A 57,671-nucleotide genomic window follows, 5' to 3' on the forward strand; every position below is an offset into this window, starting at 1 on the left:
GAAGTGCCGTTATATTTGTAAAGCATACTAATCCAAAGCTTTAGGTTTTGTATTTCAGATTTCATCTGCTCACAAAGGAGAGTTCCTTCCCCTTCAGGGCTGACATTTTCACAGAACTTCTGCTGTATTTCTTCCAGCCGCCCAATCGATTTTTTTATTTCGTCAGTTTTTCTAGACATCTGGCCCTCCCAGTCTATTATTTTACTTCCCGGCTCTTATGGCAGGCAAAATACAAAATCTGCTTTTCCTTTGCCATCTGCTTTAATAAAGCCAGCGCGTGATTAATTTTTTCATCATCAAGATTTACAAAAGGATCATCAAGAATTACAGGAGGCTTTTCGTCCTTAAAAAGCGCATCAACAAGAGCCATTCGGGAACAGAAATTAACCAAATCCTTATAGCCGTCGCTAAGATACTGGCTTTCGCGGAGTTTTCCGTTTTCATCAAGGCAAACCTTAAGATCAGTATCAATCACAAGTTTTTTTGAAAGAGAGCCAGCCTTTTCTTCAGCGTCAATCATCGCAAGATATTTTGCAAAGCCTTCCTTCATAGGATCGCTGTAATTTGCATCAAGTTCTTCTTTTGCACGCTTTAAAAAGTCCATTGTCTGTAAAAGAATCTGATGCTGACCTGTTTTTTCCTGCTTTTCTACAGCAAGTCGTTCAATTTCGTTTTCAATATCATCTTTCTTTTCTATGAGTGAATTATTATCATTCATTTTTTTCTGATATTCAGCTCGAAGGGCAATTCTTTCATTTACATGATGATTTATTGAATCCAGTTCAGCCTTAAGCTGCTCGTTCAATTTTTCAGGCTTTTTAAGCGAAGCTAAGGATTTTACGTCATTCTGAGGGTTAGCCTCAAAATCACGGACTTTTGCCTCTGCCTGTCTGATATAAGCATCTGCATTTTTCAAATCATTAATTCTGTCATGAAGTTCCCGTACCTGAGCCGTATAATCCAGAGTTTTTTCCGTTTTATACTGACTCAGAATCTGCAGAAGCTTTTCTTTTATCTCCGTCTGAAGCTGAATATTCTGACTGCTGCTATTTATACGTTTTTCAAGTTCAGAAAACTTATTCATTTTTTCATTGAGGATTTGAATTTCTGTAGGAATAGAAGAAATGTCATCTGTTTTGCAGAAGCGTTTTACAAAAGCACGAAGTTCTGTTTCATATTCCGATGCCATTTTTGGTTGAGCCTGCAGCCAGTCAAAATGCTCTTTTGATTTCTGCTGGAGTTTGGAATAGCGGTCAAACTCAACTTCCCGCTGAATAAGCGCCGCAAGCTCTTCAGGACTTGTTTTTGCTGCCCGTCCGCTGACAAATCCAAGAAGGAAAAATATCACGGCAAGGCCAAAGGCAAGAGCACCCACCAACAAAGGTAAGCCCTGCATAAAACAAAGAGAGGCAGCAAGAAGGCTTACAAAACCAAGTCCCATAAATATTGCAGGAAGAAGGCTTTTCCCCTTTTCTGACTTTTCCTTTGAAGATCTTCCTGCTGCGGCAGAAGATTTGTTATCCTTATCAGAGAATTTCTGTTTTAGTTCCTTATAATCAGCCTCTTCTGCAGGCGTAAGTTTTTTTTCACTTTCCTGCTGCTTAAAAAGTCTGAATTGGCCGTCAGTTTTAAGGCAGGAATCGATCTGCTCTTTTGAAGGAATATCGCCTGCAAAATAATTTTTCAGACTTTCATACTGATCTTTTTCACTCTGAGTCATCTGACCGCTTTTAAGATTTGCCGCAAGGGTCGTGTAGGAAGCTGAGATTTCATCAATTTCTTTTAAGACCTCCGGCTCCGGCACCTTTCCGTTAAAGAAGGCTTCCAGTGCCGCCTTCCCTTTTTTCGCCTCTTCCAGATCTTTTTTGAGTCCTTCGTAGCGTAATTTTCCTTCGAACTTTGCAAGTTCAGTAAGTTCTCGGGTCAAAGCCTGCTGCTGCATTTTATATTTTTCTATTTCAGAGTCCAGTGCAGCAGTCTTTTTTTCATACTCTTCGTTCTGTATTTCCTTTGCTTTTATTTCCTCAAGACTTTCGCGGTCACAGTCAATCTGAGTCTGAATTTCAAAAAGCTGACCGATTTTTCCTTTTTTTGCCTTAAGGGCAGTTGCCTTTTTATCCAGGGCAAGCATAGCCTTATCAAAAGAAGCAACATCTCCGGCTTCTACAAGATTATTGAGACGGGCAGAAATATCAGTTGAACCCGCAGGAGATTCGCTTAGCACAAGGTGAACACTGCGTCCGTAAGTTTCGCGGTTAATTCCAAAAAGTTCGCTACCCAAATCTGAAGTAAAATCTGAACTGGGACGGTTAGTTTTCAAATCCCGAAGCTCAAAAGTATCATCATTTTTTTTAGGTCCGAAGCTTCTTGTAACAAGATAAATTTTTCCCTTATAAGAAAACTCAAGGCTTCCGCCGTATTGGCCGCCCTGCCAGGGTGCGTATTTCAGTTTTTCATTTTTTTCCAGATCTTTAGAAGTTGTGTACTCCATTCCATAGAACATGGCCTTTATAAAAACCGAAAGGGTTGTTTTTCCCCAGCCATTTTCGTGAATAAAGGTGTTGAGCCCGCTTTTAAAATCCACCTCATAATTGCTAAGCTTTCCAAAATTTGTGATATGAGCCTTAATCAGTTCCATCAGTTCATTCTCCCCGCAAGAGCCCGGATTCCCGTAATTATGATTTTTGATTTTTCTTCTTCGCTCAGCTCTTTCTGCGCCTTTACCAGACGGATAAACTCGCCTTTTAAGGAAACATCCTTTTCGTATTTTTCGTAATCAATCTTTGCTTCTGTCTGATTTTTAAATCTGATAAAATAAAAATTAGAAGCCAGAGCCACTTCATAAGAATCTGTTTCAATTTCCGTATCTTCAGAAATCTCGCCCTTTAAATCAATCTGAACAATATCTTTTGGAGAAATTGCTGCCGTACGCTGGGCACAGGCCTTAAGGATTTCGTTATAAGTCATTGTCCCGCTAAGGGGCACTTCAATCTCGTGAATTATACGCTGAGAATTCTTTATAAACTGTGTTTCAACCTTGCCGTCTTCAATATTCAAAAGTACAAAGCCCTTTTCTCCACATTCATCAAAACCCCGCCCTTCCAGGCAGCCCGGATAACACCAGACTCCACGACTGTCCAGTTTTTCAAGTCTGAAATTATGAATGTGCCCAAGAGCCAGATAATCAATATTCTGATTAATAAGTTTTGGAAGGGAAATTACAGGAGCATCTTCTTTTGGCGCGTAGTCCGCGAGCTGTCCGTGGAGCATAACAATATTAGTTTTTCCCGCATCAAGCTTAAGCTGACTATAGGCGCTGGCTGGAATGGAAGCCCCAAACTCCCGGCCAGAAATTTCAACCTGCCCATAGGAATAAGAAGTCCACCCCTCTTTAGAAAAAAGTTTAAGGTTAGGATAAGTTTCTTCTATATTAAATGCTTCATCATGATTTCCGCGAAGATATAAAAAATCAATCTGGGGATGATTTGAAATGATATAAAAAAGTCTGTTTTTAAGAGTTTTGTGCTGATTTTTCCCTGTATCAAAGAGGTCGCCCGAAATAATTATGACAGAAACCCCGTTTTCCTGGGCAAAATCTACCATGCGCCCAAAGGCATCTACAATTTCTTCCCTGCGCTGAGAGGCCAGCTTAGAAAAATGACCTTTCATCGCAGAATCCGCATGAATATCTGCACAATGAATAATTTTCATATTATTATTTTAACCGATTTAAATATGAAATAACAATAAAATTTTGCCACATGACTATTCATGGTGTAAAATATTCAATGGATTTAATAAATGCTTTTTTATTACTATACGCTGCTTTTTATAAGCTCTATCTTATTAACAACATTTTTCTTTGCGAAATGGGGCCGCAACGTTTCCATTTATCTTTCTTTGATTTTTCTTTTAATCCCTCTTATCAATCTCTGTTATTTTAAATTTGCCCTTTCTACCTCAACTTCCGAGGCACTTTTACTAAACGGTCTTTTGTATTTTTTAAACTTCGGACTTCAATTCTTCAGTTTTCTCTACGTTTTTACCTTCTGTAAAATAAAGCTGAACCGTTACATTACCTCTTTCTGTTTTCTCCTCCTTTCCACAGGAATTGTTCTTATGGCCTTAAGCCCATGGACTATAGGAATTCTTTACAAGCAGGTATTTCTCAGAAACACAAACGGCATTGCCTATCTTAGAAAACAGTACACTTCTGTTCATACAATCTACTACTGCATTCTTGTTTTCTTTATCATAGTTGACTTTTTGATTATGCTGCTCAGTTTAAGAAAGAAACAGATTTCCCGCCGAAATGCTGCAGTAATGCTTCTTTCTTACAGTGTGATTTCCATTGCCTTTATTATTGGCCGTGCAATTGCTCCCGAATTAGACGTAATGCCTTGTTCCTACACAATTTTACAGATTATGCTGCTGGTTATGATTCGTCGTATCGCTCTTTACGATATTGACCTGATGACAAGTATTGCAATTCAGCAGAGTGAAACTATAGGCATTGCTTCTTTTGATAATGAACACCGCTATCTTGGCTGTAATTCACTTGCAGAACAATTTTTTCCCGAATTCAAGAATCTTTATGTTGATTCCAGACTGGACTCTTCAACTGAATTCTTTTCGACCCTGAACCAACTGATGGACGCTGCTGACAGCCACAAGGGAATTGCAGAAACAACTCTGAATTTACAAAAGAAAAGTTTTAAAATTTCTGTTTCGAACCTTTATGTTTCCAGATTTTTTTCAAAAAAGCATAAACCGGCCGGACATCAGATTAAAATTGAAGACAATACACGCGAACAGCTTAATATTCGTCTTTTGAATAATTACAACGAAACCCTTACAAAAGAAGTAACAGAAAAGACCGAAAAGCTCGAAAATCTGATGGAACAGTTTGTCCTTGGAATGGCAGAAATGGTTCAAAACCGGGATAACAACACAGGAAAGCACATCCGCCGTACCCGTCAGATTGTAAAAATATTGACTGATGATATGAGGATAGAAAACCGTCTGGGACGCTCAAATAATTTTTATGAAAGCCTTGTAAAGGCCGCTCCTATGCATGATTTAGGAAAGATTGCCGTTGATGACCAGATTTTACGTAAGCCTGGCCGCTTTTCCCCGGAAGAATTTGAAATTATGAAAACCCACGCTCAAAAAGGAGCAGAAATTGTAAGAAATATTTTTGAAGATTATGATGACAAGGAATTTGTTCAAGTCTGCGAAAATATTGCTCACTACCACCACGAGCGTTTTGACGGATCCGGATACCCTGAAGGATTAAAGGGAACTAAAATTCCTCTGGAAGCCCGCATAATGGCAATTGCCGATGTTTATGATGCTCTGGTAAGTGAACGCTGCTATAAAAAAGCAATTCCACCGGAGGAAGCCTTTAAGATAATCCAGGATGGAATGGGCATTCATTTTGACCCTATGCTGAATTATTACTTCCTCCGCTGCCGGGAAAAGATTGAAGAATATTATAAATCCTAACAGTTAAGTATCTTATACAAAAGCTTGTAAAGAGTTTCAGCTTCTTCCTGATTAAGATTAACACAGCCGCCAATCTGTTGTGGAACAGTACAGGCTTTTTCGCGAAGAGCCTGACCTTCCTCTGTAATTGCAACCATTACAATGCGCTCGTCGCTCTTACTGCGGGTACGACGCAAAAGGTTCTTTTTTTCCATTGATTTTAAAAGCGGAGAAAGAGTACCTGTATCCAGAAAAAGACGGCTGCCAAGTTCGGTTACCTTAAGTTCTTTTTCTTCCCACAAAACCATCATTACGATGTACTGGGTGTAAGTTAAATCCAGTTCTTTTAGAAGCGGCGTATATTTGCGAAGGATTTCTCGGGATGCCGCATATAATGGAAAGCAAAGCTGATTTTTTAATAAAAGGCAGTCATATTTAGAATACTGGTTTTCTATGTCGCTCATTTTTTAAGACCTCTAACATATTCTACCGCACTTAAGCCTGCTACGCCACCTTCATATACAGCTTTACATACCTGTAAAAGTCCGCCGTTTACGTTACCGCAGGAATATACGCCTGGAGCATTTGTTGCCATTTTTTCATCAGTTGCAATGCTGTCGCCGTTGAGGGTAAGACCGAGTTTTTTAGCGAAGTCTGCACCGCCTGCAGAGCCAAGGGCAACAAAGAAGCCATCTGTGGCAAGTTCGCTGCCATCTTCAAATACGATGCTTTCTACCTTGCCTTCGCCTTTGATTTCAGAAAGCTTCTGCTTATTAAGCTGGATTTTTTCTGCTGCCCCACCCTTTGCTTTTTCTTCTTCCAAAAGAGAAGTAATCTCAGAATCGTCCATGCCGTTTGTCAGGATGGTAACCGACTCCGCCATATTTGCAAGATGCATGGCTTCTTCCAGAGCATAAAGTTTGTTTCCAAGTACGCAAACCTTCTTTTTTCTATAGAAGAAACCGTCACAAACAGCACAGTAGCTTACGCCCTTTCCTTCGTGTTCTAAAAGACCTTTAAGGTTTGGACGGAGCTTTTTATTTCCGGTTGCAAGAATAACTGCATTACCTTCGTAATCCCCGCCAGTTGAAGATACCATGTACGAATTCTGACTTGCCATCTGAATGTTTGTTACTTCTGAATCAAGAACTTCTATACCAAGATTTTTTGCCTGCTTAATTCCCGCAGCATACAAATCAGGGCCAGAAATTCCATTTTCAAAACCGTAGTAATTATCAATTTTATGAGCTTTATCCAGCTGACTTTCGCCATGGTAAAGCACTACAACATTCAGATTTGCACGTTTAGCGTAAAGAGCCGCAGAAATACCTGCCGGTCCCGCTCCAATTACAATTACATCGTACATGGTTTCCTCCTTGTCTAAGGCGGCCGGTCAGAGCCGCCGGTGTTCTATTACAAAAGGCCTGCTACCTTATCATCAATCTTCTTTGGTTCAACAGTAGACTCAAAGCGTTCAATAACATTACCTTCGCGGTCAACAAGGAACTTTGTAAAATTCCATTTGATGTTAGGATTGTTCTCATAATCAGGGTCTATTTTTGAAACCACTGCCTTCATGATAGCGCCTTTTACTCCTGTAAAACCTGTAAAGCCTTTCTGTGCTTTAAGATAATTATACAGCGGAATTGCGTTTTCGCCATTCACTTCGATTTTCTTAAACTGATCAAAAGTTGTGTGATACTTCATCGTACAGAACTCGTGGATTTCATCATCATCACCAGGAGCCTGATGTCCAAACTGGTCACAAGGGAAGTCTAAAATCTCAAGTCCCTTATCGTGATACTTCTGATAGAGTTCTTCCAAACCCTTATACTGAGGCGTAAAACCACAGCCTGTGGCAGTATTTACAATCAAAAGAACCTTTCCTTTGAATTCCGATAAAGAAACTTCGTTTCCTTTTCTGTCCATTACCTTAAAATCATAAATTCCCATATTTCACCTCACTTTACAGCAGAATTCCGCTATGTTTTTCTTGCCTTATTTATATTGTATACAATATAGTTTGTCAACATATTTTAGCAAATTTTTAGTAAAAATTAAATTTTGTTATTTAACTTTCTATGTTACTATTTAAGGGATGAAGACGACAGTCAGATTTATAACATATAGTTTTCTCGTTATAGCAGCATTTTTAGCCATCTCCTGCGAAATGGGCCTTGCCCTTAACTCTTCTTCTGACAGCATATATTCGCAAAGCGAAATCATTGATTCAGCAGATTTTGTAGAAGAAACTGAAGTCCTTTTTATGATGTATCTGGACGGAGATAACAACCTGAACAATGTAGCCTGGTATAATGTTGCCTACGCACAATTCGGACTGACTTCTGCTGATACCAGCAAAATCAGTGTTGTAGTACTGATTGACGGAAACACAGAAAAATGCACAAATCCGGTTGGCGATGGAAAATCCTACCTTTTGAAACTTGGAGCTTACAGCCGGAATGAATATGTATACAGAGGAAATAATCTGGCTCTTTCTACTTATGTGTCAGCAAACACCGTGGATTACTCTGACACGGTAAACTGGATTTATAACAATAATCATGAAGTAGATATGTCCAGCGGAGAAACTCTCTACAATTTCCTATATTGGTCAAAAAATCATTTCCAGGCAGAAAAGACAATTCTGGTCCTTCAGAATCACGGCGGCGGCCCTTACAATGAATTAACATCTTCTATTTCCAGCTCTGCCAGAAGCCTATGCTGGGACGAAACCACAGATGATGATAAATATCTATCTACAACAGATGTTGCGACAGCCATAAATCAAACCTTCGGTAAAATCGATATGCTTGTAGAGGATGTCTGCCTGCAGTGTTCAATTGAAGAGGTTTATGGTCTTCGAAATTCAGTTAACTATCTTGTTGCTTCTCCAAATACGACCTACGGTCCGACCTATAACTACGATCAGGTAATTCCTTTTGCCAGCACAAACAGCCCGAGCGTCGTCGAAATTGGTAAAAAATTTATTGATTACAACTACGAAAAATGTAAAGACCTAACCCTTCGTCAGTCCAATACAAAATTAAATGACCCGTCCTGCATGGAACTTTCATTAACTCTGGTAGACTGTTCAAAAACTGATATTATTGAAGATATAAAAAAACAGACCAGCCAGCTTGCCGATGCAATTATGGAATCGGGAGACCGTACAAGCCTGCTGGGACATATTGGAAAACTGAAAAGAAACAACAGCGGTTACTTTTACGGCTTCCTCTTTTCTGCTAGCTTTGTCTACACTAATGATCTGGGCGCCCTTTCCTATATGCTGATAAATGAAAACGACTCTGCTGTATCAGCAATTGCAGAAAACCTGCTTTCAGACCTTAGCAGCATAATTGTTTACGCATGGTCTGGCGGTAAAGAACATAACTGGTACTACAGCGGAGACAGCACCTACGGAGATCTGAACTCTTTTATAAATTCCGACGGAAGCTGCCCATTTGGTATTTCAATTACAGCAGCCCGCCTGACAGGAAAAGTAAGCAGCGGCAGAACAGGCTACGGTCCAAGCCTTGCAAACTACTCTTCCTGGTCAGAATTCGCACAAAACAACAGTTGGGCAGATTTATTAGCAAATTACAAAAATAACTAATAAATGGCCCACCCCCTTAAGCATTGAATAACTCTTTTTTCAGCACTGCAATCAAATTGTCCATATTGATTGGCTTAGCAACGTGACCATTCATGCCCGCTTCAAGCGCTTTTTTTACATCTTCGCTAAAGGCATTTGCAGTCATGGCTATTACAGGAAGCTGAGCCTTCTTTTCATCAGTAAAAGCCCGGATTTTTGCAGTAGCCTGATAACCATCCATAACAGGCATCTGAATATCCATAAGAACCGCATCAAAATATCCAGCTTCGGCTGCCTCAAGTTTTTCTACAGCATCTTGTCCGTTTATGGCAGTTTCAACCATAAAACCAAGCTCTGTCAAAAGCATTACGGCAATTTCGCGGTTTACGTCCACATCATCTACAAGAAGGAGGCGGCACTTAGAAAAATCAAAGTTTTCTGCCTGAACCCCGCTTTCTCCCTGGGAATTAGCAGTAAGTTCTTCTCCACTCTCTGACTCTTCAGCCTCCTGAATGCGGAAAGGAAATTTAATTATGAACTCAGTTCCCTCACCTTTTTTAGTATTTAAATCAATTACACCGCCCATCATGTCGACAATACTTTTTGTAATTGTCATGCCAAGTCCGGTTCCCTGAATTCCGCTTACCGTTGAATTATGTTCACGCTCAAAGGCTTCAAAAATCTTTTTTGCAAATTCAGGCGACATTCCGATTCCGTTATCCTTCACCCGGACTTCGTACTGAACAACCCCTTCTTTGGGCTGGGTTACCTGAGAAATCACAAAACTGACCCTTCCGCCGTCATTAGTAAACTTGTAAGAATTACTCAAAAGATTCAGAATTACACGGTTCAGACGGTTTCTGTCACAATAAACAAGAGGATTTGTAAGATTCTTTCCTTCAACCTGGAAATCAATATTCTTAAGCGTCATCTGGGTTGCAAACATATCGCGGATTTCATCAAGGACAGAATTCAAATCACAAGGAATTTCTTCAATTTCCATTTTTCCGCTTTCAATGCGGCTCATTTCAAGGACATCATTAATTAAAGAAAGCAGGTGTTTGCTGGAAGCGTCAATTTTTTGCAGATATTCCTGCACCTCATCTTTAGAAAGATTTGGCCTTCTGGCAATATTCGTATATCCGATAATTGCATTCATAGGCGTTCGGATATCGTGGCTCATATTTGAAAGGAAAACCGTTTTTGCCTTATTAGATTCTTCCGCCTTAAGTTTTTCCTCTTCAATCTTATATTCACGTTTTTTCTGAGTGTTGAAAATATTGAACATAATCAGAAGCATCAACATTACAATCATGAACTGCATAAGACTTGTCATCAGCTGAGAATTACGCAGCGCCTGCATTTCTTCTTCCATAAAATTACGCTCCCTGGCAAGCTGAGTCTTAGTCATAGGGATTTCCTGCTTGCTGTGCTCTGCATAATGGAAAGTAGAAATATTATCGATAGCCTTTTCGCTCTGGATGTAAGTTTTCTTTCTCATCCACATCGAAGAAGAAAACAATACTATAAAGAACATGGTAAGCCACATAACGGTAGATTTACCGAAACGGTTACGCTTATCATTCTTGAACAAAAATCTGAAAATCACAAAGCCCAGAATACTCCAGATTCCCAGGATGACGTAAGATTCTGTAGAAAACTCATTCATACTCCAGAAATTCGGGATTAGAGGGAACATAAATAAGAAGAGAGAAAGGACAACGCCGGCAATGCCCAGAACAAGCACATAAGTTGATTTGTAGCGGTGCTGGTGTTGAATTGATTCAGACATTCTGATTTCTTTTGAAACTATGATGCAGCTGGCAGAAATATAAATATAGGAAATGCAGGCCCCCATTGTTGTAACGTCTACAATCCAGCCGATTGCCTGACGACCGAAAAATGGAATTATCAGTGAAACAAGTCCGACAAAAATGATTGCATTCTGAGGAACGTGTCTGGAATTGCGTTTTGCAAACCAGTGAGGGATAATTTCATCCTTTCCAAGTGAAGCCAGAAGACGGGCAAGAGAGCGGTACATACAAAGAACTCCAGTTGAAGAACCTGCAAAAAAACAGGTAAAGAGGATGATTGTACCGGGCTTTCCTAAGATTGTATAAACTGCCCTGAAGGTTGGCATGGAATCTACTCCGCTTAAAAGCGGAAGCATGGCGATATATTCCTGCCAGTTGAAAAAAATTGAAGGCCGGGTTACGACTGCAGCACAGGCAAGAAGGATATAACACAGAGCGCCACAGAAGACAGAAACTGCCATTATTAAAAAGGACTGTTTTTCATAAAAATGCTCTTTATCAGTACAGAAGGAAGCGGCTTCAAAACCTACAAAAGCCCAGGGAGCCATTACAAGCACTTCCAGAACCTGAACAAAAGGGATTGTAGCCTTTCTGGAGGAAACAGCTCCATTCTGGAATACATGAGTTAAAAAGACCGGCTGAAAATCTCTTGAAGTAGCACCGCTTTTTACAAGAAGACAGATTACACCGCCGACAATTCCGCAGAATAGAATCACAGCAAGAATTGTGTTTAAAAGTCGTGAATATTTTTCTGAAAGACAGATTAAAACTGCAAAGAATACAAGAACGCTGATTGTAGTAAGAACTTCCAGCAGATAAATCTGATAGCCGCCAATGGTATAAGAAAAGCCCTGGCGAAGAACATCACCAAAAATTACGCGGATAATCAGGGCAAAGGCCGATGCGTTAGCCCATAAAATTGAAATATAGGCCAGAGCAAGCGCCCACATGCACAAGAATGAATGGTCATAGCCGAAAACTTCCTTTGTACAGGTAAAAATTCCGCTCGCCTCGTTGCCGGTTGATTTACGGCTGATTACATTATGAAGATTTGCCGCAATTATCATCATAAAAAGAGCGCCGAGCACAAGACCAATCAGAGTTCCTAAAGGGCCTGCACTTGGAAGGAAGGTAGTTCCGGGCATAACAAAGGCGCCCCATCCCAGAAGACTTCCGAATGAAAGCGCCCAAACAGAAAGAGAATAAAATTTGCCGCCAAAAAAGGCTGTTCTGCTTTTTCTTGTATTATCCATACAAAAAATTATAGCAGAGAGTGTTTTTTTTTAAAGAAAATTTACTTTTTCAAAACCTTGTTAGACTTAATGGCAAGCTTTGTTCCTATACTCTGTAAAATCTGAACAAGTACAACAAGAAGAATTACAGCAAGAATCATTACTAAGGTCTTATAGCGGTAATAACCGTAGTTGATTGCAATTTTTCCAAGTCCACCGCCACCGATGATACCGCTCATTGCGGTATATCCCAATACGGTCGTAATGGCGATTGTCATGTTGGAAAGAAGAGACGGAACGCTTTCCGGAATCAAAACTTTAACTACAATCTGTAAAGGAGAAGCGCCAAGGCTCTGTGCCATTTCAATTGTGTTAGGGTTTACTTCGCGCAGGCTTGATTCAACAAGGCGGGCAATAAAAGGAAAAGCCGCAATTACCAGAGGCGGAATTGTAGCAATAGTTCCAACAACAGTTCCCACAATCAGACGGGTGAGAGGGAAAACAAGAATCATCAGAATAAGGAAAGGAACTGAGCGCAGAATATTGATGATTACGTTGAGGGCGTGCATAAATCCCTTTGGAAGAGGTTTAATGCCTTTTTCTTCACCGGTTACAAGCAGAACTCCCAGAGGAAGTCCGATTACAAAGGCGAAAAATGTACTTAAAATTGTAACGTAAACAGTCTGCCAGGTAGAAAGCAAAAACTGCGACTGAATGATATTCCAAGCGTCTTCAAGCGCTTCTGCTGAAAATATTTCACTAAACATCTTTAACCTCTCTTACAACTCGTTTACAACAACATCATTTGTTGCGGCCAGATAATCAATAGCAGTTCTCATCTCATCTTTTGAAGCAAAACCCAGAATCATAGAACCGTAAGCCTTATCACCGATACTCTTTGTCGAAGCCCAGCAGATGTTAGCCTTAATGCCTTTTTCAATTGCCAGCTGAGCAACCATAGGAAGGTTTGCCGCAACAGCTCCGTTGAAAACCACGCGGATAATATTTTCCTGCTTGTCAGAAATACCTTTGATGTCATCCTCGCCCTCAGGGAAAACAAGATTTTTAGCTGCCTGAGATTTTGGCTGACTGAAGATTTCTTCTACATCGCCCTGTTCGACAACAACGCCATTTTCCAGAATTGCAACGCGGTTGCAGACACTTTCTACTACACTCATCTGATGAGTGATGATGATAACTGTAATTCCAAGACGTTTATTGATGTCGCGGATAAGTTCAAGAATTGAGTTTGTAGTATTTGGGTCAAGGGCACTGGTTGCCTCATCACAAAGCAAAACCTTTGGGTTTGTTGCAAGGGCCCGGGCAATAGCCACACGCTGCTGCTGACCGCCCGAAAGCTGAGCCGGGTAAACCTTTGCCTTATCTTTTAAGCCAACAAGATCAAGGAGCTCAAGGGCGCGCTTTCTGGCTTCAACTTTAGGAGTTCCAGCAAGTTCAAGTGGGAAACAAACGTTTTTAAGACAGTTGCGCTGCATAAGAAGGTTAAAGCCCTGAAAAATCATAGTTGTTGTGCGGCGGATTTTTCGCAGTTCCTTATCAGAAAGACTACCAATATCCACTCCGTCAATCACAACCTTACCGTCGGTAGGGCGTTCCAGCATATTGATTGTACGAACAAGGGTACTTTTACCGGCACCACTCATTCCGATAATTCCAAAAATATCACCGTTATTAATTGTAATTGAAACATTCTTAAGGGCGTCCACCGACCCGCTGGAAGTTTCAAAAGTTTTAGAAAGGTTTTGAATTTCTATCATATAAGTAATTATAGCGAAAAATTACATGACCTTCCACACAGAAAATATAACCCTAAATTATTTGACGCTTTCCTTTCCGTATAGTTATTATTACAACATACTAATTTGATAGGAGAATACAAATGAACGAAACCTTAAAAGTACTGGAAAGCCGCAGAAGCTGCCGTAAGTTTAAGTCTGAAATGCTGAAAGAAGAAGATTTGAATGCAATTATCCGGGCGGGAACTTTTGCCCCAAGCGGAATGAACAAGCAGCCTTCAATTATTATTGCCGTTACTAATAAAGAGCTCCGCGATAAAATCAGCGAGGAAAACCGTAAAATCGGCGGCTGGAACGAAGGCTTTGATCCTTTTTATGGTGCGCCGGTAATTCTTATTGTGCTGGCTGATAAAGGCGCTACTCCTAACTACCTTTACGACGGTTCTCTTGTTATGGGAAACTTAATGAATGCCGCTGAAGCACTTGGAATCGGTTCAATCTGGATTCACCGGGCAAAGCAGGAATTTGAAAGTGATTTTGGAAAGAAGCTGCTGGATGATCTTGGAATTAAAGGTGATTTTGAAGGAATCGGCCACGTGGCTTTGGGATACATCGAAGAAGGCGGAGTAAAGGCTGCCGCTCCTCGTAAAGAAAATTATGTTTATTGGGTAAAATAAGCAGGCGTTGCGGGCGGCGATTGAGCCCGCAGAAGGGGTAGCGCGCAACGAAGTGCGCGTGTAGGGGAAGGCTTTCCCCTCCCCTAGATTTCGCTATTTCTTAATAGCGTCCAAAGACTTCTGTTTTCCTGGATAAAGTCCGAATGGTTCTACGTGGATTCCTGCAACTGAAACAAGGTGTGTTTTGTTTTCTTTGTTGAAGTCTTCGAGGTATGGAACGTGCTGGAAGAAGTTTGCGTCAACCTCGCCGCTTTCTACTACGTTGTTTGGCTGAACGTAATCTGTGAATTCCAAAACCTTAAGGTTTACGCCTTTTGCAGCAAGAGTCTTCTTTGCAATTTCAAGGATTTCGCAGTGAGGTGTTGGTGTAGCAGCGATTGAAATTGTCTTTCCTTTAAGAGCTGCGTAGTCAACTGTAGAATCGTAGCCGTCTGTAGGATTATCAACAACTGAAATTACAGCGCCGTCGTAAGTTTTTGTGATGAAGTCTTTAACTTCTTTGCTCTGAACTGCAGCAATCAATGCCTTGATTTCTGGTTTGTTTTCGTTTCCTGCACGAACAGTAATGATGTTTACGTAAGCTGAAGAAGAACCTTCTACAAGGAGAGCGTCCTTAGAAGGATTGAGTTTTGCGCCCAAAGCGTAGTTTGCATTGATGATTGCGAAGTCAACATCGCGGCGAACTGAAGGAACCTGAGCAGCCTCAACTTCCTGGAATTTGATATTGTAAGGATTGTCTTTGATATCAAGTGGAGTTGCTGTGATTCCAGCTCCATCTTTCAAAGTGATGTAGCCCTTGTCCTGAAGAAGGAGCAGAGCGCGTGCTTCGTTTGTTGTGTCGTTTGGAATAGCGATTTTTACACCTTTCTTTGCCTTAGCACTCAATGGTGCAAGTACAGATGCTGCAATTAATGCAACAGTAACAATTTTAGTAATTTTTTTCATAGCATTCTCCTCGCAAGGCAGTCTAAAAGGCTCCCTCGTTTTTTATTATATTTTTGTTATAGCGTGTTATTACCTACTTAGTCAATAGGTATTGTTTGCATAAAAGCCTCAAAATGATAAATCTTCTCCGTGCTTTTCTTCCATTTCTGCAATTTCTGCCTTAAGAGTTTCCTGCAGGGCTTCGTCATAACCTGTAAGGGCAGCAAATGGAAGAAAAATTTTTGCACGCTGGGCAAGGGGCATGCGGTTAGAAAGGGAAGCATAATTCCATTCATGATTGATGATATCTGAATAATCTTTCTGAGGCTTCATGCCTTGTGCCCTCCTATCTGCTGGTTACGGTCTATGGTTGTTGCCCCTTCTTCAAGGTTGGTTCCTTTTAGAATTGCATTCTTTCCATATTTACTGATGATTTTAAGGCGGGCTTTCTGAAGACTGTCTTCTTTTTCCTGATTTAAGCCGCCTTCGGCTTTATCAATCTGGTCAAAAAGGCCGGGCTGGCGCTCGCTTAAAGGCTTAACTCCATTGGCGGTTATATTTATACGGCGCACAAACCAGAGGGGATTTACATTCTTTTCAAAAAGGCTGACAAAAGCCTCTACTATCAGCTTTGAAGAATTGGTTTCGCTGCCAAAAGTCCAGCTTGCATGGGCAGGTTTTGGAGTTTCGCGGCCGTAATAATCCCATACAATCTCACCGTCAAAATCCTTTAGATTAAGACTTTCTATATCATAGTCGACATAAAGGGTTATAGAAGAAGCAATCATCTCTTTTTTAAATAAGTCGAGTGCAAGAAGTTCTGCCATCTCGCGCACAATGATTTTTGCTTTTTCAAAAGTATAAGGCTCGTGAAGCACCTGACCGCTTCCAAAACTTTTTGCCAGGGATTTGTAATTTTTGATATCCTTCATTCCCACAGGCTCAAGACCCCAGGCGTGATCCATAAGGATTTCTGCATCAATTCCAAACTCATCGTATAAAATCTTTGGATTAGAAAGAGAGGTTCTGGCAATATCCCCCATTGTTCGGATAAAATACTTTTCCAGGCGGCGGGCAGTCCCCTTCCCTACCCTCCAGAAATCGGTTATGGGCTGATGATTCCAGAGCTGTTTGCGATAAGAGTCCACATCAAGTTCTGCAATACGAACTCCGTCCTTATCTGCAGGAATATGCTTTGCAACAATATCCATCGCAATTTTGCAGAGATAGAGATTTGGTGCAATTCCTGCCGTTGCTGTAATGCCCGTTTCTTTTAGAACATCGTGAATTACTTTTACTGCAAGTTCGTGAGCTGAAAGATTATAGAAAGAAAGATAGGAGCTTGCATCTATAAAAACTTCATCTATTGAATAAACGTGAATGTCTTCTGGGGCAAAATATTTTAAATAGACATTATAGATTCGACTTGAATACTGAATGTAAAGGGCCATGCGTGGAACAGCTACAATGTATTCCAGTTCCTTACCGGTCTGTCTTTTGATTTCGCGGGCTTTTGCTTCTACTTCAAAAAGTCTTGAACGGCCGCTGAGTCCGTAGGCTTTGAGAGCAGGAGTTACAGCAAGGCAGATTGTTTTACTTGTGCGGCTTTTGTCTGCAACGACGAGTTTTGTCGTCAGCGGATCGAGACCGCGTTCACGACATTCTACAGAGGCATAAAAAGTTTTAAGGTCAATTGCGATATAAGTTTTGCTGTCCATTGATTATTCCGCACTGGGGATGATAAATAGTATAGCGTAAATTTTGAGATTGAAAAAAGAAGATTGAATAATACCTTTATACCGATATACCTATATGTTACCGTTATACCGTATTGTAATTAAATTTTGCGGTATATACCGATTACTTAGGTAGATACAGATATTTATTCAGGGCTGTCTGTAATACAGACTACAACTACCAGATTCCACCTGCTTTACAACAACTACTGTTATCCACCAGGGAAATTAATATGTAGGATTAGAAAATGCGTAGCGGGGGTTCATGATTTGCGACGCTTTTTTCGCGATGCGAGGCATACAACGCGTAAATAAGCCTACAGAGCAAGCGTAGCTTGCGGCGAGCGAAAAGCTGGCGGAGCAAAGCATGGTTCCCCGCGGAAGCATTTTCGGTTTACTACATATCAATTGTGCCGTTTCTTAAGCACTGTTCACAATTGTCAGTCTTCGTACGGCGGGAGAAACGGAGGGCTTGTTCGGGAGCACAGCGGACGAATGAGCGTTAGCGAACCCGGAGTTGCGACTGGGAAATTAGCCCCCGCCCAAGAGAATTTACGGGCAAATTTAGAAAATTCAAAAAAGGGATAAAAACGGCCTTCTGAGAGCGGGGTAATGATATTACATGATTTTTTGAAAAGAACGCGTCAGAAGCAATCCTAGGGCCGGTTTTAGATTATACCTAATATTACGGTATTACGGTATTTATTACCTAGTTACTACCTATTGTTTACCTAATTTCTACCTTATTACGCGGTATAGCGGTAGTATATTAATATAAACTGCGGTATTTTGGTATGGACTTAAAAGTTTTCTTGAAGTATAATAAATCAAATGCTTGAAAATTAAAAAACATTTTGGGAGGCTATTTTTTATGAAAATTATCACTGTGGCTTTGCAAAAGGGTGGGGTAGGAAAAACCTCTACGGCAGTGAGTCTTGCAGTTGAACTTGCAAAATCGGGCAGGACAATTCTTATAGATGCAGACCCTCAGGGAAACGCTACAACCTGGCTTAACATTCAGACAATGCAGTATGAGTTTGCAGATTTGCTGAACGGAAAATGCGGCATGGAGCAGTGCGTAAACCAGACCTCAACTCCGAACCTTTTTATTATTCCAACAGCCGGAATCGGAGGAGAGCTTAAAGAGTACTCTGAAAACAAGGCAGGCGGAAATCAGGGAAAAATCAAGAAGACCCTTAAAGAGATTGCTAAAAATTTTGACTACTGCGTAATCGACACTTCACCAAGCTTCGGAAACTTTGAGCGCGGAATTTTTTATGCAACTAACGAAATTGTGGCAGTTCTTCAGCTGGATGAATTTTCTAAGGACGGACTTCAGATTTTTAATGACCGCCTTCAGTCTTTCATTAACGATAACCTGGAAGAAGACGAGGCTCGCCCGACCTTTAATAAAATCGTATTCAACGCAAAGGATGACCGCATCTCGCAGCAGGGAATCATTCTTAATCAGTTCATGCCACTTAAGGAACACGGCTACAACCTTTATGTAATCCCGGTTGATCAGGCATACCGTAAGGTTCAGAGTGCGCACATTGCAATTCAGGATTTTACAGGAACTAAAAAAGAAACGCTTGATACAATCAAAAAACTTGCAGAAGATTTAAAATAGGGTAGGGTAAAAAAATGGCAGGAGTAAAAATTAAGACAGAAGACCTTGCAGGAAATACAGCTGTTTTATCTGATTTGATGAATCCTGGAAAACCAAAAAGAGTTGAACCGGCAGCAGAAAATCAGAAAGAGCCTGAAAAAGATGTGCATCTTACAATGCTTGTAAAGGAATCGACCAGAAAGGCCTGGAAGCAGTTCTTTATTGAGCACGATCTGAATACAACACAGGGAGTAGAAATTGCGATGCTTCATCTGATAAGCGATGTTCAGAGCGGAAAATATCTGTTGAACAAAGGCGGCTTGCGCGAAGTTCATCAGGAAAGCTAGAAAAAAGCCAAACGACTACTGGATTCCACCAAAAACTAAGTAAATAATAGAAGAAAAGGTGGAAAAAAGTAGTCGTTTTGTTATTTATATCGAAAAATTGAAAATAATATCCCAAGAAAGTGGATAATAGTAGTCGTCAAAAATAAAATTTATAGAAATTCCTTCAAAAAGCCCTTATAAGAGAAAAATAATATTGAAAATATAAACTACCGGCTTTATACTTTTAGTAGTCGTATAACTTTGAAAATTCAGAATTTAAAGTCATTGGCCTGATTTTAGCGCAAAATTGGACATAAGTAGTCGAATTTGTGGAAAAAAGTAGTCGATAAAAGGACATCGGTAGTTGAAAGTATGGATATAAGTAGTCGGGTGGGCTAGTAAATCCTTATCTTACAACAAAATACAAGTCCTTTAAATAATAAATATATAAATTTATAAAAGAATGAGGGGCTTTTATGAATTCAAAAAGTGTTTCTTCGGCAAAAGTGTCGAAAGATAAAGAAATTGTTGTACAGTCAAACAGTATAAGCCGTGGTATCTATTCCTGTAGTCCAACCGCAAGAAAATTAATTGCTTACTGTATTCTTAAAATCAATCATTATCCGGAAAATCTGAACTCATCAGTTTATACAAACATTGATGTTCTTCATCATTTTAAAAGTTCATTTTCTATTTCTGAATTTATAAACAGACTTGGAATTTCTAAAGGCTCAAATACTTACAAGCAGGTAAAAAGGGCGGTTGAGGAACTTTCTACAAGCGTAATTCAGGTTGAAAATACCGAAGAAAAATATAAGGCCTATACCTGGTTTTCTTCTGCAACCTATGACAAAACAAAAGACCTGATTGAACTGGACTTTAACCCTCAGATTGGACTTGCAATTCAGGAATGGAAAGAAATCAAGCAGTTTTCTGCAATGAATATAAAGACCATAGGAGAGATCCAGTCTTTCTTTGCCCTCAGATATTTTGAGCTTGCCTGTTCTTTTTATAATATGAAAGGCCGCTACGGAAATAAAAAGAATGAATGGAAGTTCACTCTCAAAGTTGATGAGATTAAGACCATGTTCAAAATCGACAAGGATGCTTACAAAGACCGCATGAATAACTTTATTACCAAGGTTGTAAAAAATCCGCTTGAAGAAGTAAACAAGGTTAATAAGGATTTTCAGATTTCTTATGCAAAAATTGTTGAAAATCATAAAACTGTTGCATTTGAATTTACCTGTTCCCAGGCTGAAATTTTAAAAATCGAAAGTACTGACTCTGCCGAAGAAATCAGCGAAAAACAGATGATAAATCAGGAAGAGCTTGAAATTCAGCATTATAAGACAAAATTTCCTGAACAGTGGGAAGAAGCTGTAAGAACCGCTAAACTTCAGAATGAGCTGCCATTTGAAATGGAAATGGTAACAGATGCCAGAGCTGTTGATATCCTTAAGGCTCAGGGATTGTAACGACTACTAAAATCCATTCTTTAAATAGACCATAGGTGAACGACTACCGAAATCCAATGTTTTGGATACTGGTAGTCGTTTTCTTTTTAACTATAAGCCTTTTTGAGTGGGGTATAGGCATAACGACTACTAATATCCATGATTTTTACGGATTTTCTGCTTTTATTTCAAATTTGTATGAAATTTTAAACACTATCTTAACTGTTAATGATGATTTTTGGCGGTGGAATTCAGTAGTCGTTAATCGGGTGGAGACTGGTAGTCTGTTTAAAATTTTAAACAGTGGAATTTGGTAGTTGTCGGCTGATGACTACCAAATTCCACTCGAAAAACTACCGTTATCCACTGTTTTGGTAGACAGAATTTAATAATAACTACCAGAATCCACTTCGACTACTGAATTCCACTTTTACAGGATTTTCGTAGTTTAACGACTTCTTTTATCCACCTTTTTGATTTCTGGAAAATTTCACGATGTCTTATTGACAGATACCCCCAGGAGGTATATACTCTGCATTGTAAATATACCCCCATAGGGTATGTATAAAAATTGAGAATTCCGGAGATTTTTATGTCAGAAGAAAATATTGAAGAATGTCCTTACTGTTCGGGAAAACACAAGGAACGTGATGATACAGAAAAAAAAGATTTGATGAACCGTCTGAAAAGAATTGAAGGTCAAGTTCGCGGGGTAGAGGGCATGCTGGAAAGCGGCGCCTACTGTACCGACATTCTGATGCAGGTTTCGGCAATTACATCTGCGCTTAACAGTTTTAATAAGGTGCTGCTGGGAAATCATCTGAAAACCTGCGTGGCAGAAAATATCCGTTCTGGTAACGACGAAGTTATTGATGAACTTGTCGGCACTCTTCAAAAGCTGATGAAATAAGGGGGCTTTATGGAACAGTTTAATGTAACTGGTATGAGCTGCGCTGCCTGCCAGTCTCGGGTTGAAAAAGCTGTAAGTGCCGTGCCGGGTGTAAAATCTTGCGCAGTAAGCCTGCTGACTAATTCTATGGGAGTGGAAGGTCAGGTTTCTGCAGACGCTGTAATTCAGGCAGTTGAGGCTGCGGGATATGGCGCAAGTTTGAAAAGTTCGAAAGCGGGTGCTTCAGGGGCAAATGCTTCAAAAGCAGCATACGCAGACGAGCTTAAGGATACCGAAACTCCAAAAATGAAAAAGCGTCTTGTTGCTTCTGTAATTCTGCTTCTGCCTTTGATGTATGTTTCTATGGGGCACATGCTCTGGAACTGGCCTTTGCCAGCTTTTCTTGACGGTAATCACGTCGCAATGGGACTTTACGAACTTTTGCTTTCTGCCCTTGTAATGGTGATAAATCAGAAATTTTTTGTAAGCGGATTTAAGGGGCTTCTTCACAAGGCGCCGAATATGGATACACTGATTGCCCTTGGTGCGACTGCCGCCTTTGGATACAGTGTTTTTGCTCTTTTTGCAATGACAGGAGCTGTCTTACAGGCTGATAAAAATCAGATTATGTATTTTATGAATCAGTTCTACTTTGAATCTGCGGCTACAATTTTGACTTTGATTACTGTGGGCAAAATGCTGGAAGCAAAATCAAAAGGAAAAACCACAAGTGCCTTAAAAGCGCTGATGAAGCTTGCACCGGAAACTGCCGTAATTCTTGTAGACGGAAAGGAAGAGACTGTTGAGGTAGAAGATGTAAAGGTTGGCGATCTTTTTGTTGTGCGCCCGGGAGATAAGATTCCGGTAGACGGTGTGGTTACTGAAGGTCAAAGTGCTGTAAATGAATCTGCTTTGACAGGAGAAAGTCTGCCGGTAGAAAAAGCACCTGGCGATAAGGTGACTTCTGCTACAATTAATACTTCTGGCTATATGGTATGCCGTGCCACCCGCGTTGGTGAAGACACAACCCTTTCAGAAATTATCCGCATGGTAAGTGATGCAGCGGCAACAAAGGCTCCAATTGCAAAAATTGCAGACCGTGTTTCTGGCATTTTTGTTCCGGCAGTAATAGGGATTGCGGCTGTAACGCTTGTGGTCTGGCTTCTGTCTGGACAGACCTTTGGCTATGCAATTGCCCGGGCAGTATCGGTGCTTGTAATCAGCTGCCCTTGTGCTCTTGGCCTTGCAACCCCTGTTGCAATCATGGTGGGAAACGGAATCGGGGCAAAGTCTGGAATTTTGTTTAAAACTTCGGCTGCACTTGAACAGGCTGGACGAACTCAGATTATTGCGCTTGATAAAACCGGAACAATTACGACCGGTATCATGAAGGTAACTGATATCGTTACTGCAGAGGGACTTGAAAAATCAGAGTTTCTTACTGCCGCTTATTCGCTTGAAGCAAAAAGCCAGCATCCGATTTCTAAGGCGATTGTAACTTACGCCAAGGAAAATGGGGTAGAGAGCTTGGAATGCTCTGATTTTGAAGCAGCTGCTGGAAAAGGCCTTAAAGCCAGCTTAAATGGCAAAACGATTTACGGCGGAAACGCAAAATACATAGAAGAAAGTGCAAAAACTGATATTTCTTCTATAAAAAATACCATTGGCCAGCTTTCTTCCCAGGGAAAAACTCCTGTTTTGTTTGCCAGTGAAAATAAACTTCTTGGCTTACTTGCGTTGGCAGACACCCTTAAGGTAGATTCTGCTGCGGCAATTTCTCAGCTTAAAAATATGGGAATGCACCTTGTAATGCTAACCGGCGATAACGAAAAAACTGCCCGGGCAATCGGAAATCAGGCTGGGGTTGATGAAGTAATTGCTTCTGTAAAGCCGGACGGAAAAGAGGCTGTAATCCGCGAACTTAAAAAGCAGGGAAAAGTAACGATGGTAGGAGACGGCATAAACGATGCTCCAGCCCTGGCAAGTGCAGATCTTGGAATTGCAATTGGGGCCGGCACAGACGTTGCCATTGACTCTGCGGATGTCGTTCTTATGAAAAACAGCCTTATGGATCTTGCAGCAGCCATTAGAATCAGCCGGGCTACACTTCGTAATATACACGAAAATCTTTTCTGGGCATTTTTCTACAATGTAATCGGCATTCCACTTGCTGCCGGCTGTTATGTTGCCGCTTTTGGCTGGAGTCTGAATCCTATGTTCGGAGCAGCCGCAATGGGGCTTTCAAGCTTCTGCGTAGTTACAAATGCCCTGCGTCTGAACTTTATAAAAGTTTACGATGCAAAGAAAGATAAATCAGTAAAAGCTCCCGTAAAGGGAAAGGAGAATACTATGAAAATTACAGTTAAAGGTATGATGTGCGGCCACTGTGAAGCGCACGTAAAAAAGGCTCTTGAAGCAATCGATGGAATTACAAGTGCTACTGCTTCTCACGAAGAAAATCTTGTAACAATTGAAACTTCAAAAGAGGTTGATCAGGCATTGATTAAGGCAGCTGTTGAAGAAGCCGGTTATGAATATGCTGGCTTAGCAGACTAGTTCGTAACTGTCTGGCCAGGCACGGCAGATTAAAGTAAGTTTGTGCTCACTGGCAAGAGTTGCGGACTGCGCGGTGGGAACTGATTTTGAAATTAAGATTCCCACTCCTGCCTGGATTACTTTTTCTACCATATCTACAGGGACGCGTCCTGACGTAAAAAGAATGACTTTTTGCGCCGGGATATCATTCAAAAGCATGTAGCCTATGGCCTTGTCCAGCGCATTATGACGGCCTATGTCTTCTGCGCTGAAAATACTTTTTCCTTCTACAGCAAGAATGCAGCGGTGAGTGCCCGCGGTGTGAGTGTGGATTGCACTGTCTTTAGAAAAATCTTTGGCAAGAGAAAAAATCCATTCAGACGGGCAGTCTCTTTTCTGTAAAAGGGGGAGAGGAATTTCATTAGCATTTTGTGCAAACTCTTTGTTTTTTGAGCAGCAGGAGGCTTCTGTACTATTGCTTTCCTTCCATACAATTTCTTCTTTCAGACTTACAAAAGCCCGGGCTTTACTTTCGCAAAAGCGGATATTTGCAATATCTTCCTTTTTGTCTATAATTCCGCTGGTTAAAAGTCTGCCTGCAACAAGTTCCATAAGATTTGCTTCTGTGCAGACTAAAGAAAAGATTTCTTTCCCATTTATGATGATCGAAAGTCTATGTTCGTTAAGGGCCAGAACTTCCTCTTCTTTTTGACTTCCATCCGGGTATATCTTTCTGATTTTTAGAGGGCTTACTGTCATGCATCCCCCTCGCCGCGTAAAACTGGGATTCCGTGCTCTAAAACAGGGAGAATGTATTCAAGACATTCTTTTCCGGCTTTTGGACTTCCCGGCATGTTGATAATCAGGGTTTTATTGCGGATGACGCTTGCTGCGCGGCTGAGCATTGCCCGCGGTGTGATGGTCATGCTGTAGGCGCGGAGGGCTTCTGCAATTCCCGGTGCATCTTTTGTAGCGGCGCGTTTTGTAGCTTCTGGCATCATGTCACGTGGAGAAAAGCCTGTGCTTCCGGAAGTGAAAATTACATCTGGTTTCTGAACGTCTGTAAGCTGGCAGAGAGTCTTGTAAAGTCCTTCCTCATCATCTGGAAGAAGTGTGATACCTGTAACAAGGTAGCCTGCCTTTTCCAGAACTTCCTTAATCACAGGTCCGCTTTTGTCTTCCCGTTCTCCTTTTGAGCAGCGGTCACTGGCAACTAAAACTGAGGCAGAAAAACGTCTTCCTTCGATCAGTTCGATTTCATCTCCGACCGAAACTTTTCCGCCATGAAGGACTCGGGCAAAAACTCCTTCAGAAGGCATAATGCATTTTCCTGTACGCTGGGTTACTGTGCAGGCAGAATGGCATTTTTTTCCAATCTGGATGATTTCTAAAATTACATCATTACATTTGAATTTTGTGCCGACCGGGAAGGTTTTAAAATCAAAGCCTTCTATCAGAAGATTTTCTCCAAAGTCACCGGCTGTAACATCAGCACCGCTTTTCTTAAAGTCTTCGACCTTATCCCAGGAAAGAAGACTGACCTGACGTTCGCTTCCGGCGTGAGCATCATTTTGAAGGCCAAAGTTTTCTATTATGTTTACACTTTTGATGTCTATTTTGGGCGTTCCTTTTTTTTCACTTATGCAGACAGCACGGATTATCCCCTTCATTAAATCATCCTCCAATTTCAGTCATCATATGGGACTTTAATCCCTGCTGATTAAAAATGTGTTTTTCAGGCTTTTCTTTAATAGCCTTTTGAATTTCAGTTTTAAGTATATCTTCAAGTTTAGTGCCGCTTTCCCCGGAGCGCAATATTTTCTTAACGTCCAGCGAATCGTCGTAACAGAGACAGAATTTTAAAAGTCCGCTGGCAGTAAGGCGGATTCTGTTGCAGTCAGAACAGAAGGCGTGAGAAAGCGGGGAAATAAAACCTATGTTTCCGGCAAAGTTTGCAAAATGGAAAAGGCTTTCGGGCGCGTGAAGTGGCGCTGTAAGGTGGCTTGCTTTTCCGAAACGAGATTCCAGCTCAGAAAGAATTACATCAGATTTTAATCCTTTCATGCCGTTTGCACAGCCGATTGGCATAAGTTCAATAAAGCGGATGTCAATGGGATTGTCTTTTGCAAGCAGGGCGATTTCTGTGAGTTCGCCGGCGTTGTATTCGGTAGGAACGCAGTTGATTTTTACAGGAAAGTCAAGAGCGAGGGCTGTCTGAATACTTTGCATAACCTTTTCTACGCCGCGGCTTTCGGTAATTTCAAAAAAAGTGTCGTCATTCAGGGTGTCCAGACTGATGTTTACACGGCTAAGTCCTGCAGCTTTGAGGTCGCTTGCCATGTCTGAAAATAAAAGGCCGTTTGTTGTAAGACAGATTTCTTCTATGCCGGGAATGTCCTTCAGCAATTTGATAAGATTCACAATATCGCGGCGGACAAGAGGCTCCCCTCCGGTCAGACGGATTTTTTTCAAGCCAAGTCCTGCGAGCACGCGAACAAGCAGAACGATTTCTTCGAAAGACAAGATTTCCTGGTGAGGAATATGATTGATTCCCTGTGGCGGCATGCAATAACGGCAGCGCAGGTTGCATTTGTCTGTGAGCGAGATTCTAAGGTAATCAATTGTGCGGCCAAAGCTGTCGGTCAAAGTCTGCATTTCAGGGCTCCAGAAGCATGAGTTTATCCTGCGGTATTCTGACATACAGTTTTTTACTCTGGAGGTCTGCTTCAATTTTTTTCCAGACTGATTTTGAAACTTCCCAGTGAAGGAGGGGGACAGCATCAGCCTGAAGGTTTTGCTGCCCTGAGGTTTCCTGTTCAAAGTAAACAGTGAAGGAAAAAGCGTCTTCTATTACGCGTTTAATGCGGCAGGTAAATACGTTTTCTTTTTCTGCATCTGCCGAACTGCATTCTTCAAGGTAGTGGGCACGGAAGCCTGCGTAAGGGGCGTGGGAAAGAGCACTTTTACCAGAAGCTGTTTTTTCAAAATTCAGTTTTATTCCCCAGTCTGTAGCAAAGGCAGTTTTTTCATCAAGCCATTCAAGCCGGGTGATATTTTTACATCCCGAAAGACGTGCTGCTCCAACAGTCGCTGGATTTTCAAAAAAATCATGTTTTTCCACAGGGGCAGAAAGTATTCCTTTTTCTGCAAAAAGGGCAATTTTTTTTGCCATTCTGAAAGCTTCGTTTCTGTCGTGGGTGACCAGAATTGAAGGACATTTTTTTTCTTCAAGCAGGTCTAAAATAAGGCGTTCAAGTTCAGACTTACGGTTAGAGTCCAGAGCAGAAAAAGGCTCATCAAAAAGAAATACTTCCGGTTCAGAGGCAAGCAGGCGGGAAAGGGCAACTCTCTGCTGTTCACCGCCCGAAAGTTTTGCGGGATAATCCTTTTCTTTTCCCAAAAGTCCGAAGCGGCTGATTAAGTTTTGCACATTATCCTTATTTTTTGCAGTCCCGCTTATGTTTTGATAAACCGTCATGTTTGGGAAGAGGGCATAATTTTGGAAGAGGTAACCGACCTGTCTTTTTTGAGGAGGAAGATTGATTTTCTTTTCCGAATCAAACAAAACGCGGTCATTAAGGATAATTTTCCCCTTATCAGGACTTTCAATTCCGGCAATACATTTTAACAGAAGAGATTTTCCTGCCCCTGACTGACCAAGGATTGCCAGAGTCTGATTGTCGCTTTCAAAATCAGCCTTCAATAAAAAACTTCCAAGCCGTTTTTCAATTTTAACAGTAAGACTCATGCTGTCCTCCTCTTAGAAAAACGCTCAGTTATTATATTCATCAATAAAAGAATAATTGCAGAAAGGGCAAATATGATTAAAACCCATTTGAAGGCAAGCGTTTTGTTTCCGCCTTGCATTGCGGTGTAAATTGCAACTGCCATTGTCTGGGTTTTTCCGGGAAGATTTCCGGCAACCATGATTGTGGCACCGAATTCCCCGAGCGCACGGGCAAAAGAAAGAATTGTGGCTGCGGCAATTCCCGGAAGAGAAACAGGAATCATGATTTTTGTAAAAATGTTGAATTCGCTCATGCCTAGTGTTCTTGCCGCAGAAAGAATTTCGGAATTAATCTGAGAAAAGGCTCCCCGGGTAGTTCTGTACATTACCGGAAAAGAAACGACTGTCGCTGCAAAAACTCCGCCGCCCCAGGTAAAAATAGGATTTATTCCTATTGCAGAGAGAAAATTTCCAAAGCCCGCGTTACGGCTGAAGAGCATCAGAAGAAAAAAGCCCACAACCGTTGGCGGAAGTACCAGGGGAAGAGAAAGAAGGGCATCAAGAATAGGACGTGCGCGTTTTGACCTTCCTACACTCCAGGCCGCAAAAATCCCTAGTACAAAGGTAATCAGTGTGGAAGAGAAAGCTATTTTGCAGGAAATCAAAAGCGGTGAAAAATCCATGGCAGAACCTAATTTTTTAGCAGAACAAAGCCTGCTTTTTCAAAGATTATTCGCGCCTTATCTGAAGACAAAAAGTTTTCAAAAGCCTGGGCTTCTTTTTGGTGTTTACTTGCCTTTATAATTCCAACAGGATAGTGAACCGGCGGGCAGGAGCCTTCCGGAGCAGAAGTCAGAATGCGAACTTCTTCTGTAGAAGCTGCATCTGTTGCGTAAACTATGCCAAATTCACAGGAGCCTGATTCTACCCAGAAAAGAACCTGCCTTACATCGCTGGCAAAATTTGCTTTTTTTGAAATTTGGTCCCAGTTATTAAGAAAAGTACAGATTTTTTTTGTGTATTGGCCAACAGGAACACTTTGAGGATCGCCGATTGCAATCATTTTTACCTGGCTGTCTGTAAGCTGATTAAATGAAGAAATCGAAGTGCTGCTGTTTTTACCTGCAATCAGAACAACCTGATTCTGTAAAAGAAGTTTTACGCTTTCTTCTTTCATCAGATTTTTCTGAACAAGGGCATCCATCTGTTTTGTTGCGGCGGAAATGAATAAATCTGCAGGGGCACCGGCTTCAATCTGAGCCTGAAGAGCGCCGGAACCTCCAAAAGAAAACAAAAGTTTTACATTGGGATTCATTTTTTCATATTCAGTCTTGAGCTCTGCGCAAACGTCGGTAAGGGAGGCTGCTGCAAGAATCGTAAGTTCAGTTTTTTTAGCTTTACTCCAGCCTGAAAAAATCAGAGAGCTGAATAAAAGTGCCGCTGAAATGGTTTTTTTCATTATTTTTTAGTAACCTCTGTTCGTATATAGTGTCCTGACTTCCCGCCTGATTTTTCTTCAAGATGTATGTCAGAAATTTCTATGCCTTTATCAAGTGCCTTACACATATCATAAATTGTAAGAAGAGAAACGCTTACTCCGGTAAGAGCTTCCATTTCAGCGCCTGTTTTTCCTGTAAGTTTTACAGAGCAGAAAGAATAAATCTGATTTTTTTCAGGATGGAGTTCAAAATCAATGGCGACTTTTGAAAGTAAAAGTGTGTGACAGAGGGGAATTAATTCCGGCGTCTTTTTTGCAGCCATAATTCCAGCAATTCGGGCAGCAGCAAGAACATCTCCTTTTGGAACTGAATTATCAGTAATCGCCTTCATAACTGCATCATTTACAGTAATTGTGCCTTTTGCGAGTGCAAAACGTTCTGTTTCCTGTTTTGCACTTACATCAACCATCAGGGCATTTCCTTTTTCATCTATATGGGTAAGTTGTGCTGCTTCTTTCATACTTCCTCTTTGTTAAATCTGCAATTTTTATTTTCCGAATCCGCAGTTAGGGTAGTGACAGGGCTTACAGCCTAAACATAATCCGCCTTCTCCGTAAGCAGCCAGATCTGCCGCTGTAAGAACTTCACCTGTCAGAATGCGCGGAAGTACAAGATCAAAGACCGTACGTCCAGCATACATTACGCAACCCGGCAGTCCCATAAGAGGAATTCTTTTTTCATTATGATTTAGATAGGCAAGCAGAAACATGGCTCCCGGAAGTACCGGCGAACCATAGGAAATAATTTCAGCCCCGGTATCTTTGATTGCGCCTGGAGTTCTGTCATCAGGATCAACGCTCATACCGCCTGTGCATAAAATTATATCTGCGCCTTTTCTGGCAAAATCGAGTACGGCATTTGTAATTTTTTCTTTATCATCACCGGTAAGCTGCTGGCCCAGAATTTGTGTATCATATTCAGAAAGTTTTTTTTCTAAAACCGGTGTGAAGGCGTCTTCAATCAAGCCTTTTGCAATTTCACTTCCGGTAACAACAATTCCTACCTTTGCGGGCTTGAAGGGCAAAATGGAAAGAAGCGGCTTGTCTCCTGCAAGCTCCCTGGCTTTTTTCATTTTTTCTTCTTCAATTACCAGGGGGATAATTCTTGTTCCTGCAAGCTTGTCGCCTTTTTTTACGGCTGTATTTCCATGAATTGTAGCAATCATCATCTGACCAAGGCTGTTTACGGCCAGCAGTTTTTCTGAATTGATTTTCAAAAGTCCGTCTATAGCGGCAGTGATTTCGATTTTTCCTTCACTTGGCTGGCTTGCAGACATTTCCGACGAATTTCCCATGCAGATATCCCGCAGAATTGCCGCAGCATCATCTTCATGCAAAATACCTTCGTGCTTTTCCCAGACGTAAAGATGCTCCTTTCCTACAGATAAGAGGACTGGTATATCTTCTTCTTGTATTATGTGTCCTTTTTTGAAGACCGGCCCTTTTTTTACGCCCGGAATTATCTGTGTAATGTCGTGGCATAAAACCTGTCCGACGGCATCTTCGGTTTTGATGTAAGTCATTTTGCACAGCCTCTATGATATTTTATCATAATTTTTGAGTTTTTGAATAATGTAATCCGCAATTTTCCCAGCCTGGTCTGCAGAAAAATGAGGAAGTTCTGCATATGGTGCTTCTGCAAAATCAGCTGCTGTACAAAGAAGACTTTCTTTTTTACATACAGATTTGGTCGAAATGGATTTTCTCATGACTTCAATCTTTGGGTAATCGGAATTTTTGAAGCCTTCAAGAATGATTACATCAGGATGGGAGGGAAGTGAGCACATTTCTTCAATTAATTTTTCTTCATTCACACTTTGATTTGCATTAAAGGCATATCTTCTGTCCGAAAAAATTGCAGTGCAGTCCGCCCCCCTTGCAGTAAAGTTTGCAGTGTCAGATCCCGGTAGATCAGAAAAGCAGTCGTGCCCGTCGTGTTTTATAACTCCAACCGAAAAGCCCCGCTCTTTAAACTCAGAAATCAAAAGCAGAACCATCCGGGTTTTCCCGCTATTTTTAAGTCCGCTTACGCAGAAAATCAAGGGCTTACCAAGCTTCTGATATTCTTCTTTTGTGTTTATGTTAATTATTGTCTCAGTCTTCAGCGCTGAAAGTTCAATGGGGATATACTTTGTCCGTGCAGAATCAAAAATATGAGAAAGCTTGAAATCCTTCTTTTTGATATTTTCTTCAATTATCGGAAGCATTTTTTTTGAGTAGATTGCGCAAAGGGGTTGGGGACGTTCACTGTAAGTTAAAACATAGCAGTCATAATCAGATGAAATAAAGTTGGAAATATACTCGGGAACCTTTTTTGAAAGGAGGGGCATGTCTGTTGCGCAGAAAAATACAAAATCATTGCGGCTTGCTTTAAGAACCTGCCTTATTCCTTCAATCGGGCCGCAATCAGGAATTGAATCCTGGACGTTTATTACTCCGGGAAGCTTAATTTCATCATTTTGCGATTCATATGCAGTAGATAAAATAATCTGGTCAAAGCCGCTTAGCTCTTCTATAATTTTTTTAACAAATGGAATGCCCTCGTAGAGAAGTTTTGCCTTATCACTTCCCATGCGGCTGCTTTTTCCGCCTGCAAGAATGCCAATTGTAAGAGCCAGTTTTTGCTGCAAAGTAATCTCCGGACAGCGCCTGAAAATTTTCGCTGTTTTTACATTTTACACTTACAAGCGGATTTTCGCAAATTATCAGTAAGTCAGCAGTTAGATGTTATATTCATAGCCGACAAACTGATTTGAAGCCTGCTCAATTTTCTCAAGAGTGACAGAGTCTACAAAATCGTTTACGGTTTTCTTAAAGGATTGCCAGAATTCCTTGTTGCCTTCAGAAATCAAAGTATTGTTTTCTTCTGTTGGATTTCCTAGTGGAGAAATATCTCCTTCCATGGCGCGAAGAATATCTCCTGCTGTATATTCAGAAGGTGCTTTTGCAAGTTTGTAGCCGCCATTGCTGCCTCTGATTCCTGTAACAAGACCAGCTTTTCCCAGCTGGATTAAAATCTGTTCCAGGTATTTTACAGAAAGATTTCTTCTGTGCGAAAGCAGCTTCAGCGGAACATATTTATCTGCATCTGCTCCTGCCAGATCCTCCATGATTAAAAGCGCGTACTGCCCGCGTGTTGAAATTTTATACATAGTTGAACTCCTTACAAATTCTTTCCAGTGCCTCTTGTAAAATCCTGCGTGGTGTTGCAACGTTAATGCGCTGGAATTTCTCTCCTTCCTGCCCGAACATTTCGCCCCGATCTAGCCAGACTTTTGCATCAATAAGAACTTTTTTTGAAATCTGCTTATCAGTAAGTTCCTTAAACTCGTTGAAGTCCAGCCAGACAAGGTAGGTACCTTCCGGCTTATGCACTTTGATTTTTGGACAGTGCTCTTTAATAAACTCTTCTGTAAACAGAATGTTCTGCCAGATATATTCTTTGGCGGCGTCAAACCATTTACCGCCTTTTTCGTAAGCCGCTGTTGCTGCAATAATTCCCATAAGGCTAGGCTCGTCGTAACCCGTGCGGTCATATTCCTTCTGGAATTCTGCCCGGATTTTTGGATTTTTAATTATGATGTTACTGAACTGCAGTCCCGCAAGATTAAAGGTCTTACTTGGCGAAGTGCATATAATCGAATTCTGCTCAGCAGTCTCAGAAAGCTTTGCATAAACTGTGTGATTGTTGCCGCCAAAAGTGATGTCCGAGTGGATTTCATCACTAATGACAAGAACCTCGTGTTTAAGACAGATTTCGCTGATTTTTAAAAGTTCTTCCCGGCTCCAGACTCGTCCGCCCGGATTATGTGGTGAACAAAGCACAAAAAGTTTTACCTTTTCTTCTATTATTTTGTGCTCAAAATCATCAAAGTCGATTTCATAATGACCCTTTCTGAATACAAGAGGATTATTTACAACTTTTCGGTTCTGAGCCTGAATAATATTGAAAAAAGGATAGTAAACAGGCTTTTGAATCAAAACACTGTCACCTTCTTTTGTAAAAGCGCGGATTGCACAGGCAATGGCAAATACAACGCCCGGTGTGTTTATGATTTCATGCTCGTTTACGGTAAAGTTGTGCCTTGTCTGAAACCATTTTTTTACTGCGTCATAGTAACGGCTGTCTGGACGGCTGTAGCCAAAGATTCCGTGCCGGGCCCTTTCTGTCAGTGCCTTCTGGATGCAGGGGGCTGTAGGAAAGTCCATATCGGCAACCCAGAGGGGAATTGCATCTGTTGGCTTACCGCGTTTTTCGGCAAGGTCGAGTTTAATAGAAAATGTGTTGTGTCTGTCTGTTATCTTGTCGAATTTGAATCCCATAGCGACCTCCTGTGTAAGCGAGCCGATCAGAGCTCGCAGTGTTATATTTCCTCTAATTACCTATTGACTTAGTAGACAATAATAGGTTATCTTAAGTTACCTACTAAGTCAATAGGTAATTAACATTTTTTTATTCGAGGGTAGTCTTATGAAAAAACTAAACTTTGTATTTGCTGTAATTTTCCTTGTGCTCGGTGCTCTTGTTGCCGCTGCTCCTTATTCTTTTGCTCATGTCTGCGAAGTGGGCGAAAAAATAATGAAGTGTCACTGGACTGCCAGAGTAGAAGTTTTCCTTGGCCTTTCAATTGCTGTACTTGGCTTGCTTAAGTTCCTTTCTTCTGATGCAAATTTCCAGCTGGGCTTGAACTTTGGAATCCTTATTAATGCCCTTGGCGTTTTACTTACACCGACTGTTTTAATCGGCGTTTGCGGAATGAAAAAAATGCACTGCCATGCGGTAACAAAACCGACTTTAATTGTATTTGCAATTTTGATTTTAGTTTCAGCCCTTGCGCAGAGTCTTTCTATATGGAAAAAGCGATAAACTCATCATATCTTGCAGTTTCAAATCTTAAAAAAAAGCCTTTCAGGACGGCTGCGCTCTTAATTGTGATTGCGCTAACATCTGCCGTTCTTCTTGGCTCTCTTATCTTTACCTCAAGCCTTAAAAGCGGAATCACAGGGATTCAGTCACGGCTTGGGGCCGACCTTATGATTGTGCCCGAAGGTTCCGAACAGAAAATGGAAAGCCTTCTGCTTTACGGAACTCCTAATTACTTCTACATGGATAATAATATAGAAGAAATTGTTAGAGCGGTAGAGGGCGTTCAGACCACGACCAGTCAGATTTACCTTGCAACCCTTACAGAAAGCTGCTGTGATTTTCCTGTTCAGATAATCGGTTTTAATCCCCAGTCTGATTTTATTGTAAAAAACTGGGCTAAAAACCGCTTTAACAAAGAGGCTGTGGGCGAAGTTTTATTTGCTGGCTGTAATGTAAATATAGAAAAGAAAAGTGTGCGCTTTTTTGGTCAGCATCATAAAGTTCTGGCAAAGCTTGCTAAGAGCGGTTCGGGTATGGACAACGTGATTTATGCCGATCTTGATACGCTTGAAAAAATCTATTTTGATGCAAAGCAAAAGGGCTTCGGCTTTTTTACTGGTGATGATATCCGGTCTAAGGCCAGCGTGGTTTTTGTAAAGCTTTATGATGGCGCAAATGCCGACAGTTCTGCTTTGAAAATCCGGCGGGCGATTGAAGAAAATTCTGATCAGAAAGTCCAGATTATTCAGGGCGAAAAATTAGTTTCCGGTTTGATGAAGAAGCTTTCTGCAATCCTTGTTTTTTTGTATGCAATCTGCATTCTGGTTCTGGTAATTTCTTTTATGACTCTTTCTGTTGTCTTTTCGCTTTCGATAAACGAGCGTCTTAAGGAATTTTCGATTCTGCGCGTGCTTGGGGCAAGTCATTCAACTTTGCGGGGAATTGTTTTTACAGAAGCGGCGCTATTGGGAAGCGGAGGCGCTGTAACAGGAAGCTTTCTTTCTCTTTTGATTATTCTTCCTTTTAATGTTCTGATTTCAGACAAAATTGGACTGCCCTTTGCAATGAGTGGAAGTGTTCAACTTGTGATTTTTGCCCTTATTGTTTTTGCGCTTTCACTTGCGGCCTGCCTGCTTTCTTCTATATTCAGTGCAGTGCGTATTTCTAAATTTGAGCCTTTCGGAGAAGTAAAATGATTGAAATTAAAAAACTTACAAAAGAATTTGCTACTCCACGCGGAAAAATTACCGTGCTTAAGGATTTTAGCCTGACTGTAAAAGAGGGCATTTTTCTTGGTGTGAGCGGAAAATCCGGTGCGGGAAAATCTACTCTGCTTTCTTTGATTGCGGGCTTACAGAAGGCAGATAGCGGAGAGATTTTAATTGATGGAAAAAATATTCTTGCTCTGAATGATAAAGACTTGTGTGCCTTCCGAAATAAAAACATAGGATTTATTTCTCAGGAACAGAGTTTTCTGGAAAATCTTACTGTGCTGGATAACGTAAGACTGCCGGTTTACCTTGGGGGCGGAAAAGCTGGACAGGCTCCTTCTGAGCGGGCACTGGCGCTTTTAGAAAGCCTTGGAATTGCTCATCTTGCAAATAGCTTTCCCCGCGAACTTTCCGGTGGCGAAAATCACCGGGTTTTGATAGCCCGTGCCCTCATGAATGACCCTCAGCTTATTCTTGCAGATGAAGCTACAGAATCGGTTGATTCTGAACGCACAGAGCAGATTGTTGCAATCTTTAAGAAACTTGCCGATCAGGGCAAAACTGTAATCTTTGTGAGTCATGATAAGTCTGCTTTAAAAGACTGTAATCAGCAGATTGTAATTGATTATTAAACTTGCTTATCAAAAAAAAAGGGGGATTAAATCCCCCTCCTTCTAGGCTAGTGCCTGCTCCAGATCTTTTATTAAATCATCAGCATTTTCAATGCCCACAGAAAGACGCAGTGTTTCCGGAGTAATGCCGTTTTTAAGGCGGATTTCTTCCGGTACATCGGCGTGGGTCTGAGTTGTAGGGTAGGTGATAAGGGTTTCCACACCGCCAAGGCTTTCTGCATACTGAATCAGCTTTACACGTTCAAGAATGCTAAGGGCTTTTTCTGTGCTTTCAAGCTGGAAAGTCAGCATAGCACCAAAGCCGCGGGCCTGCTTTTTCATAATTGCGTGCCCCGGGTGGTCTGTAAGTCCCGGGTAGATTACGCGGGTAACGGCTTTTTGAGTTTTGAGCCAGTGGGCAATTTTTGCAGCATTTTCCTGGGCTCTTTCCATGCGGACTGCAAGAGTTTTAATGCCGCGGAGAACCAGCCAGCTGTCAAAAGGAGAAAGGCCTGCGCCAGTTGTTTTTATCAAAAAGCGGAGTTTTTCCTGAATGTCACTTCTGTTTGTTACAATAAAACCTGCAAGGGTGTCGTTGTGACCTGCAAGATATTTTGTTCCCGAGTGAATTACCACGTCTGCTCCCAGTGCAAGCGGATTCTGGAAGTAAGGAGACATAAAGGTGTTGTCTACAATCAATAGAAGTCCGTGTTTTTTTGCAAGGGCGGATGTTGCGGCAATATCAGTTACGTTCATCATCGGGTTTGTTGGCGTTTCAATGTAGATAGCTTTTGTTTTTTGAGTGATGAGTTTTTCCAGATTTTCTGTTGCGCAGTTTACGCGGGTAAAAGTGATTCCGTTTTTGGAAGAAACGTTATCAAAAAGTCTTATGGAACCGCCGTATAAATCACTATCTGCAATGATGTGATCGCCCGGGGCAAAAAGTTCCATCAAAAGGGTAATGGCTGCCATACCGGTAGAAAGAGCAAAGGCGTCAATGCCCCCTTCCATCTGGCAGACAACTTTTTCAACCTGCTCGCGGGTTGGGTTTTGCAGGCGGCTGTAATCAAAGCCGGTGCTCTGGCCTACGCCCGGGTGAGCGTAGGTTGCAGTCTGATAAATGGGGAAGCTTACTGAACCGTAGTGATTACAGGCAGGCTTTCCGTCATCACGTTCTTCTGATTTATTTTCCAAATGCAAACATTTTGATTCTATTGATAATGCCATAAAAACCTCGTTAGATATTGTATTCTGCCTCGTGCAGCTGGCCGCCGAAGTTCAGCACTTCCAGGATGCGGTTGCGGTAGAGGGTGAAGGTGTCCTGAACGCGGATGCGGGGGCGCGGGAGGTCGATGTCGATTACGGCTTCTACGCGGCTGGGGCGGGCGCTCATAACTACAACTTTATCGCTCATGTAGATGGCTTCGTCTACGTCGTGGGTGACCATGAGCATTGTCATGTTGTTTTCGTTTTTAATTCGCAAGATTTCGTCCTGAAGGTTCATGCGGGTAAAGGCATCCAGGGCGCCAAGGGGTTCGTCCAGAAGGAGAACTTTTGGGTGGCCGACCAGGGCCCGGGCAAGGCTTGCTCTCTGCTGCATACCGCCGGAAATCTGGTGTGGGTAGGAGTTTTCAAAGCCTTTTAGGCCGACCAGGTTTATGATGTCCTGAACGTCGTTTTTCTTTTCCTTAAAGATTTTGCGGGCTTTAAGTCCGAAGGCTACGTTTCCTTCAACAGTGAGCCAGGGAAAGAGATTTGAGCCCTGGAAGGCAAATCCGCGGTCGCTGCCGGCTTTTTTAATGCGCTCACCATCCAGAAGAACTTCTCCCTGATATGATTTTTCAAGTCCACCTATGATGCGGAGAAGGGTTGATTTTCCACAGCCCGAAGGGCCAATTAGCGAAACAAAGCTGCCTGGTTCGATATTGAGTGAAAAATTATTGAGGACTTTTACCTCGTCAAAGCTTTTATTTACGTTATTTATTTTGATGTTTCCAACATTTACCATCGGATTACCCCCTTCTGCCAAACCATGATTTTGTCGCGCACCTTAAAAAGCAAGGTCAAAACAAGCGAACACAAAACTGCGATTATTATCAGTCCTGCGTAAACGCCGTCGTACATCATTACCGACTTCTGCCAGTTGATGTACCAGCCGATTCCCTGTGCGTTTCCGTTCATTTCGACTGCCATGAGGGTTGCGAAAGAGGAAACGATTCCGTAAAAGAGGCCAAGGAAAATCTGCGGAAGACTTGCCGGAACTGCTACGCGGAAAACTTTGAAGAAGGTGCGGGCTCCCAGAGTTTCGCTGACTTCAAAAAAGGTTTTGTTTACGCTCTGAATGCCGCTTGCTGTCATCAGGGTTACAGGGAACCAGACTGCAAAGGCGATTAAGAATACGTTTGCGCTGTGGGTTGTCGGGAAAACGCTGAGGGCCAGAGGAATCCAGGCGGTGGTTGGAACGGGTCCTAAGAATTTTGTGACCGGATTGAGCCAGTAGCCTACGTGGCGGTTATAGCCCAAGGCAAGTCCTGTAAAAAATCCGGTTATCAGGCCGAACAAAAAGCCTTGAATCAAAAGTCCAAGTGAGAAGACCAGATTTTTCAGCAGGAAGACTTTCTGAGTCCAGATAAGGCCGCATACTCTGTCCAGTGAAGGAAAATAAAGCACCGGAAGAAGCCTGGTTTTGCTTACCAGTGTGTTTAGGATTGCAAGGAAGAAAAAAAGTCCTGCGTAGAGGGGCAGTTTTCCCTTTAATTTTGCACCAAAATCCTTTGCAAAAATGCCTGCAATAAGACAGACTGCCAGCGCGATTACCGCTGTAAGAAGAAAGGCGATGTAGTAAGGATGAGGCATCTGCTTTTGCTTTCCGCTTTCTGGGATTGCAAAATAGAGCACCAGCGAAAGGGCTGCCGCTAAGAACGGAAGCGATGTTGTAAGGTAAAGTTTAAGTTTTTTGTTCACATCTGCTCCTTTTAGCCTGTGGGGAAAATACCGTCTTGTGGCTATTCCCTAGTGACTAAGTAGGTAAAATATATTATGTATTACCTAGTTAGTCAATAGGTTATAAGCAGAATGTGATTGAAAATTATTCTACCAGTGAGAATCCACCGAAGTCTTTTTTGCCGGAATTAGTCTTGCTGGCTGCATTTGTGTCTTCAGCATCTGCAGAGGCGCGGGGCTTTGTATGAACGTCGTTGTTTTCTTTCCAGTAGTCAAGAATGTTGCTGATGGTGACTAAAGCTGCGTTAAGGGGCATCTGGAGTTCTTTCTCTACGTTCAGGGCTTCCAATGCGTCGAACATTTCGTTGTAAGCGTCATTTGCACGAAGGTATTTGTTTGTTGTTTCTACACTCATGAGGCTAGTTTAGCACAGGGGAAGGGGGTGCTTCAATGAAGGCAACGTAAATCAAGGAATGAAATTATTTCTTTGTATTCTTTTATGCCGCCGGCAATTTCAACTTCTATTCGTTTAAGTCCTTTTTGAAAATCCTCGTCATTTATCATTGCAAGTTGAGAGATATCTCGACGCTTGTAGTTTTCGTACAGCTCTTCGATATTTTTATCGCTTTCGTAATATTCTCGTTTTACATTGATTTTAGAAAATCCAGCTTTACGTAATTCATGGCAGAGTAAATCTTTTGGCCAGAAGCGGTGCAAATCCTCACACCAGCTTTCCGGGCAGTATTTATAAACCCACCAGTCTTTCATGCATTCAGGTTCAACATTTCTGTATTTAAAAATTCCGTCACTGTTCAAAAAGGAAAATATTTTTTCTAACGCAGCGCTTTTATTTTCAAAATGATGAAAAGCAAAATTGCAGACAATCAAATCAACTTTGGACTTTAAATTCAAATCTTCTGTTTTTGAATGTATAAATTCAGCTTTGAGGTTTTTATCTCTGGCAAGTTTGAGCATATCAGAAGAAGCATCTGCGCCTATCCATTTGATTTTTGTGTCCTTAAAATAGCTTTGCTGGCAGAACAGCCAGTTTCCGCTTCCACAGGCTAAATCTAAGACTGTAACTTCTTCTTTCCGGGAAAGTAATTCTTCCAGGTCCTTGTCTACAGGAAATGAGAGTCTTGATTTATTTTTGTCGTAAACCTTTGAAACTTGTGAATAGTCGGTTTTTAGCATTTTTGTCATCAAAGGTAATTATAAGGCTATAAATGAGATAAATAAAGGTGAAAAAATGCGTTAGGGATAGTAGCGGCAGCCCGACAGGGCTGTTCCGAAGGAATGGAGCCGAGAGGCGGAACCGCGGATAGCCCGCCCCGCCGCGAAGCGGCGGGGAACGCCCTTAGGTTAAAGATTCTGGCTTAGCTTAGTAACTTTTGTTTCGGTGTAGGTGCCGTCGGAGTTGTAAACGTAGGAATCTGGGACGTCGTCGAAGCGGACAAAGTGGGAATCAACGAAGGCTTTTTTGTCGGAAACGTTCTGCATGATGCCCATGTCGACAACCTGGTCGATGGCGTTGAAGAGGGTCTGGTAGGCGAGGCCGACGGCTGGGGTGTAGTTATAGGTTTTGAGCATTTCGGCATTCTGGTCAAGGTCGCCGCTGATGTGTTTGTTTTCTATCTGGAGGCGGGCAGTTTCGTATGGTTCGGCCTGGGTGAAGGCTGACGCTTTCAGCATGGCGCGGACGAAAGCTTTTGTGTGCTCGGGATATTTCTGGGCGGTTTCGCTTGAAACGAAGGTCATACAGCAGTATTCCTGGCTGAAGATGTTGTCTGTTGTGGTGTCGAGGATGTTGCGGAAGCCGTACTGTTTTTCTGCAAGGTAGCCGACCGGGTCGTGCAGGCCGACTACTTCAACGGCGCCGTTTTCCAGGGCAATCGGGAGGTCGGTAAGGCCGTAGATTGCCATTTTGAATTCTGCTTCAGGGCCGTAGGCTTTGTAGCCAAGGTCGTGGAACTTTCGCTGCCATACGATGGTTGAAGAATCCTGTACGCCGCAGAGTCCGACTGTTTTTCCTCTGAGGTCGGCGGCTGTGTAATATGGGGAGTCGGCGCGGACGTAGAATTTTGTACATCCTGTGTGAACGCCTGTGAGGAAGCTTACTTCAAGGCCGTTGTCCAGCTGTGGGAGCAGGCTGCCTGCAAGTCCGAAGGTTGCGTCGATTTTTTTTGCGACTACCAGGGATGTGGCCTGCATGAGGTCAATTTCGATTACTTCGAATTTAAGGCCGGCTTTTTCGAACTCTTCCTTAAAAATGCCTTTGTCGATAGCCACGTGAAGTGGTGCTGCGCAAAGTCCTGAGTTTGCGGTTCCGATTTTAAATGTGAAGTCAGCGTTTTTCTTTTCGCCGCCGCATGAGGTGAAGAAAAGTGATGCTGAGAGGGCGAGGGCGGTGAGAGCTCCTGCCAAGACTTTTGTTTTTGTGATTGTCATAAGGCCTCCTGTGTAAGCGGGGTGTTTAGGGCCCGCGGTGTTATTACCTATTGAATTACTAGGATAATAATAAGTAATAACCTAGTGTGTCAATAGGTAAGAGGTAAGTAGGGAATTTTCTATTTGTCGCTTTGAAAGCGACCATATTTTGTTTTGAAAGATGTATGCTTTTATAAATTTAAGGAGGAAAAAACTAAATGATTTTTTCTCCATAATGATCAAGAATCTGATTAACGGTTATTACGTCAAAAATACGATGTCCAAAACAATAGCGTAAGATTAAGTCTGAACGCAAACTTCTTGAAAGAGAATATCCTGCAGATTTTAGCAGATTCTCTGTTTCATCTGTATTCAGATTCATAGCAAGACAGAGTTTGAGCAATGTATTTTTGTTCGGATGATAATCTGGTTGGGTTCGGATTTTGGAAAAGAGTTTACGGTCTATGTCGGCTTTTTTGTAAACTTCGACTTCGTCCAGTTGTTTGGCGAGAATCATTTTGCGGATATTATCTTGCAGAATATCGTCAGATTGCTGTATGAAGTCATTGATGGAACTGTAATTTGGTGTCGGACTTTTGATTTCAAGTGGGGTGTCGTGAATTTTATAGTGGAATTCAGTTTTGATGTAAGAGTCAATTTCTTCATAATTAATGTGAAATTTATTCTGCATGGCAAAATTATGTAGAAAATCTTGGATTTATTAAAGAGTGAGGTTCTATTTATGGAAGATCAAAGTGAATTGCTTTTAGGAGAAGCGCAATTAAAAGATAAGATTTATGTTATTCGCGGAGTTCAGGTTATGCTAGATTCGGATTTGGCTGAGATATATGGATATACGACAAAGCGATTAAATGAACAGGTAAAAAATAATATTGAGAAATTTGATGAAGAAGACTTGATGTTTCAATTAACAAATGATGAAGTTAAGGAACTTTCAAGGTCAAAATTTTTGACCTTGAACAATGACTTTTTGAGGTCGAAAATTTCGACCTCAAATGTGAAACAGGAAAATATTTTTTCAAGGTCGAAAAATTCGACCTTGAAAAGTGAAGTAAAAGGAGGGCGTGGAAGTAATATAAAATATGCACCTTACGCTTTCACCGAACAAGGTGTCTACATGCTTATGACTGTTCTAAAAGGTGAACTTGCTACAAAGCAAAGTAAAGCTCTTGTCCGCTTGTTTAAGAAGATGAAAGATTATGTAATAGAAAATCAGGAAGTGCTGAATCACCGAGATTTTTTGCGGCTTTCTCTCCAAACTGCTGAAAATGCGCAAAATATTGTTGAATTCCGGCAGAAACTCACAGAAATAGACGATAAGGTTGAAAATGTTGTAAGCAATCTTGGCGACATGGTAAGAAAATCTGAACTTTCACCTATTATGTTAAATCTTGGAAAGCCGGAAATTCCTCCTGGATGGTTAATCTTAAACGGGCAGCCGGTAGAAAACGATTTAGCTTATCAGCAGATTTATACGCTGGCAAATAAAAGTATTGCAATTATTGATAATTATATTTCTCTAAAAACACTTGTTCTTTTTAAGCATGCAAAACAAAACGTTTCAGTTACAATATTTACTGATAACACAAATAATGGGCTTCACAAACTTGAATTCGATGATTTTTGTAAGGAATATTCGGGCTTGAAAATCGCCATAAAGAAAGCAAATAATATTTTTCACGACAGATATATCATTTTAGATTATAACACATCTGATGAGAAAATATATCACTGCGGTTCCTCATCAAAAGACGGTGGAAGAAAAATTACGACTATAACAAAGATAGATGATACATCTCTTTATAAAACGTTGTTGGCACAAATACAAAATAATCAGATTTATCAATTTACTTTGTAGCAAGCTATAAAAGCGAAGTAGCCTTTAACTCTTCCTTATATTCATCATAAACTAACTTTAGAAAATCATAGATATTTTGAAGAGCTTTTTTTAGTTCTGTATCGTTAAGTTTTTTTTGTGCTTCTTCCAGATAAGTTTTGGCAATTCTGATATTGGTATTAATGGTGGCTTCTTTGTATTGATGTAAATTATTATAAATCTCCACAAAATGTGAAAACATTATATAAACCAGATTATAAAATTCTTTTGAATAAGTTTGCAGGCTTTGATTTGAAAGAACTCTTGCAAAATCTAGAGCAATTGCTTTGTCATAATAATTTAATTCAATTATCAGCAATTCCCGATACTGAAGAAATTCTTTATTAGAGAGTGAGTTTGTTGAAAATCCAATAGTTCTAACCTTTGTAAAAAGGTGTGCAAAAACTACTGGATTAAACTCTCTTGTTTCTGTAGTAAAATATTTTTCAATTTCTGTTTTAGTCATGTGATATATAAATACTCTAATACGGGCGTTCCGGCACTTCGTGCCGTCGGCTGTTCCGCACTTCGCCTATTCGGCTCATCCTTCGCTCCGCTCAGGACTGCTCCGCAGGTGCTCCATAGCCTAACGCGGGGTGGAAGCATAGCAACTGGTTGTCCCACTATCGGCTACGAACCTTTGTTATACGAAAATATTCCTTACTATTTTACCAGTCCTTTTTCTTGTCTCAATTTTATTAGCTCGTCATGAGTGACAAACTTTATATTTTTGCATGAACCGCAATCTACACAACCGATACATATTTCAAAATTTGTACATTGCAAACATCTTTCGGCATTATAAACTTTTCTCATTAATTCATTTTCAGAAAGAAGATGCCCATCATAAGGGGAATAAAGTTTATATTCTGGAAGCACAAAGAATTTTGACAACCCTGATTTATAAGCCTGTGTTGCCTGCAAATCTTTCATCTCAAGATTATAGGTTTTGCCGTCTTTCACGAAAACAGTTCCCGTTGAATTGAAAATAAAATTTACCTTATATTTTTCGCAATCATCGCTAATCTTTTTTATCCATTCGTAATGGCACGGTCTTCGACCACCAAAACTTTCACCACCCAAACAGACTGTTTCAATTTGTCCGCTTGAAATTGCTGGTGTTATATCAATCGGACCAATTAGCGGGGCAAGATTCATTCCTTTGTGTTTTGCAGGGATTTTTTCAAAAATTGGCCAGCGTTCATCAAATGCTCGTTGATTTTCACATGTTATATTCAGCTCTACATTTTCCCAGCCATCATTCCAATCCGACGGTAGACATTTTTCAATTCGAGGAACTCTTTTTGTCAGAAAATAAAACCTGACATCAGGACGTTGTTTTATTATCTGCCACATTTCATTACGCCATTCATCCGCTTCTTCAAGAAAGGTGTCGCTTGTCATATTTACCCGTAGACAATATCCAGAAGGTATTTTAAATTCATGTTTACGATTTTTTTCTAATGGCTTATTGATGCTTTTTGTGAGGACAATTTCGGATGAACGTTCTGGAACATTTCTGATTCTATCAAGGGCATACATATAGCAATTTTCACAACCTTCGCTATATTTTTTACAACCGTGCCATAAATTCCAGGATTTTAAGTCTGCCATAGTTTTTCCTAAAACAGATTCTATAATTTATATTTTTCAAAAACAAGCGCCCCAGTGCGGGCGTCCACATAACAAGATTTATGTATATTCTTCATAAAAATCTTATACTGAGAAAAATTGGCGGTATAAGATATCAAAGAAAATTCACGATATTAAAATTATATAACGACTTATACGAAAAATACATATTCTTATGATGATACTTGTAAGCTGGAAACTTGCCCGCCTGCAATCTTAAAAAATGAAAGAAGAATTAAAAATGTGCTTTTGCCTGCAAAACTTGCGGCATCTTCGATTATCGGCACGTTAGGGATTGGAGGGGCGGCGAAGCCGTTGCGGAACGTAGTGGAGCAATGAAGCGAAAGCGGAACCCCGGAAAGCCCGACCCGTCGCGAAGCGACGGGGAACGCCCTGGACTACAGATTATCGTAGAGGTCTTCGGTGAAGGTGAGGCTGCCGCGGTAGCCGGCGTAGGTGCGGTTGAAGACTAAGCGGTCGTTGAGGGGGAAGGTGGCGTTGAGGAACTGGATCTGCTTTTCGAGGCCGATTTCCTTTTCGTTGGTGCTTCCTACCAGAAGGCTGATGTCTTCGGGCTCGTTGAGGATGGCCTGGTTGATTTCCCACTGGTCGCTGGCGAAGACGATTTTTGGTGCTGCGGCGTACTCAAGCTGGCTGATGTTCTGGATGATGCGCTCTTTGTCTTCGGGGCGGTAGATTGTTTCTGTGATTACTACGAGAACCGGGCTGAAGGAGTAATCGTTGGCAAGATAGCGGGTAAGGCCGATTGCGCTTGAAGCGTCCCCTGCCACCGCAAATCTTTTCCAGCTGAGCTGGCCGATGGACTGGGCAAGGTAGGAGTAAACGTAATCTTCTTCCTCGGCGATGACTTTGTCTACCAAAGTGGTGTCGAGTTTGAGGGCGGCGGCTACTTCGCGGACGAAGCGGCTTGTGTCTGTGGCGCCGACCGGCACGAATGGGAAGCGCAGGCTTGGAACGCCGAACTTCTTTTCAAACTTCTTTGCCGGGCCGTTGAAAAGCCATGGATTTATGATGATGTTGAGGTCTGCTTCGGAGCAGTGTTCTACAACGTCGATTCCCTGGTGCTTTGTAAAGAAGGTGTTGACCTCGATTCCGAGTTTGGAAAGGATGCGGTCGATTTCTTCCAGAGTGCCGCTCCAGTATGGGTCGTGATATGGCACGATTCCGAAAATGTTTACGAGGGGGCGGGCGCGTTTTGCTTTTACGTTCTCTCTTGGCGGCTGAATCACCTTGTCCAAAAATGTGTTCCAGACTGTTTCGTAGCCAAGAAGGCTGTCGCCTGCAAAGCCCGGTGTGTCGATTGCATATACTTTGTGGCCCTGTTCTGTGAACTCTTCTGTTACGCTCTGGATATCGTCTCCGATAATTCCCGCTGTACAGCCTGTGAGGACAAAATAGGCGTCTGCGTTGATTACTTCTATTGCGCCCTGAATTGTGGTGCGCAGTTTATTCACTCCGCCGAATACAACTTCTTTTTCAAGCATGTTGCTGGAAGGGAGCGAAACTCCGCTTACAAAGTAGGCGTGTTTGTGGCCGCTGTTTCCCTGTTCGGCGGCGGTTGTCTGCATACAGCAGCCGGGACCTGAATGAAGGATAGGGCAGACGTGATTGATTGCTGCCAGAACTGAATTTATGCCGGCGAGCACACAGCCGCCGCGTGGATTTTCTGTTACAAAAGACATTTTTTACACTCCAACAATAAATTTAAAAGGGTCCTGCTCATACCAGCTCTCGCGGTAAGGCAGCTTTACGTGTTCAGCCAGTTTTTTGTTGAAGCCCGGATTGCTCAGCTGGTCAGCAATCTTATTTCCCAGATACAAAAGTCCGTCGTAACCCATTGTCGGGCGTTTTCCGTCCAGAACGTGGGTTGTCGGGATTCCAAGCTTTGCGGCCCAGTCAGGAACGCCGATAAAGGCATCCGGTTTGAGCTTCTTTACAAGATTTACCTGCTCAAAAGGCTGCATGTTGGCAATATCAACCACAAAATCCTTGTGAATGCCGTTGAGGTATTCAATATCAACCTGAGCGTCGTCATCGTAAGTTGGAGTTTCCAGACCAACAAGCTTCATTCCAAAATCGTCGATGAGTGCGGCAGCGGCAAAAGAACGTCCTGTTCCACCACAGATGAAAACCCGCTTTCCTTCCAGACGGGCACGGATTTTTGCAACAAGCGGTTCAATTCGCTTGTGTTCACGCTCGATGATTTCTTCAACCTCGGCTTCCTTACCAAGTACCTTGGCAATTCCGCGGTACCATTTGTCGGTGTTACGGATTCCAATCGGCATAACCGTGTGCGAATATGGAATGCCATAATCCTCTTCCAGAGTCTTCATGAACTCGTCGGCAAAAACCTTACAGATGGAAGTCGAAGCTACCGCCTGCGGAATGCGCTTAATTTTTTCAAGCGAGCTGTAAAAAGGAATGTAGTTTACCTCAGCGCCAATCAAAGAAAGCATACGCTCCATTTCCTTCTGGTCGGCAAAGCTGACGGTGGTAGGCGCAAAAAGATTTACAAGATTCGGCACTGTCGGCAGCTTCTGCTTCTTCAAAATGTACTTATTAATAGAAAGAAACGCAGCATCAAAACCGCTGGCACAAACCTTACTCTTAAAACCTTCGCAGTGAATCGGAATAAAAGTCGTGTTAGGATACTCAGCGCCCAAATCACTGGCAATCGAATCGATGTCGTCGCCGATAATTCCAGACGCACAGGAAGCGTAAATAAAAATCAGCTTAGGATTATAGCGGGCTATAGCCTTCTGAGCCGCCTCACGCAATTTCTGCTCCCCACCAAAAACAACGCTCTTCTGGTCAAGGTTAGTCACAATAATGCGAGGGTTCTTAATCAGCTTGATTCCCCGGTGTGCCTGACCAACGCGGTACATATCAACGGCCATAATCGTACAGCCAAGGCAGCCCTGAGGCGAATGCGAAATAAAAACTGAATCTTCAAGGCTCATCAGACAAGCCATACTGTTAATCTGCTGGCACTGCAGGCCCTGGGCAAAAGATCTGTCCGCCCTCTTAAGGCACTTGCCCGCAAATTTTTCTGCCGCCTGAAGACTGCTTCCGCCAAAATCGTTCACGCGCCCTTCTTTGCTTTCCCGAACTCCACTGTACTGTACTGCCATTTTTTGCTCCTACCGATAATCGAAAATCCGTTAAAAATCGAGCTGCGACAGCGGGTCGATTTAGGATTATCGATAAAATGGTTCGTCGCGAGACTAGCGAGCGACGCTCGCATTTATTTGCTCACGTACCATTTATTTCTTAAACCTAATATGGTTATCTACGCTGTAAAAATACTTCGTAATTTTTTCCAATGCTTCCTGCACAGGGCATTCTACATCAAAGCTTGCGATTGCCTTTTTTTCAAGCGCCTTTGTAACGTTAAAGCCGATTCTAGCCGCAACGACTGCACGCACATCACAAATGCCTTCTACCTTTGCAGAAGCTGCTCCGTTACCGCAGCCGCCGCCAGATCCGTTATTATTTCCGCATCCACCGGTCTGGCAATCTTTGCGGCCTTGACCGCAGCTTTCACTGACGCTTTCGCCAGAGGAGTCAGATGTCTTTCGTTTTTCTAAAAGCGAAAAGCTTCCATCGTCCAGAACTTCATAAATATCTAAGCTTTCTGCTGCGCCAAAATGCAAATCTACATTTGCACCGTCACTAGAAGCTACCGCAATTTTGTAAGCCATGACGCCTCCTTAAGTAAAGCCTTAAGCCTTTTTTTTATTTATATACTAGCCTAGTCGTTTAATAGGTGAATAATACTTGTAATTACCTACTATGTCAATAGGAAATATAGGAAATGTCTGGGGAGATTATATTAATCTTACATCAAAGGAAAAATCGTGGACTTCTGCGACGAAGATTTTTTTGTAGTCTGGGTGAAGAAGATAAAGTTCTAAAACTTATTCATCTTCTGAAACAACGCGATTTTTACCGTGAGTTTTTGCAAAATAAAGGCGGTTATCCACCCGCTTGTAAAAGGACTGTTCATCATCATCCCTTCTGATTCCGGTAACGCCCAGGGAGATTGAAATTGAAGGCATTTTTTCCCATTTGAGGCCTGCAACTTCACTTCTTATACGCTCTGCAATCTCGACGGCAGCCTTTTTATTTGAATGTGGCAGCAGAATCATAAATTCCTCGCCGCCCCAGCGACCGATTGAATCATGCTGTCTTATGTTTTCTCTGGCGGTTTTTGCAACGCGCTCAAGAACTTCGTCTCCCATATCGTGGCCATAGGTGTCGTTTACCTTTTTAAAGTTATCAATATCAAACATGATTAGGTAAAGGTCTTTTGCATCGCGTTTTTTAATTTCATAGCTTATAAGCTCAGAGATTTTTTTACGGTTGAAGATTTTTGTAAGTCCGTCTATTGTTGCGGCTTCCTCCAGCTTCATGTTTGCAAGATAAAGGTCGCGGGTTGTTGCGTACAAAAAGTTTACAAGCCGCTCTTCAAAAGGAAGCAGCTGGTTGCCTTTTTTGTTCTGTGTGATTTCCGAAACCCACTTGTTAAAATCAATATAATTGCTGGTTCCGTAAAAAACGTTTTCTACATAGCAGTCATCATATTTTAATTTTTCTTCTGTATTGTCGAATTCACGAAATCCTACTGCAACAAGGGCGCTGTTATGTAGGCCTCCGCTCTTATTCTTAAAAAGAATTTCCGAAAAGGCATAGCAGCCGGCTGTTTCCCGGTAAAAATTTGAAAATGCCTGAAGTTCCAGCTGTTCAGTTTCCTGAAGATAAAGGTATCTCGTTCGGCAAACGTGGAGCAGAAGTCCTTCAAGGTTTTTACGGCTCATGTATTCGGCAAGGTTGAAGGCCTGCTTTAAGATGGCATTTTTTGAACCGTATGAAAACAAAAGTTTTTCGCCCTTGTGGATGTCGGCCGTAAAATGAATATAGCCCTTTTCGTCTTTTAGAATAGGAACACGGGCAACCCATTTATCTCCACGTTTCAGCATGAAGGGAAATTCGCAGGTGTTTTCCAGAAAGTATTTTTCAGAAGATACGCCAAGGTATTTTTTATAGATTTCTCCGGCACTTATATTATCGAGCGTTTTCAGAATATTGTTTTCCATTACGTCGGTAACCGTCATCTCTTTTCCGATTGGAGTCCAGCCCAGGGTTGACTCTGCATAAATTGCAAGCTTTTCGCCTTTGAAGAGGGTGATTATAACTCCATTTTCGTGGATGTCGTTTGAAAATATGTAAAGCTTTTTTTCTTCGGCTCTGTTTCCAAAACCGGCTCCCGCACCAAAAATTGGAATGTCATTGTCTTCAAAATTATAAGAAGAAAGAAAATCATTTGTAACGTCATTTTTGAGCGGTGTAGAGTAAACCTGAATCCCTTTTGTGTCTTTTCCTACTGCTTTTAAAAATGATGATTTTGCCTCGTCTACCGTAGTATTTGAAAAGTCGAATTCAAGCACCTGAATTTCTGAATTTTTAAAGCAGAGAATTGAAAAGGTCGTATTGCTTTTTACTTCATTACAAAGCGAAAAACTTTCCAGACAGGTAAGACCGGATATTTTTGCCTTTGGGAGCTTTGTTTTTACAAGATTTAAAATGTATTGGATATAGTCTTTCTGAACGCGGTTTGTGAAGATGTTTACAAGCACAGATTTTGCATTTTTATAATCAGGACTTTCTTTTGTTTCGTCCAGAAGTTTTACAGCATCATAGCTGTCTGCAACGGCGCAGGTTATTTGTTTCATATTTGCCGGCTCCTTGGTTTGACCTTACATTAAAATGATACAATGCAAATTAAGAGCCGACAAGAAATTTATTTGCGGGAAGAGGTTAAATGGCTTGATTCAGCATCTAAACTGTATGTAGTGCTAAGATCCCGAAACAAGTTCGGGATGACATAGCCACAGAAACTTATTAGATATCCCCTGGAAAAAAATTATCTTTTGGGAATTTTATTTTGATGCAATAGATATCTGAGATGCAAAGAAGGTAGTAACAGAACGTTTGATTTCTGCCGCAGAATTGCTTTTAAGGATATATCCGTTTGGATGAAGTCCTACAATACTCTGGATAGTTTCCTTGTCATTTTTTGCGGTAAGGAACATAACCGGCAGCTCTCTGTTTTCGTAAGTAGAGGTTCTTATCTCCTGCAGAACTTCCTTTCCATTCATCAAAGGCATTTCGTAATCAAGAAGCACAAGATCTACATCATTCTGACGAAGGAATTCCAGGGCAGCAAGACCTGAATTTGCTGCGTGAATATTAAAGGAATCATTAAGCCAGCTGTAAAGACTTCTGAGCATCATAGGATCATCGTCAACTACAAGAATTTCTTTGCGGGTCTTTTCTATTTCTGCAATCATGGTTTTTGCCGGTACAGGCCAGTATGGAAAGCGGACACCAGGAATTTCTGAACTGTGTTTTTTTTCATTCATTGAAAGGCCGCCGATTTTTCCAATCAGATAGAGATACCATCCTTTATCCATGACTGATTCACGAAGAAACTCCATTACATCAGCAGGCATTGTATCATCAAAACATACGGCAATGTGAATTGATTCTTTTGGAAGTGAAATTACGCTGTCATATTCTGCGGGAAGAGAATGTACAGTTATGGATGCATTTCTCAAATCATTAATAAATGAGCGTACAACCATTCTTTTTTCATCACCAATTACATAAATATCTTTTACTGGCATTTTTTTTCTACTCCTTTTTTTTGTCCATACGATATTCAGATATTACTTTTGCAAGATTTATATAGTCCATTTGACGGGCATATAGACTTATATTTTCAAAAATTTGTGAAAAATCCTGAGGCAGTTTATAGCCTGAAAGTTTTTCTACTACTGAATCTGCAAGTTCAGGATTAAAGTTTTTTGCGGCTTTTTCCAGCTGCTCAAGCTCTGTGTTCAGTATTTTTGATGAAATACGTTTTCTTTTATTGTCAGGATTTTTATTATTTGGTGCATAATCTTTAAGAATTTCCTTGAAAGTCAGAAGATGTTCCATTAAGGCAGGATTTTTTTCTAAAATTTCTTCCTCTTTTTTTGCATCTGCTGCAACTTCAAGATTGCGGGCTTCTTCTGAAAGTTCAATGGCACCAATCAGGCGGCTTTCGCTTTTCAGGGCGTGAACCTTTATTCTGTAATTATCGAAATCAGAATTATTCAAAAATTCGGAAAGTAATTTTATTTTTGAATCGATTTCGCTGTAAAAGGTTGTAAACATTTCTTTAAGAAGCTGAGCCGAACCGCAGTTAAGAAGGGCTGATTCAATATTTATTCCTTTCATCTGTGGAAAATTTTCTTTTTCACTTTCCTTATTTTTATTTTCTTTAGAACTTTCATCTTTTGAGTCTGGCACTTGCTCGATGTATTCCGGCGGAATATAAGTTCTGATCATATTTTCAAGTTCTGCCGGGACTACAGGCTTTGAAAGATAATCCGTAAAACCTTCTTTCAGGTAAAGCTCCCTGGCACCCGAAATTACATTTGCAGTAAGGGCAATGCATGGTTTTCCAAGGCTCTTATTGCCGGGAAGTTCATTTATTGCATGAAGGGTTTCAATTCCGTCCATGACAGGCATGCGGTGGTCAATAAAAAGAATGTCATATTTTGTCTGCTGAACTTTTTCAAGAGTTTTTGCACCGCTTTCTGCTGTGTCCAGAGTAATTCCGGTGTGCTTTAAAAGACCCTGAACAACCTGAAGGTTCAGAGGTGTGTCATCTACAAAAAGTATTTTTGCTTTTGGAGCATAAAGTTTTTCTTTGTATCTGCTGGCTTCAGCAATACTTTTTTTATGGGCTTCATTCAGATTGCCAAGAGGAATGTTTTCTGCAATTTTCTGACGTACTTCAAAAGAGAAGGTTGAACCTTTTCCATATTCACTTTCTATGGAGAGTCTGCTTCCCATCATATCCAGAGTGCGTTTTACAATGCTCATTCCAAGACCTGTACCTTCAATAGTCCTGTTGCGCTTTTCTTCAATCCTTTCAAATGGGGCAAAAAGCTTTTGAACATCCTCCGGTTTGATTCCGATTCCTGTATCCTGAACTTTGACTTGAAGCATTATTGAACTTTCATCATCTTTAATAAATGCAAAATCAACCGAGAATTTGATTCCTCCCTTCTGTGTGTATTTTACGGCGTTTGTAAGAAGGTTCAGAATACACTGTTTAAGCCTCATGTTATCACCATAGAGGAATTTTGGCATGGCAGGATTTGCATTTAATTCAAAAGTAAGATCCTTCTGTTCAGCCCTTTCACTAATCATAACGCGCAGGTCGACCAGAAGCAGGGCCAGGTCATAACGGACCGGAATAATTTCCATTTTACCTGCTTCAATTTTCGAAAAATCAAGAACATCATTGATCAGGGAAAGCAGGGTATTGCCCGCATTACGGATGTTTACGGCATATCCGCGTATATTGTCGTTTTCTGTTTCGCGCAGAATCAGTTCGTTCATTCCAAGTACTGCATTTATTGGGGTACGGATTTCATGGCTCATATTTGCAAGGAAATCACTTTTTGCCCTGGAAGCATTAATCGCAGTTTCCTTAGCATTTCGTTCGCTTTCGGTCTGCTCTCTGATGTATTCGATATATTCCTTAAGCTGTTTTTCCATCATTCGGATGCTGTCAGCAAGAAGTCCGATTTCATTATCTGACTTGTATTTTATTATGATTCCAAGTTCTCCACGCGAAAGTCTTCTGGAATCTTCAATAAGCTCAGATATTGGTCTGATAATTTTTTTAGAAATGAAATATACAAGAAAAGAAAAAAGAATGAAAATGGTAATAAAAAGTGAAAAACTAAGCATTGAGATTCTGAAGCGGGCATTTTTTGCAACAATATCATCGATTGAAATACCCAGTATGGAACCATTCTGAAGTTCTTTAAAAATAATGTGCTGAATTTCTCCCTGCCAGCGGCATTTATAAATCTTCGCCTGATTATTATTTGTACTTGCATAGCCTGCAATCTGACTGAGTTCAGAATCAAACATGACTGCCGGCAGACCATTAGGATAATCCGGATGGTAGATAAGGCTGTAGTTTGAGTCCATCAGAAAGGCCTGGGCATTTGAGAATTTCAGGTTATCTACCAGTCTTTTAAGATAGGCAAGTTCAATATCCATGCCTACTACCCCAAGAAAGACTCCATTCCTGTAAAATGGAATGACATAGGTTATCATTTTGATATCTACGTTTCGATTTTCATAGGGGAGCATCCAGAGAGGCTGACCGGCAGCCAGAGGCTCGTAGTACCAGCCAACATGTTCCCTGTCGTTTTCTGAATATTCAGAAAGATCTGTCGGCTTTATACTTACAAAACCACCATAACGGTCACCTGTCATAAAAACACCGGCTGTATTTCCATATGTTTCCTTTTCAAGTCTGAACCAGGAGGTTGCGGCACCTGGCGTAAAGCGGGCAATATCTTCAAACCAGTCCTCTGAACGGTGAAGGTAATCATTTCGGTAGTTTTGATCTGTTTCAAAACGTCTTTCGTCCAGGGTTGAAAGAAGTCTTTCTTCCAGAACGCTTACTGAATGTTCAACCTGAGTAAGTATCGGGTTAATTTCTGCGGCTTTGCCTTCTGCAAGAAGTCCAGCAGACTGCTCTATGCTGTTTTCAATGGCTTTTTTCTGAAAATGCATTGTCAGCATGGCAAGAGGGATAAAAAATATGAGTGAAAAAGAGAGGGTTCGGATTGCCAGCTGGGAGAGCAGTGATTTTTTTACACGAAAGGAAAAGTGTCTGTTCATTTATAAAGATTCTCCCTGGTGTATTACAGCCTTATTTCCTCCTGCGAATTTTGCGGCATAACAGCCCTGCATTGCAGCATAATAGTTTTTCTTTATTGAATCGGTCAGGACAATCTGTGCAAGACCGGCAGAAATAGTGATGCCCAGTTCTTCAAGCACCTGTGAGCAGAAGTTTCTGCACAAATCCATGGAAGCACCGATTTCCTTTTCTGAAAGAACAACGAATGTATCGCTTCTCCACCTTAAAAGAAGGCCGGACATATCAAAATGTCGCTTTGCTATGTCTGCCGTCAATTTAATAAGAGGCAGGTCAGGGCGTTTTTTCTGTTCTGCCGAAAAATGGTCTATATCAAATACTATAAAGCATTTATAGCGTGTCGTATTAAAAATGCCGTTTTCTCCGTATGCTTCGGTAAAGTAGATGCGGTTTGGAAGTTCTGTTACTTCATCAAGAGGGTTAGGGTCAGAATTCTTTTCAGACCCGTTTTTTTCTTTCAGGTAGATAATAAGATAATAAAGTACAATAAGAATAATTGCTGAGATAATATTTAGAATAAAAAACGGAATAAATTTTGAAGCAGATGCGTGTCCGCCAGTCTGTACAACAAGATACCAGCCCAGTTCCTTAAGATACTTTGAAATGCGATATTTTCTCATGCTTTGACGCACAGAATAATTGTCATCTGACTTGTTCAGCTCAATGTTATTCAGGTAAATTCTCTGTATATCAGAATAATCAACCGCCATCTGAACCAGTCCGTTTGAATCTACCAGATTGATTTTTACTCCGTACTGCTTTTCATACTCTTCCATAATCTGGCGAAGGTGATCCATGATAACACCAACTCCGCATACACCAAGAAGGGTTCCGTCAGGGGCAGTAATCCTGCAGTTTATGAAAATTGTCCAGTGATTTCCGTTTACCTGATCTGTGTCGGCATTTAATTCAAAGGCAATATTTTTTTTCAGGAAGGTTGGATACCACTTATCGTGAGGGTCATTCAAGGGATTGATAATTTTATTAAAACCCCTGTATGTGTAGTAGCAGTGGCTTTTTTCTGAAATAAGAAAGGCAGAAGTATAGCCGAATTCTTCTTTTAGTCTGGAAAGATAGTTCTGCATGGAAATGGCATTTTCTCCAAGAGAATGCTCTTCTTCGTGCTGCAGCCAGTCAGCCAGCAGATTGTCATTTGACATTGTGCGGGAAACTAAAAGCGGACGGAGAATTTCATCCGTTACTACATCGTTTACCCTGCCGGCCAGCATAAGGCTGAATTCTCTGTCTTTTTCATCAGGATGTTCCATCAGAAAAAAAGAAAAAACAGTGGAAAGAATAAAAGCCAGTCCGACTGTAATAGCCCCCAATGAAAAAGCACTTTTTTTCATATTACTCAACTCCTATTTTTATCAGGGAACTTTTTATATTTAATATGTAACTTTTTTTCTGATGTATAACTTTTTGAAAAACAAAAAATTATATTTCATAAAGTAAAATATAAGCGGACTATTGTCAAGCAACCTTTTTTTAAATAATAATATTCACGACTTTATTGCTTTTTAGTTTAGGAGTGTAAATTTCATAGTTGAAAAGAGCCCCCCCGGCGGGAGCGTGGAGGGGCGAAGCGTGCGGCAAACGAAGTTGCCGCACCAAACGTAGTGGCGCCCGGAAGGCGACTGGGTGTTACCACTCGCCTGAAATTAATATTAAGCAGATACTTCTTCTTTTTCCTCTGCTTCAGCCTCATCGGTAGGAGTGTGGGCTGCAAGGAAGGCTGCGTAGAGGGCACCTGAAATGTTATGCCAGGTACTGAAAACAGCTCCCGGAATTGTTGCCAGAGGGTACTGGGCAAAGTGTGCTGCGGCAAGTCCTGTTGCAAGACCTGAGTTCTGCATGCCGACTTCGATAGAAAGGGCACGGCATTTTGTCTGCTTGAGGCGGAGAAGCTTTCCAACTCCATAACCGGTTGCGTATCCCAGAAGATTATGAAGCATTACTACAAAAACAATCATAAGGCTTGTGTTCAGGGCGTTCAAAAGTTTTGCTGAGCTGGCAGAAACTACGGCTGCTACAATTGCAACGATGGCGAGGGTAGAAACGGCCGGCAAAACTTTAACAAGGGCTTCTGTAACTTTGCTGAAAAAGTGATTGATGATGAGGCCTGCTACAATCGGGATAAGAACTACTTTTACAATTGAAAGGAACATAGCCATAACTTTTACGTCAACAACCTGGCCGATGTAGAATTTTGTAAGAAGCGGTGTGAGAATCGGTGCGAAAATTGTAGAAACGATTGTCATTCCTACAGAAAGTGCAACGTCACCCTTAGACATATAGGTCATTACGTTAGATGAAGTTCCTCCAGGGCAGGTTCCTACCAGCATTACGCCAACTGCCAGCTCCGGCGGAAGACGGAAAGTTTTGATAAGTACGAAAGCAATCAACGGCATCAGAATGAACTGTGCAAGAAAACCGATGATGATTTCTTTAGGGCGGCTGAAAACTACCTTAAAATCCTGTGGTTTGAGGGTAAGTCCCATTCCGAACATTACGATACCAAGAAGATAGTTAACTGAGCTTGTTTTAATCCAGTTGCAGCTTGCCGGCTTAAAGAGGGCAAGTGCTGCAACGGCAATTACGATAAGAGCCATAAACTTACTGATGTAATGGCTGATTTTTTCTAAAACGTCTAAAGCTTTTGACATTTCTTTAACCTCACTTAAATTACTTTAGTATTTATAAAGTATTTTAGTGAGATTAAAGAAAAATGTTAATATGAAAAGGGTTATTTAAACTGACAGACTTCTAAATTCCTTCCGCAAAAGTTACGCGCTTTTCAAACTTGAAGGCTTCCAGAAACTTTTTAGCGCGTTCGGTTTTTGGGGCTGTAAAGAAATCTTCGGGCTTTGCTTCTTCTACGATTACGCCTTCGTCGATGAATACGATACGGTCAGCTACTGCGCGGGCAAACTCCAGCTGGTGAGTTACAATCAGCATTGTGCGGCCTTCCTTTGCAAGATCCATCATAACATCAAGAACTTCGCGGAC

Annotated in this window: 53 protein-coding genes (2 of these 53 running past the window's edge); 12 read left to right on the forward strand and 41 right to left on the reverse strand. The window is 41.4% G+C overall.

Features of this window, described 5'->3' with window-relative positions:
• The 3 genes in view from MSI_RS02885 to MSI_RS02895 are tightly spaced (at most 17 nt apart) and all read right to left on the reverse strand, a layout consistent with a single transcriptional unit that may run on beyond the window.
• Positions 1 to 179 carry the start of a hypothetical protein gene (locus tag MSI_RS02885; protein ID WP_009103535.1) on the reverse strand. The gene continues 244 nt to the left of window position 1, outside the view, so only the first 179 of its 423 coding nucleotides appear in the window; it begins with the start codon at positions 177 to 179; its stop codon lies off the left edge, out of view.
• A 17-nt stretch (positions 180 to 196) separates the two neighbouring features.
• Positions 197 to 2,638, reverse strand: coding sequence for an AAA family ATPase (locus tag MSI_RS02890; RefSeq protein WP_009103536.1), 2,442 nt, complete (start codon positions 2,636 to 2,638; stop codon positions 197 to 199).
• Complete coding sequence (locus MSI_RS02895; protein ID WP_009103538.1) at positions 2,638 to 3,711, reverse strand: DNA repair exonuclease; 1,074 nt, start codon at positions 3,709 to 3,711, stop codon at positions 2,638 to 2,640. The genes MSI_RS02890 and MSI_RS02895 overlap by 1 nt, the downstream gene beginning before the upstream one ends.
• Positions 3,712 to 3,801: 90 nt before the next feature.
• On the opposite strand from MSI_RS02895, the gene MSI_RS13800 reads away from it, so the two are divergent.
• Positions 3,802 to 5,505: an HD-GYP domain-containing protein gene (locus MSI_RS13800; protein ID WP_009103541.1), complete on the forward strand. Its 1,704-nt coding sequence runs from the start codon at positions 3,802 to 3,804 to the stop codon at positions 5,503 to 5,505.
• Here the strand turns inward: MSI_RS13800 and MSI_RS02905 are convergent.
• Genes MSI_RS02905 through MSI_RS02915 form a run of 3 tightly spaced genes read right to left on the reverse strand, consistent with a single transcriptional unit; the run spans position 5,502 to position 7,437 of the window.
• Complete coding sequence (locus tag MSI_RS02905) at positions 5,502 to 5,948, reverse strand: MarR family winged helix-turn-helix transcriptional regulator (RefSeq protein WP_009103543.1); 447 nt, start codon at positions 5,946 to 5,948, stop codon at positions 5,502 to 5,504. The genes MSI_RS13800 and MSI_RS02905 overlap by 4 nt on opposite strands.
• Complete coding sequence (locus tag MSI_RS02910; protein WP_009103545.1) at positions 5,945 to 6,850, reverse strand: NAD(P)/FAD-dependent oxidoreductase; 906 nt, start codon at positions 6,848 to 6,850, stop codon at positions 5,945 to 5,947. The genes MSI_RS02905 and MSI_RS02910 overlap by 4 nt, the downstream gene beginning before the upstream one ends.
• A gap of 47 nt (positions 6,851 to 6,897) precedes the next feature.
• A complete protein-coding gene (locus MSI_RS02915; RefSeq protein ID WP_009103547.1) occupies positions 6,898 to 7,437 on the reverse strand; it encodes a glutathione peroxidase in 540 nt (179 codons plus the stop codon).
• A 145-nt stretch (positions 7,438 to 7,582) separates the two neighbouring features.
• Between MSI_RS02915 and MSI_RS02920 the strand changes: the two genes are divergently transcribed.
• Entirely contained in the window at positions 7,583 to 9,100 is a 1,518-nt protein-coding gene (locus MSI_RS02920) for a clostripain-related cysteine peptidase (RefSeq protein WP_081481347.1), read from the forward strand.
• 16 nt (positions 9,101 to 9,116) lie between these two features.
• On the opposite strand, the gene MSI_RS13805 is transcribed toward MSI_RS02920, so the two are convergent.
• Genes MSI_RS13805 through MSI_RS02935 form a run of 3 tightly spaced genes read right to left on the reverse strand, consistent with a single transcriptional unit; the run spans position 9,117 to position 13,903 of the window.
• Complete coding sequence (locus MSI_RS13805) at positions 9,117 to 12,146, reverse strand: amino acid permease (RefSeq protein ID WP_009103551.1); 3,030 nt, start codon at positions 12,144 to 12,146, stop codon at positions 9,117 to 9,119.
• Between the two features lie 41 nt (positions 12,147 to 12,187).
• The gene (locus tag MSI_RS02930; RefSeq protein WP_009103553.1) at positions 12,188 to 12,892 is read right to left on the reverse strand and encodes a methionine ABC transporter permease; all 705 of its coding nucleotides are present in this window, start codon (positions 12,890 to 12,892) and stop codon (positions 12,188 to 12,190) included.
• Positions 12,893 to 12,904: 12 nt separating this feature from the next.
• Positions 12,905 to 13,903 carry a methionine ABC transporter ATP-binding protein gene (locus tag MSI_RS02935; RefSeq protein ID WP_009103555.1) on the reverse strand — a complete coding sequence of 333 codons (999 nt, stop codon included), beginning with the start codon at positions 13,901 to 13,903 and terminating at the stop codon, positions 12,905 to 12,907.
• A 122-nt stretch (positions 13,904 to 14,025) separates the two neighbouring features.
• On the opposite strand from MSI_RS02935, the gene MSI_RS02940 reads away from it, so the two are divergent.
• Complete coding sequence (locus MSI_RS02940) at positions 14,026 to 14,559, forward strand: nitroreductase (protein WP_009103557.1); 534 nt, start codon at positions 14,026 to 14,028, stop codon at positions 14,557 to 14,559.
• 93 nt (positions 14,560 to 14,652) lie between these two features.
• Here the strand turns inward: MSI_RS02940 and MSI_RS14990 are convergent, their stop codons facing one another.
• The 3 genes from MSI_RS14990 to MSI_RS02955 all read right to left on the reverse strand — a co-directional run bounded on the left by MSI_RS14990 (position 14,653) and on the right by MSI_RS02955 (position 17,201).
• The gene (locus tag MSI_RS14990; protein ID WP_009103558.1) at positions 14,653 to 15,504 is read right to left on the reverse strand and encodes a MetQ/NlpA family ABC transporter substrate-binding protein; all 852 of its coding nucleotides are present in this window, start codon (positions 15,502 to 15,504) and stop codon (positions 14,653 to 14,655) included.
• 108 nt (positions 15,505 to 15,612) lie between these two features.
• Positions 15,613 to 15,816 (reverse strand): hypothetical protein, encoded by a 204-nt coding sequence (locus tag MSI_RS02950; RefSeq protein WP_009103559.1) that lies wholly within the window; start codon positions 15,814 to 15,816, stop codon positions 15,613 to 15,615.
• Positions 15,813 to 17,201 (reverse strand): DNA methylase, encoded by a 1,389-nt coding sequence (locus MSI_RS02955; protein ID WP_009103560.1) that lies wholly within the window; start codon positions 17,199 to 17,201, stop codon positions 15,813 to 15,815. The genes MSI_RS02950 and MSI_RS02955 overlap by 4 nt, the downstream gene beginning before the upstream one ends.
• Positions 17,202 to 18,090: 889 nt before the next feature.
• On the opposite strand from MSI_RS02955, the gene MSI_RS02960 reads away from it, so the two are divergent.
• From MSI_RS02960 to MSI_RS02985, 5 genes are all read left to right on the forward strand, one after another.
• The gene (locus MSI_RS02960) at positions 18,091 to 18,849 is read left to right on the forward strand and encodes a ParA family protein (RefSeq protein WP_009103561.1); all 759 of its coding nucleotides are present in this window, start codon (positions 18,091 to 18,093) and stop codon (positions 18,847 to 18,849) included.
• Positions 18,850 to 18,863: 14 nt separating this feature from the next.
• Entirely contained in the window at positions 18,864 to 19,175 is a 312-nt protein-coding gene (locus MSI_RS02965; protein ID WP_009103562.1) for a hypothetical protein, read from the forward strand.
• Between the two features lie 455 nt (positions 19,176 to 19,630).
• Positions 19,631 to 20,632 carry a replication initiation protein gene (locus MSI_RS02970; RefSeq protein WP_009103563.1) on the forward strand — a complete coding sequence of 334 codons (1,002 nt, stop codon included), beginning with the start codon at positions 19,631 to 19,633 and terminating at the stop codon, positions 20,630 to 20,632.
• Between the two features lie 571 nt (positions 20,633 to 21,203).
• Positions 21,204 to 21,521 carry a metal-sensing transcriptional repressor gene (locus tag MSI_RS02980; protein ID WP_009103564.1) on the forward strand — a complete coding sequence of 106 codons (318 nt, stop codon included), beginning with the start codon at positions 21,204 to 21,206 and terminating at the stop codon, positions 21,519 to 21,521.
• Positions 21,522 to 21,530: 9 nt separating this feature from the next.
• Positions 21,531 to 24,056, forward strand: a complete 2,526-nt coding sequence (locus tag MSI_RS02985) for a heavy metal translocating P-type ATPase (RefSeq protein ID WP_009103565.1) — start codon at positions 21,531 to 21,533, stop codon at positions 24,054 to 24,056.
• On the opposite strand, the gene fdhD is transcribed toward MSI_RS02985, so the two are convergent.
• The 11 genes from fdhD to MSI_RS03040 form a co-directional block, all read right to left on the reverse strand.
• Positions 24,045 to 24,794 (reverse strand): formate dehydrogenase accessory sulfurtransferase FdhD, encoded by a 750-nt coding sequence (gene fdhD / locus MSI_RS02990; protein WP_009103567.1) that lies wholly within the window; start codon positions 24,792 to 24,794, stop codon positions 24,045 to 24,047. The genes MSI_RS02985 and fdhD overlap by 12 nt on opposite strands.
• Positions 24,791 to 25,705: an MOSC domain-containing protein gene (locus tag MSI_RS02995; protein WP_009103569.1), complete on the reverse strand. Its 915-nt coding sequence runs from the start codon at positions 25,703 to 25,705 to the stop codon at positions 24,791 to 24,793. The genes fdhD and MSI_RS02995 overlap by 4 nt, the downstream gene beginning before the upstream one ends.
• A 4-nt stretch (positions 25,706 to 25,709) precedes the next feature.
• Positions 25,710 to 26,690, reverse strand: a complete 981-nt coding sequence (gene moaA, locus MSI_RS03000; protein WP_009103571.1) for a GTP 3',8-cyclase MoaA — start codon at positions 26,688 to 26,690, stop codon at positions 25,710 to 25,712.
• A 1-nt stretch (position 26,691) separates the two neighbouring features.
• Positions 26,692 to 27,783 carry a sulfate/molybdate ABC transporter ATP-binding protein gene (locus tag MSI_RS03005; RefSeq protein WP_009103573.1) on the reverse strand — a complete coding sequence of 364 codons (1,092 nt, stop codon included), beginning with the start codon at positions 27,781 to 27,783 and terminating at the stop codon, positions 26,692 to 26,694.
• Positions 27,780 to 28,445, reverse strand: coding sequence for a molybdate ABC transporter permease subunit (gene modB / locus MSI_RS03010; RefSeq protein ID WP_009103575.1), 666 nt, complete (start codon positions 28,443 to 28,445; stop codon positions 27,780 to 27,782). The genes MSI_RS03005 and modB overlap by 4 nt, the downstream gene beginning before the upstream one ends.
• Positions 28,446 to 28,453: 8 nt before the next feature.
• The gene (modA, locus tag MSI_RS03015) at positions 28,454 to 29,221 is read right to left on the reverse strand and encodes a molybdate ABC transporter substrate-binding protein (RefSeq protein ID WP_009103577.1); all 768 of its coding nucleotides are present in this window, start codon (positions 29,219 to 29,221) and stop codon (positions 28,454 to 28,456) included.
• Positions 29,221 to 29,721 carry a cyclic pyranopterin monophosphate synthase MoaC gene (moaC, locus tag MSI_RS03020; protein ID WP_009103578.1) on the reverse strand — a complete coding sequence of 167 codons (501 nt, stop codon included), beginning with the start codon at positions 29,719 to 29,721 and terminating at the stop codon, positions 29,221 to 29,223. The genes modA and moaC overlap by 1 nt, the downstream gene beginning before the upstream one ends.
• A gap of 27 nt (positions 29,722 to 29,748) precedes the next feature.
• Entirely contained in the window at positions 29,749 to 30,783 is a 1,035-nt protein-coding gene (locus tag MSI_RS03025; protein WP_009103581.1) for a molybdopterin-binding protein, read from the reverse strand.
• 12 nt (positions 30,784 to 30,795) lie between these two features.
• Positions 30,796 to 31,890, reverse strand: coding sequence for a molybdopterin-guanine dinucleotide biosynthesis protein B (gene mobB, locus MSI_RS03030; RefSeq protein ID WP_009103583.1), 1,095 nt, complete (start codon positions 31,888 to 31,890; stop codon positions 30,796 to 30,798).
• Between the two features lie 90 nt (positions 31,891 to 31,980).
• Complete coding sequence (locus tag MSI_RS03035; protein ID WP_009103585.1) at positions 31,981 to 32,412, reverse strand: Rrf2 family transcriptional regulator; 432 nt, start codon at positions 32,410 to 32,412, stop codon at positions 31,981 to 31,983.
• Complete coding sequence (locus MSI_RS03040) at positions 32,405 to 33,583, reverse strand: MalY/PatB family protein (RefSeq protein ID WP_009103587.1); 1,179 nt, start codon at positions 33,581 to 33,583, stop codon at positions 32,405 to 32,407. Before MSI_RS03040 ends, MSI_RS03035 begins: the two co-directional genes overlap by 8 nt.
• A 148-nt stretch (positions 33,584 to 33,731) precedes the next feature.
• Between MSI_RS03040 and MSI_RS03045 the strand changes: the two genes are divergently transcribed.
• Genes MSI_RS03045 through MSI_RS03055 form a run of 3 tightly spaced genes read left to right on the forward strand, consistent with a single transcriptional unit; the run spans position 33,732 to position 35,970 of the window.
• Entirely contained in the window at positions 33,732 to 34,127 is a 396-nt protein-coding gene (locus MSI_RS03045) for a DUF4418 family protein (protein WP_009103589.1), read from the forward strand.
• Positions 34,112 to 35,323, forward strand: coding sequence for an ABC transporter permease (locus MSI_RS03050; RefSeq protein ID WP_009103591.1), 1,212 nt, complete (start codon positions 34,112 to 34,114; stop codon positions 35,321 to 35,323). The genes MSI_RS03045 and MSI_RS03050 overlap by 16 nt, the downstream gene beginning before the upstream one ends.
• Positions 35,320 to 35,970, forward strand: a complete 651-nt coding sequence (locus tag MSI_RS03055) for an ABC transporter ATP-binding protein (protein WP_009103593.1) — start codon at positions 35,320 to 35,322, stop codon at positions 35,968 to 35,970. Before MSI_RS03050 ends, MSI_RS03055 begins: the two co-directional genes overlap by 4 nt.
• Positions 35,971 to 36,012: 42 nt before the next feature.
• Here the strand turns inward: MSI_RS03055 and MSI_RS03060 are convergent, their stop codons facing one another.
• The 7 genes from MSI_RS03060 to MSI_RS03090 form a co-directional block, all read right to left on the reverse strand.
• Complete coding sequence (locus MSI_RS03060; RefSeq protein ID WP_009103594.1) at positions 36,013 to 37,176, reverse strand: PLP-dependent aspartate aminotransferase family protein; 1,164 nt, start codon at positions 37,174 to 37,176, stop codon at positions 36,013 to 36,015.
• Positions 37,177 to 37,186: 10 nt separating this feature from the next.
• Positions 37,187 to 37,957, reverse strand: coding sequence for an ABC transporter ATP-binding protein (locus MSI_RS03065; protein ID WP_009103596.1), 771 nt, complete (start codon positions 37,955 to 37,957; stop codon positions 37,187 to 37,189).
• Complete coding sequence (locus MSI_RS03070) at positions 37,951 to 38,913, reverse strand: ABC transporter permease (RefSeq protein WP_009103597.1); 963 nt, start codon at positions 38,911 to 38,913, stop codon at positions 37,951 to 37,953. Before MSI_RS03070 ends, MSI_RS03065 begins: the two co-directional genes overlap by 7 nt.
• Positions 38,914 to 39,037: 124 nt before the next feature.
• Positions 39,038 to 39,307 carry a hypothetical protein gene (locus MSI_RS03075; RefSeq protein WP_009103599.1) on the reverse strand — a complete coding sequence of 90 codons (270 nt, stop codon included), beginning with the start codon at positions 39,305 to 39,307 and terminating at the stop codon, positions 39,038 to 39,040.
• Between the two features lie 32 nt (positions 39,308 to 39,339).
• Entirely contained in the window at positions 39,340 to 40,095 is a 756-nt protein-coding gene (locus tag MSI_RS03080; protein ID WP_081481348.1) for a class I SAM-dependent methyltransferase, read from the reverse strand.
• 159 nt (positions 40,096 to 40,254) lie between these two features.
• Entirely contained in the window at positions 40,255 to 41,340 is a 1,086-nt protein-coding gene (locus MSI_RS03085) for an ABC transporter substrate-binding protein (RefSeq protein WP_009103603.1), read from the reverse strand.
• Positions 41,341 to 41,533: 193 nt separating this feature from the next.
• Positions 41,534 to 42,010 carry a hypothetical protein gene (locus tag MSI_RS03090; RefSeq protein WP_009103604.1) on the reverse strand — a complete coding sequence of 159 codons (477 nt, stop codon included), beginning with the start codon at positions 42,008 to 42,010 and terminating at the stop codon, positions 41,534 to 41,536.
• 51 nt (positions 42,011 to 42,061) lie between these two features.
• Here MSI_RS03090 and MSI_RS03095 point away from each other — a divergent pair, with 51 nt between their 5' ends.
• Positions 42,062 to 43,198 (forward strand): ORF6N domain-containing protein, encoded by a 1,137-nt coding sequence (locus MSI_RS03095; protein ID WP_009103606.1) that lies wholly within the window; start codon positions 42,062 to 42,064, stop codon positions 43,196 to 43,198.
• A 4-nt stretch (positions 43,199 to 43,202) separates the two neighbouring features.
• Here MSI_RS03095 and MSI_RS03100 read toward each other — a convergent pair whose 3' ends face one another.
• From MSI_RS03100 to MSI_RS14645, 11 genes are all read right to left on the reverse strand, one after another.
• Positions 43,203 to 43,682, reverse strand: coding sequence for a hypothetical protein (locus MSI_RS03100; RefSeq protein ID WP_009103608.1), 480 nt, complete (start codon positions 43,680 to 43,682; stop codon positions 43,203 to 43,205).
• A gap of 197 nt (positions 43,683 to 43,879) precedes the next feature.
• Positions 43,880 to 44,830, reverse strand: coding sequence for a DUF5131 family protein (locus MSI_RS03105; protein WP_009103610.1), 951 nt, complete (start codon positions 44,828 to 44,830; stop codon positions 43,880 to 43,882).
• Positions 44,831 to 45,246: 416 nt separating this feature from the next.
• Entirely contained in the window at positions 45,247 to 46,551 is a 1,305-nt protein-coding gene (locus tag MSI_RS03110) for a nitrogenase component 1 (RefSeq protein ID WP_009103612.1), read from the reverse strand.
• A gap of 3 nt (positions 46,552 to 46,554) precedes the next feature.
• On the reverse strand, positions 46,555 to 48,000 hold the full coding sequence (locus MSI_RS03115; RefSeq protein ID WP_009103615.1) for a nitrogenase component 1: 1,446 nt from the start codon (positions 47,998 to 48,000) through the stop codon (positions 46,555 to 46,557).
• Positions 48,001 to 48,132: 132 nt separating this feature from the next.
• The gene (locus MSI_RS03120) at positions 48,133 to 48,570 is read right to left on the reverse strand and encodes a NifB/NifX family molybdenum-iron cluster-binding protein (RefSeq protein ID WP_009103617.1); all 438 of its coding nucleotides are present in this window, start codon (positions 48,568 to 48,570) and stop codon (positions 48,133 to 48,135) included.
• A gap of 216 nt (positions 48,571 to 48,786) precedes the next feature.
• Positions 48,787 to 50,601: a diguanylate cyclase gene (locus MSI_RS03125; RefSeq protein ID WP_009103619.1), complete on the reverse strand. Its 1,815-nt coding sequence runs from the start codon at positions 50,599 to 50,601 to the stop codon at positions 48,787 to 48,789.
• A 207-nt stretch (positions 50,602 to 50,808) separates the two neighbouring features.
• On the reverse strand, positions 50,809 to 51,555 hold the full coding sequence (locus MSI_RS13810) for a response regulator (RefSeq protein ID WP_009103621.1): 747 nt from the start codon (positions 51,553 to 51,555) through the stop codon (positions 50,809 to 50,811).
• Between the two features lie 7 nt (positions 51,556 to 51,562).
• A complete protein-coding gene (locus MSI_RS03135; RefSeq protein ID WP_009103623.1) occupies positions 51,563 to 54,625 on the reverse strand; it encodes a hybrid sensor histidine kinase/response regulator in 3,063 nt (1,020 codons plus the stop codon).
• The gene (locus tag MSI_RS03140) at positions 54,626 to 56,011 is read right to left on the reverse strand and encodes a diguanylate cyclase domain-containing protein (RefSeq protein WP_009103624.1); all 1,386 of its coding nucleotides are present in this window, start codon (positions 56,009 to 56,011) and stop codon (positions 54,626 to 54,628) included.
• 318 nt (positions 56,012 to 56,329) lie between these two features.
• Entirely contained in the window at positions 56,330 to 57,328 is a 999-nt protein-coding gene (locus MSI_RS03145) for a bile acid:sodium symporter family protein (RefSeq protein ID WP_009103626.1), read from the reverse strand.
• Positions 57,329 to 57,428: 100 nt separating this feature from the next.
• A protein-coding gene (locus MSI_RS14645) for an amino acid ABC transporter ATP-binding protein (protein ID WP_009103628.1) crosses the window boundary here: on the reverse strand, positions 57,429 to 57,671 show its 3' portion. 522 nt of this gene lie beyond the right edge of the window; 243 of the gene's 765 nt are visible here — the last part of the coding sequence; its start codon lies off the right edge, out of view; the stop codon is at positions 57,429 to 57,431.

The sequence above is a fragment of the Treponema sp. JC4 genome, from assembly GCF_000260795.1.
Taxonomy (GTDB): domain Bacteria; phylum Spirochaetota; class Spirochaetia; order Treponematales; family Treponemataceae; genus Treponema_D.

Coding starts and splice junctions, on each gene's coding strand:
- MSI_RS03025 (WP_009103581.1), bottom strand. CDS start 30,783: ATGACTTACATCAAAACCGAAGATGCCGTCGGACAGGTTTTATGCCAC.
- MSI_RS02890 (WP_009103536.1), bottom strand. CDS start 2,638: ATGGAACTGATTAAGGCTCATATCACAAATTTTGGAAAGCTTAGCAAT.
- MSI_RS03065 (WP_009103596.1), bottom strand. CDS start 37,957: ATGGTAAATGTTGGAAACATCAAAATAAATAACGTAAATAAAAGCTTT.
- MSI_RS03035 (WP_009103585.1), bottom strand. CDS start 32,412: ATGTATAAAATTTCAACACGCGGGCAGTACGCGCTTTTAATCATGGAG.
- modB (WP_009103575.1), bottom strand. CDS start 28,445: ATGGATTTTTCACCGCTTTTGATTTCCTGCAAAATAGCTTTCTCTTCC.
- MSI_RS03050 (WP_009103591.1), top strand. CDS start 34,112: ATGGAAAAAGCGATAAACTCATCATATCTTGCAGTTTCAAATCTTAAA.
- MSI_RS02965 (WP_009103562.1), top strand. CDS start 18,864: ATGGCAGGAGTAAAAATTAAGACAGAAGACCTTGCAGGAAATACAGCT.
- MSI_RS02895 (WP_009103538.1), bottom strand. CDS start 3,711: ATGAAAATTATTCATTGTGCAGATATTCATGCGGATTCTGCGATGAAA.
- fdhD (WP_009103567.1), bottom strand. CDS start 24,794: ATGACAGTAAGCCCTCTAAAAATCAGAAAGATATACCCGGATGGAAGT.
- MSI_RS02905 (WP_009103543.1), bottom strand. CDS start 5,948: ATGAGCGACATAGAAAACCAGTATTCTAAATATGACTGCCTTTTATTA.
- MSI_RS03055 (WP_009103593.1), top strand. CDS start 35,320: ATGATTGAAATTAAAAAACTTACAAAAGAATTTGCTACTCCACGCGGA.
- MSI_RS03060 (WP_009103594.1), bottom strand. CDS start 37,176: ATGGCATTATCAATAGAATCAAAATGTTTGCATTTGGAAAATAAATCA.
- MSI_RS03125 (WP_009103619.1), bottom strand. CDS start 50,601: ATGAAACAAATAACCTGCGCCGTTGCAGACAGCTATGATGCTGTAAAA.
- MSI_RS03095 (WP_009103606.1), top strand. CDS start 42,062: ATGGAAGATCAAAGTGAATTGCTTTTAGGAGAAGCGCAATTAAAAGAT.
- MSI_RS03040 (WP_009103587.1), bottom strand. CDS start 33,583: ATGGGATTCAAATTCGACAAGATAACAGACAGACACAACACATTTTCT.
- MSI_RS02960 (WP_009103561.1), top strand. CDS start 18,091: ATGAAAATTATCACTGTGGCTTTGCAAAAGGGTGGGGTAGGAAAAACC.
- moaC (WP_009103578.1), bottom strand. CDS start 29,721: ATGAAAGAAGCAGCACAACTTACCCATATAGATGAAAAAGGAAATGCC.
- modA (WP_009103577.1), bottom strand. CDS start 29,221: ATGAAAAAAACCATTTCAGCGGCACTTTTATTCAGCTCTCTGATTTTT.
- MSI_RS03005 (WP_009103573.1), bottom strand. CDS start 27,783: ATGAGTCTTACTGTTAAAATTGAAAAACGGCTTGGAAGTTTTTTATTG.
- MSI_RS13805 (WP_009103551.1), bottom strand. CDS start 12,146: ATGGATAATACAAGAAAAAGCAGAACAGCCTTTTTTGGCGGCAAATTT.
- MSI_RS03075 (WP_009103599.1), bottom strand. CDS start 39,307: ATGAGTGTAGAAACAACAAACAAATACCTTCGTGCAAATGACGCTTAC.
- MSI_RS13800 (WP_009103541.1), top strand. CDS start 3,802: ATGCTTTTTTATTACTATACGCTGCTTTTTATAAGCTCTATCTTATTA.
- MSI_RS02935 (WP_009103555.1), bottom strand. CDS start 13,903: ATGATAGAAATTCAAAACCTTTCTAAAACTTTTGAAACTTCCAGCGGG.
- MSI_RS02970 (WP_009103563.1), top strand. CDS start 19,631: ATGAATTCAAAAAGTGTTTCTTCGGCAAAAGTGTCGAAAGATAAAGAA.
- MSI_RS03085 (WP_009103603.1), bottom strand. CDS start 41,340: ATGACAATCACAAAAACAAAAGTCTTGGCAGGAGCTCTCACCGCCCTC.
- MSI_RS03135 (WP_009103623.1), bottom strand. CDS start 54,625: ATGAACAGACACTTTTCCTTTCGTGTAAAAAAATCACTGCTCTCCCAG.
- MSI_RS03145 (WP_009103626.1), bottom strand. CDS start 57,328: ATGTCAAAAGCTTTAGACGTTTTAGAAAAAATCAGCCATTACATCAGT.
- MSI_RS03105 (WP_009103610.1), bottom strand. CDS start 44,830: ATGGCAGACTTAAAATCCTGGAATTTATGGCACGGTTGTAAAAAATAT.
- MSI_RS03140 (WP_009103624.1), bottom strand. CDS start 56,011: ATGAAAAAAAGTGCTTTTTCATTGGGGGCTATTACAGTCGGACTGGCT.
- MSI_RS02995 (WP_009103569.1), bottom strand. CDS start 25,705: ATGAAGGGGATAATCCGTGCTGTCTGCATAAGTGAAAAAAAAGGAACG.
- MSI_RS03110 (WP_009103612.1), bottom strand. CDS start 46,551: ATGTCTTTTGTAACAGAAAATCCACGCGGCGGCTGTGTGCTCGCCGGC.
- MSI_RS03045 (WP_009103589.1), top strand. CDS start 33,732: ATGAAAAAACTAAACTTTGTATTTGCTGTAATTTTCCTTGTGCTCGGT.
- MSI_RS14990 (WP_009103558.1), bottom strand. CDS start 15,504: ATGAAAAAAATTACTAAAATTGTTACTGTTGCATTAATTGCAGCATCT.
- MSI_RS02930 (WP_009103553.1), bottom strand. CDS start 12,892: ATGTTTAGTGAAATATTTTCAGCAGAAGCGCTTGAAGACGCTTGGAAT.
- moaA (WP_009103571.1), bottom strand. CDS start 26,690: ATGCAGACTTTGACCGACAGCTTTGGCCGCACAATTGATTACCTTAGA.
- MSI_RS02940 (WP_009103557.1), top strand. CDS start 14,026: ATGAACGAAACCTTAAAAGTACTGGAAAGCCGCAGAAGCTGCCGTAAG.
- MSI_RS02980 (WP_009103564.1), top strand. CDS start 21,204: ATGTCAGAAGAAAATATTGAAGAATGTCCTTACTGTTCGGGAAAACAC.
- MSI_RS03120 (WP_009103617.1), bottom strand. CDS start 48,570: ATGGCTTACAAAATTGCGGTAGCTTCTAGTGACGGTGCAAATGTAGAT.
- MSI_RS13810 (WP_009103621.1), bottom strand. CDS start 51,555: ATGCCAGTAAAAGATATTTATGTAATTGGTGATGAAAAAAGAATGGTT.
- MSI_RS02950 (WP_009103559.1), bottom strand. CDS start 15,816: ATGAAGCCTCAGAAAGATTATTCAGATATCATCAATCATGAATGGAAT.
- MSI_RS03100 (WP_009103608.1), bottom strand. CDS start 43,682: ATGACTAAAACAGAAATTGAAAAATATTTTACTACAGAAACAAGAGAG.
- MSI_RS03080 (WP_081481348.1), bottom strand. CDS start 40,095: ATGACAAAAATGCTAAAAACCGACTATTCACAAGTTTCAAAGGTTTAC.
- MSI_RS03090 (WP_009103604.1), bottom strand. CDS start 42,010: ATGCAGAATAAATTTCACATTAATTATGAAGAAATTGACTCTTACATC.
- MSI_RS02920 (WP_081481347.1), top strand. CDS start 7,583: ATGAAGACGACAGTCAGATTTATAACATATAGTTTTCTCGTTATAGCA.
- MSI_RS02985 (WP_009103565.1), top strand. CDS start 21,531: ATGGAACAGTTTAATGTAACTGGTATGAGCTGCGCTGCCTGCCAGTCT.
- MSI_RS02955 (WP_009103560.1), bottom strand. CDS start 17,201: ATGGACAGCAAAACTTATATCGCAATTGACCTTAAAACTTTTTATGCC.
- MSI_RS02915 (WP_009103547.1), bottom strand. CDS start 7,437: ATGGGAATTTATGATTTTAAGGTAATGGACAGAAAAGGAAACGAAGTT.
- MSI_RS03115 (WP_009103615.1), bottom strand. CDS start 48,000: ATGGCAGTACAGTACAGTGGAGTTCGGGAAAGCAAAGAAGGGCGCGTG.
- MSI_RS02910 (WP_009103545.1), bottom strand. CDS start 6,850: ATGTACGATGTAATTGTAATTGGAGCGGGACCGGCAGGTATTTCTGCG.